Genomic DNA, 56,629 nt, shown 5'->3' on the forward strand with positions numbered 1-56,629 from the left:
GGGAACTCCTGCGGCAACGCCCGCCACTGGCAGCCGGTCGAAACGATATAGAGGATCGCTTCGATCACACGACGCAGCTCCGTCTTACGCGGCCGGCCGCGCCGGTTCGCTCGCGGCAACAGGCGTCTGATCAGCGCCCACTCCGCATCGGTCATATCGCTTGCATAACGCAGATCGTCCCGCCGATATTGCTCCCGAGTGATCTTGGTCCAGGGCATCGTGCTCTCCCTCGAATCTTTGCAAATCCGATGGAATCACACCCCACTGAGATCACTTACCCATTTTTCAGTCAGGCTCTCAGGATGACGCGTTGTTGCGGGGCAAAATCCTGGTCTGGACCCTCATGGTGAGGGCGGCGCATCTCGACCACGAGGCCCTCTCACCCCTGCTTCCGGCCGCGAATCCCCCTGCCGGCGCCTGCGACGACCCGTGCGGTCGCGCGAAAGCCCTTATTAACCCTTTGCTAACCATACACCCGGCAAGAATTGCCGAGTGAAGTCGAGTGTCGTCGAACGCGTCTAACGGGCGGAGATCCCCGTGAACGCCAGCGCGGTGCCTCACTTTCGGAACGGCGGCCCTGCGGCCGTCGCGCAGACGCTTGGCGGCCGCAGCCGCCAGTCGCGGGGGAGAGCGGCTACCATGGTCGACGTCACGGCGGGTCAGGGCACGGCAGGCAAGAGCGGATTGCCGAGCCTCGGCGAGATCGGCGACATCCTGAAGCGCGGCGATATCGCGCTGGCGATCGGCGTCCTCACCATCCTGGTGGTGCTGATCCTGCCGCTGCCCTCGATCGTGCTCGACCTTTTCCTGGCGGTCTCGATCACGGTCTCGATCCTGATCCTGATGACCTCGCTGTTCATCCAGGCGCCGCTGGAATTCTCGTCGTTTCCGACCATCCTGCTGATCTCGACCATGCTGCGGCTGTCGCTGAACATGGCCTCGACCCGGCTGATCCTGAGCCACGGCCATGAGGGCACGGCGGCCGCCGGCCACGTCATCGAGGCGTTCGGCAACTTCGTGATGGGCGGCAACTTCGTAATCGGCATCATCGTGTTCGCGATCCTGGTGATCGTGAACTTCGTGGTCATCACCAAGGGTTCGGGCCGCATCGCCGAAGTCGCCGCACGCTTCCAGCTCGACTCGATGCCCGGCAAGCAGATGGCGATCGACGCCGACCTCTCCGCCGGCCTGATCGACGAGAAGGCCGCCAAGGAGCGCCGCAAGGCGCTGGAAGACGAGAGCGGCTTCTTCGGCGCCATGGACGGTGCCTCGAAATTCGTCCGCGGCGACGCCATCGCCGGCCTCCTGATCGTCGGCATCAACATCGTCGGCGGCATCATCATCGGCGTCGCCCAGCAGGGCCTCACCTTCAGCGAAGCCGCCCGCACCTACACCGTGCTGACGGTCGGCGACGGCCTCGTCACCCAGGTGCCCGCGCTGATTGTCTCGACCGCCGCGGGCCTCCTGGTCTCCAAGGCCGGCATCACCGGCGCCGCCGACAAGGCGCTGATGCGCCAGCTCTCCGGCTATCCGCAGGCGCTCGGCATGTCGGCCGGCGTGATGCTGGTGCTGGCGCTGCTGCCGGGCATTCCGACGCTGCCGTTCCTGGCGCTGGGCTCCGGCGCCGCGGTGCTGGCCTGGAACGCTCGCAAGCAGAAGCGGGCTGCGAAGGCGGCCGAAACGGCCGCAGCCGCCGCCCCTGCTGCAGCCGCGGCCGCTGCCGCTGCAGCCGCGGAAGAGCCGATCGCCGCCGCGCTGAAGATCGACGACCTCAAGATCGAGCTCGGCTACGCGCTGCTGCCGCTGGTCAACGGCCCCGACGGCACCGACCGCCTGACCGAGCAGATCAAGGCGCTGCGCCGCTCGCTGGCCATCGAGATGGGTTTCGTGATGCCGGCGGTGCGCATCCTCGACAACGTCCAGCTCGAAGCCAACAGCTACGTCATCAAGATCAAGGAAGTCGACGCCGGCACCGGCAAGATCTGGCCGAGCCAGTTCATGGTCATGGACCCCGCCGGCAACCAGGTGCAACTGCCCGGCATCCACACCATCGAGCCGACCTTCGGCCTGCCGGCGACCTGGGTCGACGCCGGCCTGAAGGAAGAGGCCGCGCTGAAGGGCTACACCGTGGTCGACGCCGCGACCGTGCTGTCGACGCATCTGACCGAGCTGCTCAAGACCAACATGGCGGACCTGTTGTCCTACGGCGAGGTGCAGAAGCTCTTGAAGGACCTGCCGAAGGAGCAAGGCGAGCTGATCAAGGACATCGTGCCGGGCCAGGTCACGGTGTCGGGCATCCAGCGCGTGCTGCAATTGCTGCTCGCCGAGCGCATCTCGATCCGCGATCTCTCGACCATCCTCGAAGGCATCGCCGACGCGCTGGCGTTCTCGCGCAATCCGGCCACCATGGTCGAGCACGTTCGTGCCCGGCTGGCCCGCCAGATCTGCGCACAAAACACCTCGCCGAACGGCTATTTGCCGCTGATTGCGCTGTCGGCGCGCTGGGAGCAAGCGTTTGCGGAGTCGATCGTAGGCACCGGCGACGACCGCAGCCTGGCGATGCAGCCCTCGAAACTGTCGGAGTTCATGACCGCCGTGCGCAACGCCTTCGAGCAGGCGGCACGCGAGGGCGAGGCGCCGGTCCTGGTGACGTCGGCCGCGATCCGGCCGTTCGTTCGCTCACTGGTGGAACGGTTCCGCTCGCAGACCACCGTCCTGTCGCAAGCCGAGATCCATCCCAGGGCCCGGCTGAAGACGGTCGGCAGCGTCTAGAGTCTGTTGTTCGAAAGCGTTTTTTGCACGCGAGCCGGGCGTCCACTTCGCGCAAAAACGCGCTAGCGGCCGCAAATCACTTGCGTTTTCGTCTGTGCTTTCTCGCCACAGGCAACTGATTTATGCAGAACAGGCCGGAACGGCCCTATCTGGGATGCAGCATCCCAGTTTAAGATCAAGATACTGATATTAAATAGCTTTAATGCGTCCCAGATTACCAAAAGGTCATTTTTGATCGCGCCCGATCACGTCTCATCACGGGCTTGTGATGGCCTCTAGGGAACGGAATCGGCAAATCCTACGTTAGCAGGGCACGAGACGTTGAACCGGACAACAGACCGAACCGACAGATTTACTGAGAGCAGGAAGGCGGCAGGAGACTTCCATGAACCACTCGATCTACAGCGCCGATCGTATGACGCATCTGAAGATTGTGGTTGTGGCGTTGTTCGCGGGTATCCTGGTCGCGGGCTTCGGCATCGCGGCACATAATTCGTCGGATGAGGGATACACGCAGACGGCGCGGGTCATGAAGGCCGGCAAGCCCGTCGCGATCACCAGCACCAGCAACTCGCTGGTCCGCTAACAGGAGAGTTTCACGAATTCACGTAGTGTTCTTTACAGCCCCCCAAAGTCGCTGCGTGGATATTTAAGACCCCCAACTACCCCCAAGTTGACTATCGAAAACGCCCGCTCCCCACGGGCGTTTTCTTTTTTTGTGCGGGTGGCCGACGCGACGTCTTATCCACGTCATTGCGAGCGAAGCGAAGCAATCCACTGTCACCGCTCGCTCGGAAGCATGGATTGCTTCGCTGCGCTCGCAATGACGAGCACCTTGGATTCAGTTGCTGCAGCAGATGCAAATTATCGCGGCGGCGAAGCCGACGAGCCCGGCACGGTCTCGATCAGCTTGCCGGTGAAGATCGGCGCCGAGGTCGGCTGGCCGTTCGGCGAGCCGCCGGCCTGCTCGACGGTCACCGCATAGGTGGCGCCGTTGATCACGTCGGGATCGTAGCCCGACAGCACAGGCCGCGCGGTGAAATCATCGGCGCCGATCACGCCGAGCGAGCGCGGCTGCGGCAGCTTGTCGGAGATCAGCCAGAGCTCGAAACTCTTGCCGGGCTCCGACGGGGCGCCGACCTTGCGGACGGTAAAATTCTTGGTGGCGCCGTCGATGGTCATGATGAAGGCCGGCCCGCCATTCGGCCCCTGCAGCAGCGCGACATATTGCGCCGACGGCGTCAACGCTGGCGCCGGCGTCTTCACTTCGACGGTCTGGATGCGCGGCTTCGGCCGGATCGCATTCGGCAGAGCGTCGGGCTTGTAGATCTGCAGGCCGAGCGTCACCAGCAGCGCGGCCGCGATCGCGGTCGCGGCCGACGCGATGCCGCGCCAGCGCTTCACGCGGCCCGTCAGCGCAGTCACGTTGCGTTCGTCGAAGATGACCCGCGGCCGTCGGGCCTCGGGCAGCCTCCGGGGCTCGGGCGACGGCGCAGGCTCCGGATCGAACGTCGAGCCGAATTCGGGATCGTCCGTGACTGGCGAAGGCGGCGGCGTCACCGTCGTGGCCGGCGTCTCCGGCAGCACCAGCGGCGCCTGCGGCGTGCTCGTGTGGCCGATCGCCGCCTTGATGTTGTCCCAGACCACCGGACGCGGCTCGACCAGGCCGACCATCTGGTTCAGCGGCCCGAGCCTGAACTGCCAGGCCTGCACCAGCGCTGCGAACTCGCTGTCGACGGCCATCATGGTCTCGACCTGCGCGCGCTCCTCGGCATCGAGCGTACCGAGCGCATATTCCGCGGCGAGCGCGATATGGTCTTCGCTATAGGCCATCAATCAAAGTCCAAGACACTCCCGGATATCCATCAGGCTGCGGCGCAGCCAGGTCTTCACCGTGTTTACCGGCGTCTCGAACTTTGCGGCGAGTTGCTCGCGGCTCCAGCCGTTGTAATAGGCGAGCAGCACGAGCTTCTGACGATCCGGCTCCAAACGACCGACGCACTCCAGCAATCGCTTCAACTCTTCCGTCATCTCCCGTCGCGCCAGCGGATCGGGCTGGTCGGCTGCGACCTCCATCGCCGCCGGCTCTTCCTCCAGCGAGGCCTCGCCGCGCTTGCGCACCACGTCAATGGCGCGGTTGCGCGCGATCGACGTCATCCACGTGATCGGGGATGACAGGGCTGGGTTGAACTGCCCGGCGCTGTTCCAGATCTTGACGTAAGCCTCCTGAATGACCTCCTCGGCGAGGTCCTGTCGCCGCAAGATACGGAGCACGACGCCGAAGAGTTTCGCGCGGGTCGCGGCGTACAGCCGCTCGAAGGCGGCCTCATCCCCCTTGGCGACGGCGGCGATCAGCCAGACCAGCTCAGCCGGCGTCAGCATCTTGCGCCCTCCAAGCCCCGATCCCCCATCGCCTCATTGCCACCGTGCTGCCGATCATCCGTCCTGACCGGTGGTAGCATATTTTGGGACACCACGATCCGCCAAGGGGCTAACAAGTGGCCGGCAAGTCGGCGGCTTGTGGACAGCGCCCAGCAAAAAGCCCGGGCGATCGGCCCGGGCTCTCAATCTGGTCAGCGGAGGGAGCGAGGGTTCAGGCGATGACGCCGAGACGGGCCCGCATCAGGCCGATCGAATCCATGTCGGCTTGTTCGCGAGCGCTCTCCTCCGCGCGTTCGCGCGCCTGGTCGCGCTCGTCGAGCAACTCGACCTTCTTCAATTCCTCGAATGCCTCCGACAGCAGCGCCTTGGCGTCGTCGAGCTGGGCGCGCAGTTCGTCGGCCGAACGGGTCAGGTTCTCGCGGCGCTGGATCGCGGCCTTGGCATAGGTCGGATAGGCGAAGTGCGTGGGGTCGTTGATCCCGGCGCGCTCCTGCTCGGTCTGGATCTCGCGCTCGAGCTCGACCGACATGCGCTGGAAGTCGGCGATCATGCCTTCGATCTGGGTAACCCGACGGCGCTTCTCGTCGACCTGAAATTTCTTCAGGCGAATCAGCGTTTCACGTGACTTCATCGACTCATACTCCCCAGAAGTCCCAAATCTGAACGCGGGACAGAGCCGGCTCCCCGCTGGGCCCCGCCGGCATAGCTATGGTGTGCCGGCGATGATGGCCTGACAAAGTTAGCGTTCCGTTTCCAAACCCGACAGGATTTGAGCCAGTTGCCGATAGCCGTCGGGAAGGCTGGTGGACTCTTCCTTGGCCTGACGCAGGTAGGCCTCGAGCGGCTCATGCAGCCGGATCGCCTCGTCGACCTCCGTGCTGGAACCCGGCCGGTAGGCCCCGAGCCGGATCAATTCCTCCATGTCGGCATAGGTCGCCATCACCTGCCGCGCCTTGTTGATGTAGGGCAGGAAGTTGGGGTCGGCCGACCGCGGCATGGTGCGCGACACCGACTTGAGGATGTTGACCGCGGGATAGCGGCCGCGCTCGGCGATCGCCCGCTGCATCACGATATGGCCGTCGAGGATGCCGCGCACCGCGTCCGCGATCGGCTCATTGTGATCGTCGCCGTCGACCAGCACGGTGAAAATCGCGGTGATGGTGCCGTCGCCGGTGCCCGGCCCTGCCCGCTCGAGCAGCTTCGGCAATTCGGTGAACACGGTCGGCGTGTAGCCCTTGGCGGTCGGCGGCTCGCCCGCCGAGAGGCCGATCTCGCGCTGCGCCATCGCAAAGCGCGTCACCGAATCCATCAGGCACAGCACATCCTGGTCCTCGTCGCGGAAATATTCCGCGATGGCGAGCGTCAGATACGCCGCCTGGCGCCGCATCAGCGCCGGCTCGTCCGAGGTCGCGACCACCACGACCGAGCGCGCCAGCCCCTCCTCGCCGAGATCCTCCTGGAGGAATTCCTGCACCTCGCGGCCGCGTTCGCCGATCAGCCCGATCACCGAGATCGCGGCATCGACATTGCGCGCCAGCATCGACAGCAGCACCGACTTGCCGACGCCGGAGCCGGCGAAGATGCCGAGCCGCTGGCCGCGGCAGCAGGTCAGGAAGGTATTGAGACCGCGCACGCCGAGATCGAGCGGCGGGCCGACCCGCTTGCGCGAATGCGCCGGCGGCGGCGAGTTGCGGTAGGACATCGGCGAGGCGCCCTGCACCAGCGGGCCCTTGCCGTCGATCGGCTCGCCCATCGCGTTGACGACGCGGCCGAGCCAGGCCGGCGACGGCCGCACCTGGCTCGCCGCATTGGCGATCACCGCGCGGCAACCGCGCCTCACGCCATCTAATCCGCCGAACGGCATCACCACCGCGTTCTCGCCGGAGAAGCCGATCACCTCGGCGGGGATGAAGCGGCCCGCGCCGACGTCGATCACGATGCGGGCGCCGACCGACATCGCGTGAATGGGGCCCGCGATCTCGACCATCAGCCCGCGGACGCCGACCACGCGGCCATAAATATTGACGCCGTCGATGTCGCCGATCTGCTCCGCGAGCGCCTTCATTGCGAAAACCTTAAGTTTCCGCTTTTTTGCTCCGGCCGCTTAACTTCGTGTTTACCCGCATCATTAATCATTGCGTCACTGTCTTTGGTGACTGAGGTCGCTTGCCCATCAGAAGAAGGGCGAGTCGCGAGAGTCGGTTAGGCCCGTCTCTTAATGTGGAAACTGAACGGACGCGGTTAGGAAAAGCTTCTTCTACGCAATATCTTAGGGCGATTCGACAAAAATTGCACGGTTAGAGCTTGCGCGGAGGAATCAGTTTTTGTTAACCATATCTCGTCAGGATCCGAATCAGTTGTTCAAAGGCGTTTTGTGAGTGCCGCAAGTGCGGCCGACCTGACGCCCGGAGCGGCGACTATAGGGGACTGGCATGCGCGTTTTGCTGATTGAAGATGACAGCGCCGTCGCGCAGTCGATCGAATTGATGCTCAAGTCCGAGAGTTTCAACGTCTACACGACGGACCTCGGCGAAGAGGGCGTCGATCTCGGCAAGCTTTACGACTACGACATCATCCTTCTCGACCTCAACCTGCCCGACATGTCCGGCTACGACGTGCTCAAGCAGCTCCGGGTGTCGAAGATCAAAACTCCCATTCTGATCCTCTCCGGCCTCGCCGGCATCGAGGACAAGGTCAAGGGTCTCGGCGTCGGCGCCGACGACTACATGACCAAGCCCTTCCACAAGGACGAGCTGGTCGCCCGCATCCACGCGATCGTGCGCCGTTCCAAGGGTCACGCCCAGTCGGTCATCCAGACCGGCGATCTCGTGGTCAATCTCGACACCAAGACGGTCGAGGTCGGTGGCCAGCGCGTGCACCTGACCGGCAAGGAATACCAGATGCTGGAGCTGCTCTCGCTCCGCAAGGGCACCACGCTCACCAAGGAAATGTTCCTCAACCATCTCTACGGCGGCATGGACGAGCCGGAGCTGAAGATCATCGACGTCTTCATCTGCAAGCTCCGCAAGAAGCTCGCCAACGCCTCCGAAGGCCGCAACTTCATCGAGACCGTGTGGGGCCGCGGCTACGTGCTGCGCGAGCCGCACGAGGCCGACGAGCGCATTCCCGCCTGACCTTCTGGGCGCCCGCAGAGAACCGCAAGGTTCGCTCCTTTCGACCTGAACCCCGCCGCAAATGGCGGGGTTTTTGTTTGGGATTGAACCGGCTGTCGGCATGCGCCGACCAAGGGAACGTGCAATCCTGCCTCACGCGAATCCCGACGAACTCCCGGACCGCCCCGACATGATCCTGCAATCCCTCGCCGGCCTGCCGGCGTTCCTGGTCTATTTCTGCACGGCGCTGATCGCCGTGGTCGCCTACCTCTTCGTCTACACGCGCGTCACGCCGCATGACGAATTCCAGCTGATCCGCGACAATGATCCGGCGGCGGCGATTGCGCTGGGCTTAAGCTTGCTCGGCTTCGTGCTGCCGGTGGTCAGCGCGATTGCCCATTCCGCCAATGTGGTGGACTGCCTGATCTGGAGCATCATCGCGCTGATCGTGCAGATCATCGTCTATTACATCGTGAAGATCCCGGTGCCGAACCTGTCGGCGCGGATCGCCTCCGGCGAAATGGCGCCGGCGATCTGGCTCGGGCTGTCCTCGCTGGCCGCAGGCGCGCTGAACGCGGCCTGCATGATCTACTGAGCCGTTGAGCCAAACCATGGCGCGCAAACCGAACCCGGACTTCGGCAAACGGCGACCGGTCGTGCCGGCGGTGCCGACGCCGCCGCGGCCGGATGCGCCATCCAAGCGCTCCAACCACGTCGCGCTGCTCTTGATGGGCACGCTCGCGGTCGGCGGCAGCGCCTACGCGCTGATGCCGCGGCCGAACTGCCAGCCGGTGCCGCCGACGCCGCCCGGCGTCACCGCACCGGGCGTCGCCACACCGGTCCAGCCACAACCCGGCGTCGACTGCACGGCGCGCAGTTCGTCGTCCGGATCGGGCGGCAGCAGCGGCTCGCGCAGCAGCTTCTACAGCGGCAGCTCGTCGTCGAGCGGCTCCTCCTCTTCCTCGAGCTCGTCGTCAAGCTCGTCGGTGAGCCGCGGCGGCTTCGGTTCGTTCGCGCATGCGTTCGGCTTTAGCGGCGGCTGATGCATGTTGCCGTGTCATCGCCGTGTCATCGCGCTTTCGCTTGCCCGGCAAACGCAGCTGATGGAAACTCGGCATGGCTCCGCAGACGGCAAGGCAGGGATTGCGTCCATGAAACGCTCGCGCCGCGTATGGCTGAAATTGATGGGAAGTATCGCGATCGGCGCGGCGTCGATCGGCCTGACGCCAAGCCATGCCCGCAGCGACCAGCATGCAGGACACGGAACGAAGGGAAAATCGGCGGAACGGTCACCCTCCGGGGGCTTCGGCGGCGCGCCGCGCACCATCGCCCGCTACGGCGACGACGATCCGTCGCACGGCGGAAGCTGACACCAGGCTGACGAGCGAACGCGGTTTCCCCTCATGCAACGCATCGCATGTCCCGAACGCGACGATTGGCGGACGACTGCCGAGAACGCCGGCTTCACCTTCCACACCATCGACGGCGAACGGTACTGGGACGAGCGCGCCTATTACGCCTTCACGCTGGACGAGATCGAGCGCTCGATCGAGGCGCCGACCGGCGAAATCGACGCGATGTGTCTCGAGCTCGCCGGACGCGCGGTCAGGGATGAGCGCTATCTGCGCCGGCTGAAGATACCGGAGGCGTTCTGGGATCTGATCGCGGCAAGCTGGCGCCGCAGGAATCCGAGCCTGTACGGCCGGCTCGATCTCACCTTCGACGGCCGCGGCCCGGCCAAGCTGCTCGAATACAATGCCGACACGCCGACCTCGATCTTCGAGGCCGCGGTATTTCAATGGACCTGGCTCGAACAGGCGATTGCGCGCAACATCATCCCGAAGCGCGCCGACCAGTTCAACTCGATCCACGACCGGCTGATCGAGGCCTGGAAAAGGATCAACGCGACCCACCCGCTGCATCTCACCGGACTGACCGGAAATCCCGAGGACGCCGGCACGCTCGCCTATCTCGAGGACACCGCGGCGCAGGCCGGGCTGAAGACCACGCTGCTCGACATCGAGGAGATCGGACTGCGCGACGACTGTCAGTTCGTCGACCTCGACGAACGCCCGATCGCGCTCGCGTTCAAGCTCTATCCGTGGGAATGGATGTTCCACGACGCGTTCGGCAAGAACCTCGCGACCGCGCCGACGCAATGGATCGAGCCGCCATGGAAGGCGATCCTCTCCAACAAGGGCATCCTGCCGCTGCTCTGGGAGATGTTCCCGAACCACCCCAATCTGCTGCCGGCCTATTTCGAGGACGACCCGCAGGCCGCCCAGCTCGGGACCTCGTTCGTGCGCAAGCCGATCTATTCGCGCGAGGGCGCCAATGTCGAGCTGGTCAGCGCCGGCGTTACGCTGGTCGCCGAGCAAGGCCCCTACGGCGCCGAGGGCTTCATCCGCCAGGCGCTGGCGCCGCTGCCGAATTTTTCCGGGCAGTATCCGGTACTCGGCAGCTGGCTGGTCGACGGCACGCCCTGCGGCCTCTCGATTCGGGAAGACGAGAATCCGATCACCGGCAACACCTCGCGCTTCCTGCCGCACGCGATCTTGTAGCCGCGTCCGTCAACGCGTCCCGTTCCCCGTCATCCTGAGGAGCCGCGAAGCGGCGTCTCGAAGGATCGACGGCCCGGCTGGTGGCCGTGCATCCTTCGAGACGCGCGCAAGAGCGCGCTCCTCAGGATGACGGACAAACAATTCACGATCGTTCAGGAAAACGGACTCACCGCGCGGCGGACGCAACCGCCTTCAGCACATGCAGCGCGGCGCCGGCGCGCGCGGCTGGCGCAGTGTTTGGCTGATAGAGCCCGCGCCGGTCGGGATATGGCCTGAACAGGTTGGTGATGCCGACCACGGATTCCGCCGCGCCAAGCGCCAGCACGCCATCGGGCTCGAGCATCCGGGACACCTTGCCGAAGATACCGGCCTTGGTCTGCTGATCGAAATAGATCAGCACATTGCGGCAGAAGATCACGTCGAAGGTGCCGAGATGCGACAGGTCCTGCAACAGATTGAGCTGGCGGTGCTGCACCATGCCGCGGATATCGGCGTTGAGCTGCCAGAGCTCTCCCTTCTGCACGAAATACTTGACCAGCAGCTGGATCGGCAGGCCGCGCTGCACCTCGAACTGGCTGAACAGGCCGGCCTTGGCCTTTTCGAGCACGGCCTGCGACAGGTCGGTGGCGATGATCTCGATCCGCCAGCCGGCAAACAGCGCGGTCATCTCCTTCAGCAGCATCGCGATCGAGTACGGCTCCTGCCCGGTCGATGACGCCGCGCACCAGATGCGCAAGCTACGGCGCGCCGCGCGGGCCTGCGCGAGCGCGGGCAGCACCGCTTCCTTCAGATGGTCGAACGGGATCTTGTCGCGAAAGAAGAAGGTCTCGTTGGTGGTCATCGCTTCGACCACCTCGGATGTCAGCAGCTCCGCGCCGCCCTTCATCCGCTGCACCAGCTCGGGAATCCCGGCGAGGTTCGACCGGCGCGCCAAGGGCAACAGGCGGCTCTCGACCAGATACTGCTTGTCGGCGGAGAGATCGAGGCCGGAACGCTCCTTCAGCAGCTTACGCAGATAGTCGTAGTCCAGCGGCGTCACGAACGGTCTCCCGCAAATACCCGAACAAGCTTCGGTGCGATCTGATTGAGCGGCAGCACCGCGGCGCAGATACCGGCATTGACCGCGGCACCCGGCATGCCCCACACCACGCTGGTCGCTTCGTCCTGCGCGATCACGCTGCCGCCGGCGGCGACGATGTCCTTGCCGCCGCGCATGCCGTCGGAGCCCATGCCGGTCAGGATCACCGACATGATGCTGCCCTGCCAGACGTCGATCGCGGAGGTGAACATCGGATCGACCGCGGGCTTGCAGAAATTGACCGGCGGTCCGTCGTCGAGCGCGATCGTGGCATCGATGCCGTGACGGGCAATCCGCATGTGGCGTCCGCCCGGCGCCAGATAGATCTGGCCCGGCTTGATGCTCTCACCGTCGATCCCCTCATGCGCCGGCCGCTTGCTGATGCGCGCCAGATGCTCGGCGAGAATGGTGGTGAAGGTCGGCGGCATGTGCTGGGTGATCAGCACCGGGAAGCGATCGATCACCGGGCCGATCTCGGCGACCAGCGTCATCAGCGCCTGCGGTCCGCCGGTCGACGAGCCGATCAGCAGCACCTTGGGCGGCAGCAGGCCGAACGAACGGCGCGTGGCCTGGGCCGGCGCCGTGTGCGCGGCAGCGGGAGTCGACGGACGCGGTCTGTCATGACCGGGCGCAAGCGGCGGGCTTGCCGTCGTGTGCACCGGGCCGCGCCGCGCCCTGGCGCCGAGATGACGGATCTTCTGGATCAGGTCGTGGCGGAAGGTTTCCGCGGCGGTGGCCTCGCGCGTGCTTTCCGGCTTCGGAATGTAGTCGGACGCACCGAGCGAGAGAGCCTTCAGGCTGATCTCCGCGTTGCGGCGGGTCAGCGTGGAGGCCATGATGACGACGAGATCGCGCTTTTTCGCCAGCAGCTGCGGCAGCGCCGAGATGCCGTCGAGGTCTGGCATCTCGATATCGAGCACCGCGACATCGGGGTTGATGCGCTCGAGCTGGTTGACGGCGTCGAGACCGGTGCGCAGCGAGGCGACGACCTCCATGTCGGGCTCGGCGCCGATCCAGCGCGAGATCATCCCGCGGATCACCACGGAATCGTCGACCACCATCACCCGCACCTTGTCGGAACGGGTCGATGTCGGGACCGCAGTACTTGTCAACGCAACACTCATGACTTCACCAGCGACGCAACACGACGCACAACAACCGTTGAGCCGAGGGCTTCTGCCGCCGGATCGAACGAAGAATCTAAGTCAGCATGGTCTTCTCGGAAAACCGGTTCCCACTTTTCCGGATCATGCTCTAAATGAGTCCGACTTCCTGGAACTTCGCGGTGACGATGTCCCGGTCGAACGGCTTCATGATGTACTCGTTGGCACCGGCATGCAGCGCGCGTGCGATATGCGCGACGTCATTCTCGGTGGTGCAGAACACGACCTTGGGCTGATCGCCGCCGGGCATGCGGCGGAGGTTGCCGAGAAACTCGTAGCCGTCCATGACCGGCATGTTCCAGTCGAGCAGCACCGCTTCCGGCATCGCGCGCTTGCAGGCCTCGAGCGCCTTGGCGCCGTCCTCGGCCTCGACGATCTGGAAATCGAGCCCTTCCAGGATGCGGCGGGCGACCTTGCGAATGACGCTTGAGTCATCGACAACAAGACAGGTTCTCATCTGCGACCTCTACTTCCTCATCCCCGGTGGGATGTTTCAGTTCTTCAGTTCGGGCGGCCCTGTTCACGCCGCTTTGGCGTCGGGCACCAGTTCGAGCACGCGATCGACATCGAGGACGACCATGAGCTGGCCGTCGAGGCGGTGGACGCCGCCGGCGAGCTTGGCCATGCGGGGATCGAGGTTGACCGGATTGTCCTCGCGGCTGCTTTCGGAGAGCCGCAGCACCTCGCCGATCTGGTCGATCAACAGACCATAGGATTCGCCGCGCTGGTCGACGCCGACCGCCATCGGCAGCTGGCCGTCGTCGGCCTTCGGCAGCCCGAGCCGGGCGCGCATGTCGACCACGGTGACGATGCGGCCGCGCAGATTGAGCACGCCGGCGATCTCACTGGAGGCCAGCGGCACCCGCGTCAGCCGCTCCGGCATGAACACGTCCTGCACCCGCGAGATCGGCAGGCCGAACAGCTGCCCGCCGATCACGGCGGTGACGTATTCGGCCATCGCGCCTTCACCGGTCTCGCTCTTGCTGGTCATCAATTCGTTTCCTTGCATCCGGTCACGCGGCACGGCGCAGTTCGGCGGTCTGCTCTTTCAGCGCCGCGATCAGCCCGGGACGGTCAAACTTGGCGACATAGTCGTGGAAGCCGGCCTGCCGGCCGCGCTCGATCGCCGCCGGCGACACCATCGCCGACAGCGCGATGATCGGCAGCCCGATCAGATTGTGGTCCGAGCGGATGTTCTCGGCGAACTCAAAGCCGTTCATCTCGGGCATCTCGATGTCGGTCAGCACGACGTCGAAGCTCTGTCCCGAACGCAGCGCGGCGAGGCCTTCTTGCGCGCCGCCCGCGGTCCTGACCTTGTAGCCGGCGGCCTTCAAGACCGGCGCCAGCATGTTGCGGAAGAACGCTGAGTCATCGACCAGCAGCACCGACTGCGCCGAGGCCGACGGCCGCATCTCCTTGCGCGAGAACCAGTCGGCGAACGCCATCGGCAGGAAGTGGCCGACGTCGATCACCTCGGTGGCCTGGCCCTTGATCACGGCCGAGCCCAAAATGCCGTCCTGCGAACCCGCGACCTCGATGTTGAGCCGCTCCTCGACGATGTCGATGATCTCGTCGACCACGAGCCCCATCGAGCGGCCGTCGTCGGCGAACACCAGGATCGGCTGCGCGCCCTGGCTCTGCACCTCGACGCCGGCCATCTGCACCAGCGGCATCAGCTGCTCGCGGTACTGCACCATGTAGCGGCCGTTCGAGAGCTCGATCTTGTCGGTTGCGATCTCCTCCAGCCGGGTGACGAGGCCGAGCGGCACCGCCTTGGGCTGCGAGGAGCCGGCGCGGAACACCAGCAGCGAGGTCAGCTGCTCGCCGCTCGCCGCATGGGCGTTCGCATTGTCGTCGGCGAGGTCATGGGCCGAGGAGCCGGACGCGCCGAGGGCTTTTGCGATCCCATTGGGGTCGATGATCATGATCACGGCGCCATCGCCAAGGATGGTGTTGCCGGAGAACATGTCGATGTGCCGCAGCTTGGTCGACATCGGCTTGACCACGATCTCCTCGGTGTGGAACACGCCGTCGACCACGATGCCGAAGGTCTGGCTGCCGACTTGCGTGACCACGATGAAGCCGTTCTCGGCATCTGACGTGGTCGCGCCGTCGTCGATCTTGAGCAGCTTCTTGAGGTGGATCAGCGGCAGCAGCTTGTTGCGCAGCCGCAAGACCGCCGTGTCCTTGATGCGCTCGATGCGGTGCTCGGAGTTGGCGCGCGCCCGCACCAGCTCGACGACCGACAATTGGGGAATCGCAAAACGGTCGCCGCCGGCTTCCACGATCAGCGCCGAGACGATCGCCAAGGTCAGCGGGATCTTGATGGTGACCGAGGCGCCCTCGCCGGCCACGCTCTTGATGTCGATGGTGCCGCCGATCTGGTCGATATTGGTGCGCACCACGTCCATGCCGACGCCGCGGCCGGACACCGAGGTGACCTGGGCGGCGGTCGAGAAGCCCGGCGCGAAGATGAACTTGTGGATCTGGGCCTCGGTCATCTTCTCGAGTTCAGCCTCGGTGACGAGACCGTTCTGGAGCGCCTTGGCCTTGATCCGCTCGGTGTTGAGCCCGCGGCCATTGTCGGCGATGCAGATGATGATGTGGCCGCCTTCGTGATAGGCGGAGAGGCGAATGGTGCCCTGTTCCGGCTTGCCGGCGGCGACCCGCTCGGCGGTGGTCTCCAGCCCGTGATCGGCGGAGTTGCGCACCATGTGCGTCAGCGGATCCTTGATCAGGTCGAGCACCTGGCGGTCGAGCTCGGTGTCGGCGCCGTGCATCTCGAGCTCGATCTGCTTGCCGAGTTCGCCGGAGAGGTCGCGGACGATGCGCGGCAGCTTCTGCCAGGCATTGCCGATCGGCTGCATGCGCGTCTTCATGACGCCTTCCTGCAGCTCGGCGGTGACGTTGGAGAGCCGCTGCAAGGGCACCTTGAACTCGGTGTCCTCGTTGCGGCGGGAGATCTCCAGCAGCTGGTTGCGGGTCAGGACCAGCTCGGAGACCATGGTCATGAGGTGTTCGAGGGTGTCGACATTGACCCGGATCGACTGGTTGGCGATCTTGTCGCCTTCCTGGACGTCCTCACCGGCCGCCTTGCGGGCCGGCTTCTTCACAGCCTCAGCCGGCTCGGCTGCGGGCGCAGCAGGTGCAAGCTTCACGGCCGGCGCCGGTGCGGCGACTTCGGTCTCGGTCTCGCGGAAGGCGCGTTCGAGCTCGTCGAGCGAGACCTCGCCCGGACGCAGCGGACGCTCCAGCGTCTGCACCACCAGCGTGCCTTCGGTCATCGCCGCCTGCACGGACGGGGCTTCAACGACGGGCACGTCTTCTTCAGCAGCAACCGACATTGCCGCCATGCCGTGCTCGACCATCGCTTCCAGCTGATCGATCAGATCGCGGTCATTGCCCTCGGGCTCGGCCTCGGTCGCCTCGAGCCCTGCCAGGATCTCCTTGATGCGGTCGATCGAGGACAGGATCAGCGTCACGGCTTCCGCCTTCACCGGCATGCCGTCGCGGAATTTGCCCATCAAGGTCTCGCCGGCATGCGCCAGCGCCTCGAGCCGCGGCAGCCCGAGGAAGCCGCAGGTGCCCTTGATGGTGTGCACCAGCCGGAAAATGTTATCCAGGATCTTCGCGTTGTTCGGATCCTGCTCGAACTGCACCAGCTGGTTGTCGACCGTATCCAGGCTCTCGCTGCTCTCCGTCAGGAACTCGCGCAACAGATCGTCCATGGATAGGTCCCCTCAAGGTGCTGCGGAACGCTCGCCTTGCATCGATAACTTGGCCGGCTTCACGGCGACGTTAATTTTGCCGTCCGTGCAAATACGGACGATGAAGCCCTTCAGCAGTTCGACGACGCATCACGACATCACGGCCAGTCTCACAAGGACAGGCCCTTACCACCCGGACGGGAAAGAGGCCGTTCCATCGGTCATCGCAATTTGAACTAATTGGAATTGAGGACCGCTAAGTCCCGCGAAACGTTCGCGACGCGCCGACCGCCTGGATCAGAACGCGATCGCTCATTGGTTGAAGCCGGCGGGATGGTTGAGCGCAGCCAAAGCAAAAGGCGGCGGAGTTTCCTCCGCCGCCTCGATAGTCGATGTCTGTCGCGGCTACGTTTAGCGGAGCAGCTGCAGCACGCTCTGCTGCGACTGGTTGGCCAGCGCCAGCGCGGACACCGCGATCGACTGGCGGGTCGACAGCGCCTGGCTGTTGGCCGCTTCCTCGTTGGTGTCGGCCAGCGTCAGGTTGGACGAGCCGGTCTGCAGCACGTTGATCAGGTTCTTCGAGAAGTCCTGACGGATCTGCACGATCGACAGGTTCGAACCGAGGGTCGAAGCCTGGGTGCGTAGCAGGCCGCTGGCCGAGTTGAGCGTCTTCAGGGTGGCGTTGGCCGAAGCGTTGTCGACGAAGTCCGTGCCGGCGGTCAGCTTGGTGAGGTTGAGGCCGGTGGCATCGAAGGTCACGCCCTGGATCTTCAGGGTCGAGGAGCCCGTCTCGTTGAAGGTCAGCTTGAGCTGATCGCCGTTGAGCAGGTTGATGCCGTTGTACGACGCGTCCTGGGCGGTCGTGGTGATCTGGTCCAGGATGTTGTTGTACTGGTTGACCAGGTTGGCGCGGTTCGCCAGCGCAGTCGGGTCCTGCACCGGAGCGCTGCCCGCGAGGCCGTTGAACAGCTTGCCCGCGCCGGCAGCGGTGCCGCCGATCGTGCCGATGGTCGCCGAAGCGGCATCGTTGGTGGTGCTGATGGTGAGCGCACCGGCCGCACTGAGCGAGGCCTGCAGGTTGTTGGCCGCCAGCGCGGCGTTCAGGTCGTTGAGGGACTTCACCTTGCCCGTGCCGGTGCCGAAGGTGATGTTGGTCGCGGTGCCGTTGCCGGTCGCGCCGATGGTCAACGTGAGCGTGTCCAGCGGGCTCGCGCCAGCCGTGCCGTTCGCGGTCGCCGTCGCACCGGCCGGGAGGCCGAGCTGCGTCGCGTCGCCCGAGCTGAACGTGCCGACCGTGAGCGAGTCCGCGGCACCGGCGGTGTTGGTGCTGGTCAGGACCAGCTTGCCGGTGCCGTCGATCGAGGCGGCGACCTTGGCGCTGGCGCCGACCTGCGTGTTGATGGCGTCGCGAACCTGGGTGGCGGAATAGTTCGCGCCCGAGTTCAAGGTCACAGTCTGGCTGTTGATCTGGAACGTCAGGTTCGCGCCGGCCGCGGTGAGGTCGATGCCGGTATAGGCGGCGGTGCTGGTGAGGGTTGCGTTTGTCGGGGTCGCGGTGCCGAGCAGGTTGTCAGCGGTGGCGCCTGGGATCACAGCGGTCGTCACCGACGACTTCGCGGAATAGCCGACCGCGGCCTGCAGGGCCTGGTTGGCGACCGACTTGGCGCTGTCGACGAGCTTCTGCAGCGAGGTGATGCCGGTGTTGGCGGCCTGCAGCACCTGCACGCCGTTGCCGATGCCGTCCAGCAGGTTGTTGATGTCGCTGGCGCGGTTGTCGAGCGACTGCGCCGTGAAGAAGTTGGTCGGATTGTCGAGCGCAGTGTTGACCTTCTTGCCGGTGGACAAGCGGTTCTGCGTGGTGGCGAGCAGGTCAGCGGTCGACTGCAGCGAAAGCAGATTTTGACGGACCGATGCCGAAAGAACGATGCCGGACATACTGGATACCCTTCTGGATGAACACGATTGACGCGACGCCGTAAATTTCGCACGGCGACCCACGCCACACTGGTCCGTCCGCGCTACCCGTTCGTTAAAGGGCTGGTCCGTACAAATACCCAGGACGGCCTTGCCGGTGATTCGATGGGCGGCCGGCGCGATGGCTGGCCGCGGCAGCGCGCGTTCGGCGCCGGACCGACGTCATGGCCGTGAATTTCCTGCGCATGTGCAGGACTTGCGACATCCCGGCGCGGCAGGCCCGGCGCGTCGATAGCCGGCGTTGCAGGTCACCACGATGCAAAGTCCGGCGAGGAACAGAGTTAATGGAAATCAATAAATGAGAGACAAAGTCGCGCTCGGATCTCGCGCCGCGCGGATCGACGTCGATCACCGGTGCCGGCGGCGGCCACGCCGTCTGCCCTCCAGAGGGTATAGTTTCAACACCACAACCCTTGTGCAATTGGACAGGCAAGCTATGTTCGCAGTCCTTCCACACGCCAAGAGTAGGTGATGCGAGACCGTAGTGCTCCCGCCCTCGGCAGGAGCAGCAATGTCCGCGGTATCGCGTCCGCCCAATCGTCTGTTGCAAGCACTTCCCCCCACGGAGTACGCGCAACTTCATCCCCTCCTGGAAACCGTCGACCTGACCAAGGAAACGGCGCTCGCCGATGCCGGCGCGCCGGTGCAGCGGGTTTATTTTCCGCATAGCGGCGTGGTCTCGATGATGATCAATCTGTCCGACGGGCAATCTGTCGAGATTGCAACCGTCGGTCGCGACGGCGTCGTGGGCGCGTCTGCCGCCCTGCACGAGCGGCCGCTGCTTGCCGATGCGATTGTCGTGGTGCCAGGCTCAGCCTCGATGATGCGGGCGGAGGATTTCCGCGAGGCAGCAAATCGCAGCGCGGATTTCCGGACCCTGGTTGCGCTCTATGAGCAGGCGCTGATGGCGCAGACGCAGCAATCCGTCGCCTGCAATGTTTCGCATCCGGTGGAGGCACGGCTGTCACGATGGCTGCTGCGCGCACGCGATTTGTGCGGCAGCGAGGCGTTGCCGCTCACCCAGGAGATGCTGGCGCAGATGATCGGTGTCCGGCGCAATGCGGTTTCGATTGTCGCGCATGGGTTTCAGCAGGCCGGTATCCTGCGTTACAGCCGCGGTCATATCGAGATCACCGATATCGACGGCCTGCGGAAGGCGGCGTGTGAATGCTATACGACGGTCAAGGCGCACGCCGAACAATTGATCGGGCCGGAAGACTGACCGGCGCGCCGCCCAGCCCCAACTGTGACCGCGCGCACAACCCGAATGTGCGGCGATAGGCGCATTCCTATTGGAAGCAAGACATGTTTCCATTGGAACCTTGACGTGCCAGAATAGGTTGCATGAACGTCCAGCTGCACGCGCCAGCCTGGGCCCAGAGACAAGCTTTGCCGGCAGGCTGGAGGTTGCTTTGGAAACGGTTCCTCGATCACCCAACGGATTCCTGGCGTCGCTCTCGGCGAGTGATTTCGAATTGATTCGGCCGCATCTGCGGACGGTCGAGCTCGCGGCCGATTCGGTCCTAGTCGAAACCGACGAGATGCTCAAGCGGACATACATGCCGCACAAGGGCGTGATCTCGCTGGTGGTCAAGCTGGCAAGAGGCGAGCGCGTGCAGGTCGCGATGGTCGGCCGCGACAGCATCTATGGCGCATTCGCCCCGCTCGTCGAAGGGCCTGTCCTCAACAACGCCACGGTGCTGGTGCCCGGCGTCGCCTCGACCGTGGAACTCGAGCCGTTGCGCGCAGCTGCCGGCCAGAGCCCGACGCTTCGCGCGAGATTGATCCGGCACGGGCTCGCCGTCTATGCCCAGATCCAGCAGACCGCCGGCTGCAACGCCGCGCACACCGTGGAGTCACGGCTGGCGCGATGCCTGCTGCACACGCGCGATCTCTCCGGCAGCAACAAGATCGTCCTGACGCAGGAGGCGATGGCGCAGATGATCGGCGCGCGCCGCAACAGCGTGTCGCTGGTCGCGCATACCTTGCAACAGGCCAATTTCATCCACTACAGCCGCGGGCACATCGAGATCACCAACGCGGATGGGCTGATCAAGACGGCGTGCGAATGCTACGCCGCGGTCAAGGCGCAATATGCCGGACTGCTGAATTGTCAGGAAGTCGGCCGTTAGCGTCTGTTGTTTTTGCCGCGTCTTCTTCGCGCGAGCCGGCACCCGCTTCGCTCAAAAGCGCTCTGACCCCTGTGCAAGCCGTACTTCTACGGCGTGCGATTTTCATCGTCGGATAACGCTGTTTCCTCACATTCACGTGGACGCACGGGGGAGCCGATGTTCACGTACCAGACGACCGACCGGAAGGAAGCCCGGCGCTTCCGCATGGCCCAGTTCAACGGCCGGACCGCCACCGTACGGTCGGCCGGCGCGACCGTCACGGGACGCGTGCGCGCGATCGTCGAAAGCAAGTCTGGCGCGACGGCGGCATGGGTGGTCACGATCGTTCCGGATGAACCGAAGGCATCCGCGCCGGCCGCGCGGCTCGCGCCGCGCCTGTGCTTCGCCGCGGAAGACGATTTCTGAGAAGACGATTTCTGAGAACCTGGTTCTAACGAACCGAACACCGCTCAGAGCGTTCCGATGGAATCGGAACGTAGCCCTGGATTTCAGTTTTGACGCGTCTCCTTTACGCGAACCACTTCGCTTGAAATCGCTCTATGCGGAATGCAGCAAGGCCTTGCGGACGAGATCGGCGGTGTTGCGCGCGCCGAGCTTGCGCATCGCCTCGGCGCGATGGCTCTCGAACGTGCGCGGGCTGATGTTCATCCGCAGCGCGCCCTGCTTGTTGGAATAGCCGTCGCTGATCAGGCTGAGCACTTCACGCTCGCGCTTGGTCAACGGCTTGCGGCCGGCTTCCGGCGCGAACATGACATCCGGCGACCGGGAGCCTGCCGGCTTGTCGTCGCCCAGCGGCTTGAGATCGGCGGGCGGGACGGCATTGGGATAGAGGTCGGAAATCTGCTTCAGCATCGCGGACACGCGCTCGGTCTGCTCGAGCGCGTTCTCGATCACCTGCCGCAGATAGACGCCATTGCCGGGCGCGTGCGCGAATTGCTGACTGTGCTGTTTCAGCTCATTCATATAGAGCAGCAGCGCCGTCACCGGCCCATTGAACTGCCGGACGATCGCGGCACCGGCGTCCGCCTGCGGCCGCGGCACTGCGGGTCCCTGAGCCTCAAGCGGCTGCGGCTCGAGGGTCGCGGTTCCACCCGTCCATGCCGGAAGGCGCGCCTCGGCTCGGTTGTCATGTTGCGTCATAAGTATGGTTTACCAAAGGTGAACTTGTGGCCGCGTTAACACGGGACTCCGTAGAACTACGGGTGACGCAACTGTGACCTCGGGCCCCGACCTGCCAAGCAGGCGCAGATTACCGCTGATTTGGCAACAAACCTCGCATATTTGAGTCGAATTACAGTATTCTTACGGGACGGGTAAGCGAGGTGGCCACCGGCGGGATGCGCGGCCCGGCATTGACCTTCAACGGTTCGGCCAGCCGTTTCCGACCCCTGGTTCCGGATTGAAAAAAGCGGCCCGGCATCGCCTCAAGGGCGCCGGAGCCGAAGGAATTTTTGCAGGAACCGCCCCGAAAGAACGAACCTGAACCACCAATACGCCATTCGCCGGGTCGTCATCGATCATCCCTCTGGGCATCGGGATGGCGTCGGCATACCGCACGCGGGCACGCGCACCTATGAGACGGTTCACATAAGCCGGGCAGCATCGGGTGCGCATCGGGTAGGGATCGGATCAGGCGAATGTCAATTTACAGCCCCGACAGGCGTCGCGATGATCGCCGCCTCTCGATCAGCAATAAGGGCACGGCCATGAACCGAGGGCGGAACGGATCCTGGATTTCCTGGATGACGATTGCGGCGCTCGCCGCGGCACTGCTGCTTGGCGCAGGCGCGCAGGCCCAGACCGCGCCGACCAGCGATGCAACGCCGACGCCCGACAACGCCGTCATGCTCACCATCTTCTTCAAGCATGATCAGTCACGACCGCTCGGTGAACTCAATGCCCAGCTTGAGCGGCAGGGCTTCTACAAGGCGTTTCCGCTCGAGGGCGTCGAGGTCGTCAGCTGGTACGTGATGATGGGGATCGGCCAGGTGGTGACGCTGCGGTTGCCGGCATCGCGGCTGCGCGAGGTCAACCGCGTTATCGAGAACAGCGCCTGGGGCGCCTACCACACCGAGTTCTACCCGACCTACGACTACAAGGCGGTCGGGATCGGCAATCATGAAAAAGCAAAGCAGTAGCCGGTCGCATCGAGACCGATGCCGGGAGTCACGGCCGCGCGCCGGACTTGCCGGTTTTGGCCGAAGACCGGGCTGGCGATTGGATCCGATCCACCGCCTATGCGTGGGCCCGCGAGCGCTGGCTCAATCGCTTTGCCAGCGTCCGCAAATCCTCGGCGCGCCCGCTGCAAAGCAGGCGGCTGAATTCGTCAGGATCGATGGAGGCAGGCGGAAAATCGGCTGGGTTGCGTGCGACACGGCGTAGCCAGGTCAATCGGAAGAGACGCTTGAGCATCTTCATGGTTGTCAGCCCCGATGAGCGTCATTGTTAAATCGCGGCAATGAAATTTGGTTCCACCCCTTGTGGTCGCCCGACGCAAAATTTGGTTCAACGCCGTCAGGCGAACAGCGCCTTGCGCTCTTGCACACGCGCAATGGATCGCCGCACCGCGGCCTGATCGAGTGATCCATCCTGCACCGCACCCGCGACCGCCGCGGCGATGCCGGTCATCTCCTGCTCCTGGTCGAACAGATTGTTGCCAATGCAGATCATGTCCATGCCGGCGGCGATCGACTGCAGGCTGGCCGCGCTTGTGCCGAGCGCCTTCTGCAGCCCCTGCATCTGCATGTCGTCGGTGATCAGCAGCGTCTCGGGCAGACGACGGCGAAGCCGGCCGAGCCCGGCCGATGACAATGTCATCGGACGCTGCGCGTCCCACTGCCGGACAATGGCGTGGCTGACCAGCACCGCATCGCCATAGGTGCGCGGCGCCAGCGCGTAGAACAGCTCCTCCTGCTCGGGACGCAGCGCATCGGAAATGTCCATGAACTCCAGGTGCGAATCGACGCTTGCACCGCCGATGCCCGGAAAATGCTTCAGGCAGAGGCCGACTCCCGCCTGCCGCGCCGCAGCGTCGACCAGCCGGGCATTGGCCTCGACCTCACCGATATCGGGCGAATAGGACCGCTTGATCCTGCCGATATTGGGATTGTCGGGATTGTAGTGGACGTCGATGACAGGCGCGAAATTGTAGCGGATGCCGAGCCGGCGCAACTCGCCGTAGCTTGCGGCCAGGACCGTCTGCTTGTCCGCGCGCGCGAGCAGATTGAACTCCTTCGCGCTCGGCAGCGGCTGAAAACCGCAGCTGTCCTTGAGCCGGCGCACCAGGCCGCCCTCCTGGTCGATGAAGACCAGCGGCCGCGACGGCAGCGCCGCGATCTCGGCGCAGAGCGACTGCACCTGCGCGGGCGAGGCGATGTTGTTGTCGTACTGCCGGGTCTGGCAGGAATAGTCGAACAGGATCACCCCGCCGAGCCCGAATTGCGCGGCAAATTCCTTCAGCCAGGGCGGAATGACCTTGCCGTAGAAGCCGAGGATGAAGAGTTCGCCGACGGACATGGCCACTCGATTCGGTTGCCGCATGGAATCAGCCGCGGCCGATGGAATAGCACGCTGCGGCGGCGGTAAGAATATGACGCAGCTTGCTGCTCGACTGCGTTCCCCGTGCTCGCATCACTATGTTAAGACACGCTGGCGGGCCTCGATCGCCTGCCACGACACAAGAACTTTCGGAAACGCCCATGACAGCAGCTTACGTCCCGCAAATGGCCCTTTACCGCCAATGGCTGAAGCAGACGCGCGGCCTTGAATTTGCGGATTTCGAGGCGATGCGGCGTTGGTCGGTGACCGATATCGACGGCTTCTGGCAGAGCGTCTGGGATTATTTCGACCTGCGCTCGCCGACGCCGCATTCGGCGGTGCTGGCCGAGCGCAAGATGCCGGGCGCGGTGTGGTTTCCCGGCGCTTCGGTGAACTACGCGCGCCAGGTCTTCCGCCATGTCGCGCCGGCGCATGCCGCGGGGCTGCCGGCCCTGATCTCGAGCGGCGAGGACGGCAAGCTCTCGGAGACGAGCTGGCCCGAACTGCAGCGCAAATCGGCAGCGCTGGCGCTGCATCTGAAGGCTAACGGCGTGCGCGCCGGCGACCGGGTCGCCGCTTACTTGCCGAACATTCCCGAGACGATCATCGCGTTCCTCGCGACCGCGAGCCTGGGCGCGGTCTGGAGCGTCTGCGCGCCCGACATGGCGGCGCCCGCGGTGATCGATCGCTTCAAGCAGATCGAGCCGAAGGTGCTGATCGCCTGCGACGCCGTGACCTATGCCGGCCGGCGCCACGACCGGCAAGGTGTGATCGAGGAATTGCGGCGCGCGCTGCCGACCGTGCAGCATGTCATCCTGCACAGCGACGCCGCGCCGTCCGAGACGCGATTGTCAGCGATCCTCGCGGGCCGGAGTGCGGAGATCGACGCCTTCGAGCCGGAATGGCTGCCGTTCGATCATCCGCTCTGGATCGTCTATTCCTCGGGCACCACCGGCTTGCCGAAGCCGATCCTGCACAGCCATGGCGGCATCATCGTCGTGGCGCTGCCGCTCTCGACGCTGCACAACGACATCGGTTGCAGCTATCAGCCAAACTCGTTCGGCGAACGTTTTCACTGGTACTCTTCGACCGGCTGGATCATGTGGAATTGCCAGGCCAACGGCCTGCTCAACGGCACGACCTGCTGCATCTTCGATGGCAGTCCCGGCGGCACCAAGGACAAGCCGGACTGGACCACGCTGTGGCGCTTCGTCGCCGACGCCAAGGCGACCTTCTTCGGCGCAGGGGCGGCGTTCTTTGCCAATTGCACCAAGGCGGAAATCGATCTCGCTGCCGTCGGCGATCTCTCCGGCCTGCGCACGCTCGGCTCGACCGGCTCGCCGCTCAGCGCCGACACCCAGGCCTGGTTCAACGAGCGCTTCGCCGCGCTTGCGAAGCAGAACGGCAACGCCGCGCAGGCCGATATGTGGTGGGCCAATATTTCCGGCGGCACCGACTTCGCCGGCGCCTTCATCGGCGGCAATCGCGAATTGCCGCAGACGCCGGGCATCATGCAATGCCGCCTGCTCGGCTGCGCGGTGGAGGCGTTCGACGAGCAGGGCCGCGCGGTGATCGACGAGGTCGGCGAGCTCGTCTGCACCGAGCCACTGCCCTCGATGCCGCTGCGCTTCTGGAACGATCCCGGCAACGCGCGCTACCTTTCCAGCTATTTCGAGACCTACCCCGACAATTTCGACGGGTCCGGCCGCGGCCCGGTGTGGCGGCATGGCGACTGGCTCAAGATCAACCCCGACGGCTCCTGCGTGATCTATGGCCGCAGCGACGCCACCATCAACCGCCATGGCTTGCGGATGGGCACCAGCGAGCTCTATTCCGCGATCGAGGCGCTGCCGGAGGTGCTGGATTCGATGGTGGTCGACCTCGAATATCTCGGCCGCGACAGCTACATGCCGCTGTTCGTGGTGCTGCGCGAGGGCATTGCGCTCGATGCCGCGATGAAGGCCAAGATCAACAAGGCGGTCGAGGCCGGGCTGTCGCGCCGCTTCCTGCCCAACGACATCTTCGTCGTGGCGGAAATTCCGCGCACGCTGTCCGGGAAGAAGCAGGAGCTGCCGGTCAAGAAGCTGTTGCTCGGCCACCCCGTCGAGAAGGTCATCAATCGCGATGCGATGGCCAATCCAGGATGCCTCGACTGGTGTCTCGATTTTGCAAAGAGCTATCTGAGCAGGCAGGCCGGCGCGGCGTAACGGCCTCTGAATGCCACTCGCGTTTGGGATTTCACGACATGCCTTCACCCAGCTACATCGACCCGCTCAACGGAAAGCTCTATCCGCTGGATAATCCGCGCTGGTGCTCCGACGAAGGCAAGCCGCTCCTGATAACGCCGCTGCCGGGCATCTCCCGCGACGACATCGATCGCGCGACGCGGTCGCTGTGGCGCTACCGCGCGGCGCTGCCGGTCGAGATCAGGCAACCGATCACGATGGGCGAAGGCTGCACGCCGGCGGTCGAGAAGGCGTGGGATGACCTGCGGCCGCATTTCAAGCTCGAATGGTTCAATCCGACCGCAAGCTTCAAGGATCGCGGCACCACCGTGATGCTGTCGTTCCTGCGCCAACTCGGCGTCGATGCGGTGCTGGAGGACTCTTCCGGCAATGGCGGCGCGTCGGTCTCGGCCTATGGCGCGGCGGGCGGCATGCGGGTCAGGATCCTTGCGCCGGCGACGACGTCGCCGATGAAGGTGGCGCAGATGCACGCCTTCGGCGCCGAGGTGCAGCTGGTCGAAGGCCCGCGCGAGGAATCCGAGGCGGAAGCGATCCGCCAGTCGAAGCAGATCTTCTACTCCAGCCACAACTGGCAGCCGTTCTTCCTGCAGGGCACCAAGTCGCTGGCCTACGAGATCTGGGAAGATTTCGGCTTCACCGCGCCCGACAATGTCATCATGCCGGTCGGCGCCGGCAGCAGCCTGCTCGGCTGCTATATCGGCTTCAAGGAACTGCTCGCGGCAGGGCAGATCGCGCGCCTGCCGCGCCTGTTCGCGGCCCAGCCGCTCAACTGCTCGCCGGTCGATGCCAGCTTTGCCGCCGGCGTCGACACGCCCATCGATCGCGCGGTCCGCAAGACCATCGCCGAGGGCACCGCGATCAAGCATCCGCTGCGGCTGAAGCAGATGATCGCGGCACTGAAGGAGAGCGGCGGCGGCACCGTCGCAATTCCCGAAGACGGCATCGTCGCCGCGTTGAAGCGGCTGGCGCAGACCGGTCTGTTCGTCGAGCCGACCTCGGCCTCGGCCGCCGCCGCGCTCGATGTCCTGAAGGCGCGCGGCGCGATCCGGCCGGCGGAGCGCACCGTCGTCATCATTAGCGGCACCGGGATCAAGGCAGCGGGGCTGATCACGGAGCTGCTCGGAGCGAGCTAGCCTTTAGCGCGCTCCGATTGGCTGGCCCTATCCCGCCTTGCGCAGCCTCAGGGACTCGTAGAACGCGGTCTCGAAATTGATGTAGCCGATAAAGGACGTCGGATCGCCAAACGGCAGGATCTGCGTCGCCCAGTATCCGCCAAAGCCGTTCTGCCGATCGATCCAGTAGAACAGATTGGCGAGACCGGCCCAGCCCAGCGCGCCGGCGGGGCGGCCGGTCGGAGCCTGCTCCTCGTTGATCATGAAGCTCAGCGCCCAGGACTTCGACTGGCCGGGGAAGAACTCGGCGTCGTTGGCGAGCGAGGTGATCACGCCGGTGATCGCGGTGACCTTGTTGTTGCCGAGATGGTTCTTCTCCGCCATCCGCACGGTCTCCGCCTTCAGGACCCGTCCGTGCTCGCCGGCGCCGTCGTTCAGCCACATCCGGATGAAGCGCATGTAGTCGCCGATGGTGCCGTAAAGCCCGTGGCCACCCATGTGGATCTCGGGGTTGGCCGGCAGCTCGAAATCCATCGGCGTCAGCGAGCCGTCGGCGTTGCGGGCGTGAATGCCGGCGAGCTTGCGGCGCATCGCGTCGGTGAGCTCGAACGTCGTGTCCATGATCCCGAGCGGTTCGAAGATCCGCGTCTTGAAGACCTCGCCGAGTCGGCGGCCGGTAATGGCCTCGACGATCTGGCCGCACCAATCCATGTTGGTGCCGTATTCCCAGCGCTCGCCCGGATCGAACAGCAGCGGCGTCATCAGCGACGCCTTGGATGCCGTGATGACGCTGGGCTGCCCCTTCTCCTGCGCCAGCCGGTTATAGGTGTGATTGATGAAGTCGTAGCTCAGCCCCGCGGAATGAACCATCAGCATGCGGGTTGTGATGTCGCGCTTCGGCGGACGCAGCCGCGGCTCGCCCTTGTCGTCAAAACCCTCGATCACCTGGAGCTTGCCGATGTCGGGCGCATAGGTTTTGGCCGGCGCGTCGAGATCGAGCTTGCCTTCCTCGACGAGCTGCAGGACGGCCGTCCCGGTGATCGCCTTGGTGGTCGAGAAGATCGCGAACACGCTATCAGCCGTCATATCGGCGGGCTGGTCGAGGCGGCGCTTGCCGGCAGCACCTTCATAGATGTTGCGATGGCGATCGGTCACCATCGCAACGACGCCGGGAACGCGCGGGTTTGAAGTCACGACGCCGTCGAGGATTGCATCTGCGGCCGCACTGAAATTCGTGCTCATTGTCTTCCTCCAATATTCTTGTGATGTTGACCTGCGTAGCCCGGATGGAGCGAAGCGAAATCCGGGGTTGGTGCAGCTGGTGTCACTGGTCCCGGATTACGCTTCGCTCCATCCGGGCTACGAAATCGGCCCTACTGCGTGGCGAAACCGCTATAGCCGCTCGCGGCGACCTCGTCGCATTTCTGGCGATAGGTGCCGACACCGCCGCAATAGGACAGCACCCGGCGCGGCTTGCCCTCGACATTGGAGCCCAGGTACCAGGAGTTGGTCTTCGCGATCAGCGTTGCGTTGGCGGTCTCGTCGTGATGCGCCACCCACTGATCCTCGGTATCCCTGGTCGGCTCGATGACGTTCAGGTTCTTGCCGCGCAAATATCTGATGCAATCGGCGATCCACTCCACTTGCTGCTGCAGGCAGGTGGTCATGTTGCAGAGTGCGGCCGAGGGCGCGAGCGGCACTGCTGTCGTGAACAGGTTCGGATAGCCATGGACCTGCAAGCCCATCGTGGTGCGGATGTCCCTGCCCCAATCGTCCTTCAGCGATCGCCCGTCACGGCCGCGGATGTCGATCCGCGTCAACGCTCCCGTTCCGGCGTCGAAGCCGGTCGCCAGGATGATGATGTCGAACTCGTGCACCGTGCCGTCGGCGGTCTGGATGCCCTCAGGCGTGATGCGGGCGATCGGATTGTTCTTCACGCTGACGATCTCGACATTGGGTCGGTGGAAAGCCTCGAGGAAATTGCTCTCCAGCGGCACGCGGTGCGTGCCAAAGCCGTAATCGGCAGGAATCAGCTGTTCGCACAGCTTGGGGTCCTTGATCCGCTCGCGCATCTTCTCGCGGACGAATTCGGTAATCTCGGCATTGACGGCTTCGTCGAAAAACAGTTCGGCGAAGGACGAGACCCACAGCTTCAGGGATCCGTCGTTCCAGCAGTCCTCGATCACCTGGCGACGCTGCTGCGGCGTCAGGTCGGCCCAAGCGTGCTCGAAGTCGAATTCGAAGCCGGTGAACGTCTTCGGCAGCCGCTCGGTGAGGAATTTGAATTTCGACTTGTAGGCCTCGGCGTCCGACGCATCCCATTTCGGGTTCTTCATCGGGATGATGTATTGCGGGGTGCGGATGAACACCTTGAGGTGGCCGACCTCACCGGCGATCGACTGGATCACCTGGATTCCGGTCGCGCCGTTGCCGACCACGCCGACGCGTTTGCCGGCGAGCTCGATCGGCCCCTTGGGCCAGCGCGCGGTGTGGAACAGCTTGCCCTTGAACGTCTCCTGCCCCGGGAAGGACACGTGCGGGGCCGAGAGCATGCCGCAGCAGGTGACGAGGAACTGGGTATCGATCACGTCGCCCTGGTCGGTCGCGACCAGCCAGCGTTGCGTCGCCTCATCGAAATGCGCGCTCTTCACCGTGGTGCCGAACTGGATGTCCTTCCTGAGATCGAGGCGGTCGGCGACGTAGTTCAGCCAGCGCTCGATTTCCGGCTGGCCCGGGAATCGCTCGCTCCAGCTCCAGCCTTTGTAGAGCTCCTCGGAGAACAGGTACTGATAGGTGTGGCCTTCGGAATCGAAGCGTGCTCCGGGATAGCGGTTCCAGTACCAGGTGCCGCCGACACCAGACCCGGCGTCGATCGCCTTCACACTCAATCCCTGCTCACGCAGGCGGAACAATTGATAGAGACCGGCGACGCCGGCGCCGACGACCACGGCGTCGAGCTTGGTGGTTGCATGCGCACCATTGCTTCCATTCGACCTTGTGACGGTCTCGGTCATGATTTCCTCCTGTGTCTGGCTTCTCGCACGCACCTTCCCATCCGCGGTGTCGCCGGATGATGGTGCGTTGCGTCAATTTGGGTCTCGACCGCTCGCGCTGTCGCCGAAACGCAGAGCAGGCTACGGGCCGTTCGGCCGCGCGGCTTGGACGAAACCGACAATCTCTGGAACGCCGCCGTTCAATTGCCCGACCGGCCATTGGTCTCCTTGGCAAATGGCGAAAGCGGCCTATTCTGCGCTCAGCCGTCCGGCCAAGAACAAGCGGTCAACCGCGCCACCAATCCCAGGGAGGAGGCTCACGCGATGGGCCAGTTGATCACGGTCGAGGAGCTGCCGCGCTACGCTCCCGGCGAGATGAAGCTGGATAGTTTGTCAGTCGGGAGAAGCGATTTCCGGCTGCGAATTTTCCGCTATGCGCCGTCGGACATCTGGGTCCCGCCGTCGGCAAACTTCCTCCTGGTGCTCTATCGCGACGGCGTGACGTCGATGAACCGCCGCGTCACCGGCGCATGGAAGCAGGATCACGTCGGTCGCGGCGTCACGTCGCTCATGACGCGCGCAGAGCCGTCAAGCTGGCATTGGAACAACGACATTGAGGTCAGCCATTTCTACATCTCTCCTGCCCTCATGACGAAGACCGCGAGCGATGCCTTCGACCGCGACGCCGAAACGATCGAGATTCACGACCTGCTCAAGGTCGAAGACCCAATGCTGACCTGGATCAACGATCAAATGGTCCAGGAAGTCGCCGCGGGCGGTCCCGGTGGACGGCTCTGCTATGATGCGCTGGCGCTGCAGGCGAGCGTGCATATCCTGCGGAAATATGCGGCGATCGAGTTCAAGATGCCCTGCGCGCAAGGACCCTTTCGCCCGGCGCATGCCCGGCTGATCGAGGACTATATCGAGCAGAACATCTTCCGGAACATCACGCTGGAGGAGCTCGCGAACATCTGCAATTGCACGCCGGTCCAGTTCGCCCGCAAATTCCGCGTTCATTACGGCATGCGGCCGCACGCCTATGTCCTGCGGCGCAAGGTCGAGCATGCGTGCCAGCATCTGCGCAAGGACCGCGTCGCGCTGAAGGAGATCGCGCTGCTCGCCGGCTTTGCCGATCAAAGCCACCTCAATCGCGTGTTCCGGCAGCACATGAACGTCACGCCGGCGGAATACCGCCGGCAGGTCTGCGAGCACACCGTCCAGGCGTGAGACTGCGACGGACTCACACCGGCGGCGGATTAAGGCGTGCGAAGCCTTCTTGGATTCGGTAGGGATAATACGGATAGGCCGGCATCACCGCGCTCGCACGGTCGAGACGCGCGATCTGGTCCGGCGAGAGCGACCATCCGACCGCGCCGAGATTGTCGCGCAACTGCGCCTCGTCACGCGCGCCGATGATGACCGACGACACGCTCGGCCGCGCCAACAGCCAGGCAATCGCGATCTGCGGCACGCTGCGGCCGGTCTCCGTGGCTACCACGTCCAGCGCGTCGACGATCGCGTAAAGCTTCTCGTCGTCGACCGGCGGCCCGAACTGCGCGGTCTCGTGCAGGCGGCTGTTGGTCGGCAATGGCCGCCCGCGCCTGATCTTGCCGGTGAGACGGCCCCAGCCGAGCGGGCTCCAGACCAGCGCGCCGACGCCCTGGTCGAGTGCAAGCGGCATCAGCTCGGATTCATAGTCGCGGCCGACCAGCGAATAATAGACCTGGTGCGCCACATAGCGCGGCCAGCCGTGCCGCTCGGCGACACCGAGCGATTTCATCAGATGCCAGCCGGAGAAATTCGAGGCGCCGACATAGCGCAGCTTGCCGGCGCGCACCAGCACGTCGAGCGTCGACAGCACCTCATCGACCGGCGTGAAGGCATCGAAAGCATGAAGCTGCAGCAGGTCGATATAGTCGGTGTTGAGCCGGCGCAGCGCGGCGTCGACCGCGGCGACCAAGCGATATCGCGACGTGCCGGCATCGAGCGAACCGTCGCCCATCGGCAGGCCGGTCTTGGTCGAGATCAACACCTTGTCGCGGCGGCCCTTGATCGCGGCGCCGAGGATCTCCTCCGACGCGCCGTTTGAATAGACATCGGCGGTGTCGAACAAATTGACGCCGGCCTCGAGGCAGATGTCGATCAACCGTCGCGCCTCGCTGGCGTCGCTGCGGCCCCAGGCCGAAAACAACGGCCCCTGGCCGCCGAACGTGCCGGTGCCGAAGCTGAGCACCGGGACTTTCAGGCCGGACGCGCCGAGATTGCGATACTCCATGGTCATACTCCCTTGATCCGATTCATTCCGCCGGGCACTGCGCGGCGAGCGCGATCGGCCGGTCGAGGCGCAGGCTCCACAGCGCAAACAACAGGCCGATTGCAGTGATGACGGCGGCTACCAGCGGCAGCGCGCCGAGGCCGAGGCCGCGATCGATGGTGACGCCGCCGGCCCAGGCACCGAGCGCGTTGCCGAGATTGAACGCCGCGATGTTCAGGCTGGAGGCCAGCGTCCGCCCTTCGACGCCGGCGGCTTCGAGCACGCGGAGCTGCAGCGGCGCGACGGTCGCGAACGCGGCGATGCCGAGAATGAACAGCAGCACGACCGCCAATGCCTTGATCGAGACGACCGCCGTCAGCGCGACGAGCACGGCGGCGAGGCCACCGAGCGATACCAGCAGCGCCCGCGCAAGTCCCTTGTCGGCGAGCCGTCCGCCCGCGACATTGCCGATCGCAAGGCCGGCGCCGAACACCAGCAGGATCGGCGACACCGCGGCGTCGGAGAACCCGGTGAGCCGCGTCAGGATCGGCTGCACATAGGTGAAGACCGCGAACAGCCCGCCGAAGCCGAACACCGTCATGGCAAGCCCGAGCAACACCTGCGGGCGGCCGAGCACGGCGAGTTCCTCGCGCAGCGGCGCAGGCTTGTCGTTGGCGCCGACATGGCCGGGGACCAGCACCGCCAGCACGATGAACGCGATCACGCCGATCGCCGCCACCGCCCAGAACGCCGCGCGCCAGCCGAGCATCAGCCCGAACCAGGCGCCGAAGGGAACACCGAGCAGGGTCGCGACCGTGAGCCCGATGAACATCGTGGCGATTGCCGACGCGCGCTTGTCTTCCGGGACGAGGCTTGTCGCCACCACCGAGCCAACGCCGAAGAAGGTGCCGTGCGCCAGCGAGGTGAGAATGCGTGCCGCCATCAAGAGCCCGTAGCTCGGCGCCAGCGCACACGCTGCGTTGCCGAGCGTGAAGATCGCCATCAGCGCCAGCAAAACCGCCTTGCGCGGCATCCGCCGTGTTGCCAGCGTCAGGATCGGCGCGCCGACGAATACGCCGAGCGCATAGCCGGAGATCAGCAGGCCTGCCGCGGATACGGATACCTGCATGTCGGCGGCGACCTGCAGCAGCAGTCCCATGATGAGGAATTCGGTGGTGCCGATACCAAAGGCACCGGCGGTCAAGGCAAGAACTGCAGCAGGCATGTGTCGCTCCGGACAAGAGGATTCCGCAATGCGAGATAGCGGTCCGGGCGGGGAAGGATTAGAATGGCCGCAATCCAATCATTTGTGACTTGAATTCAAAATGGCCCGCACAGATACCAACCGCTCCGGCGAGATGGACGTATTCGTCCGCGTCGTCGATCTCGGCGGCTTCACCGCCGCCGCGAACAGCCTGCGCCAGACACCGTCCGGCGTCAGCAAGCTGGTCTCGCGGCTCGAGACCCGGCTCGGCACGCGGCTGGTCAACCGCACCACGCGCAAGCTGCAGCTCACCGAGGAAGGCCAGGCCTTCTACCAGCGTGCCCAGCGCATCCTCGCCGATATCGACGAAGCCGAACGCGAGGCCGCCTCATGCGTGCCGCGCGGTCATCTCACCGTGAACAGCAACATCCCGTTCGGCATGCTGCATGTGATGCCGCTGCTGCCGCGCTTCATGCGCGAACATCCCGACATCACGCTCGACATCGTGCTGACCGACACGCTGGTCGATCTGATGCAGGCGCGCGCCGACGTCGCGATCCGCGCCGGCCCGCTTGGGGCCTCGCGGCTGATCGCGCGCAAGCTCGGCACCAGCCGCATGGCGGTGGTCGCCGCGCCGTCCTACATCGCCCGCTTCGGCGCGCCGAAGACGCCGGCCGAGCTCGCCACCCATCGCGGCATCGGCTGGACCTTTCCGCGCAGCATCCGCGGCTGGCCGTTCCGCCGCGCCGAACGGATCGAGGAAGCACTGCCGCCGCCGGTCGCCCGCGCCAGCGACGGCGAGACCGCGCGCCAGCTCACGCTCGGCGGCATCGGCGTGGCACGGCTGGCGCTATTTCACATCGGCCCCGATATCGAGGCCGGCCGTCTGGTGCCGGTGCTGCAAAATCTCAATCCCGGCGACCGCGAGGACATCCACGCGGTCTATGTCGGCCATGCCGGCCCGCTGCCGGCGCGGGTCCGCGCTTTCATCGATTTTCTCGCGCAACACATCCGCATCGGCGATCCATCGCTGCGGCGCGGCGCCGATGGAAGATGGAAGGTCGTAGGCGACAAGTGAGCGTTCAATGACGCACGAGCCCCCGGCCTTCCAGTCCGTCACCGAGACGATCCGCATCGCCGCGGAGCCAACGCATGTGTGGGACGCGATCATGGACCCCAAAGCGGGCGAGAGATGGCGCAACGCGCATTTCAGGACCGATTGGCGGATCGGCGCGCCGATCGACATCGAGGCGGAGATCGGCGCAAAGCGCTATCGCGACAAGGGCCGCGTCCTCCAGGTCGAGCCGCCGATGCGGCTCGAATACTCCTATTGGTCGCAAGTCTCCGGCCTGCCGGATGTTCCGCAATCCTATGCGACGATCACGATGACGCTCGTGCCTGACGGCGGCGAAACAGTGCTGACCGTCACCCAGCAGGTCCCGCCTTCACCGATCCGCCGCGGAAACGGCTGGGAAATCGGACCCGACTCAGGCGCCAAACATGTTGCCTTCTACTGGCGCATGACGCTGCCGCGGCTGAAGCAGGCGGTCGAGCAAGGACGCGCCGCGCAATAGCGCGGTCCAGAGCATGATCCGGAAAAGTGCGAAGCGGTTTTCCGAAAAGATCATGATCAAACAAAAAGCTAAAGCGCGATGACGATTCGACCCAATCTCATCGCGCTTTAGGCCCGCTTCAACAGGAAGAGCTGCGTGACATACGGAAACACCACTTCGTCGGCGTCGCCGAGTCCGGCTTCGCGCAGGATATTGTCGGTTTTGTCGCGCAGGATCGCCTTCTCCGCATCGGGCAAATTGGCGACATAGCTCGTCGATGCGATGCGCTGGAAGACGTCCCGTCGCTTCATCCGGTGCGGATGGTCCTGCACAATTTCCCTCTCAAGCACGAAGCGCGGGTCCTTCAGGATCCAGCGCCAGCGTCCGGTCCGTTGCCGGGGCGTGTCACCCGCATAGCCCTCGATCATGACGGACAACGCGTCGACCCACGGCGTGCGGTCATCCCTGTTGTTCCAGACCAGCGCAAGCGTCCCGCCGGAATGCAGCAGTCGCGCGATCTCGGCCACCGACGGCTCGTTGTCGAACCAGTGAAACGCCTGGGCGCAGGTGACGAGGTCGACGCTACCGGTTTCGAGTCCGATCGCGTCGGCGCGCGTGTTGATGACCTCCACCCCGGCTTCCCTGGCCAGCCTGGCCGACATCTCGGCGACGGGCTCGACCGCGACCAGGCGCGCAGCCGCGGGCAAATGCCGCAGCAGCAGGCGGGTGAATTTGCCGGTTCCGGCACCGAGGTCGACGACACAGCGCGCGGCCGCAAGCGGCAGCGCGGCGACGATCTCCGCAGGGTAGCTCGGTCGGCTCGCCTCATAGGCGGCGACCGCGACACGATAATTCTCGGCAGTGGGGTTCAGTGTCATTGTTGCTTCTCCTGCGCGCCAACCATCCGCGGTGCGATCCGCGGAACGGTATAGAGCAGCGCCTGCACAGAACTGGAAGAGCGCATCGATTCAAAATTCGCTGAAGACCTCTCACCTTTGCGTCAGCCCCGCAGCTCCGCGGCTCCCCGTTGAAGCTGCGCGCATTTTGAATGATTTGCTTCGGCGGGTTTCGCATAGCAACCTTCCGCGCTTGTGGCGCATCAACATCGCAGTTCCAGGTTGCAAGTTGCGGTTAGCTGAACGACAGTCCGCGATGGCGGACGCGGTCTGTCGCGCTTGTGCGGGACAAGCCCGATCCCGCCCCGCACCGGAGCGACCATGCAGCGATCCAGGGCAGTCTTCATCACGGCTATCGTCTACGCCCTGATCGGCCTGGTCCTCGCGGGCGGGGGCATTTGGCTCGCCGCACTGGGTGGATCGCCCTTCTACATTGTCCTCGGCGTCGGCATTCTCGCCACGGCTGCGCTGTTGCTGGCGCGGCGCCATCAGGCGCTCTGGCTGTTTGCGATCGTGCTGCTCGGCACGCTGGCGTGGGCCGTCTATGAGGTGCGGTTCGACTGGTGGCCGCTCGCGGCGCGTGGCGACATCATCTTCCCCATGGCGCTTTGGCTGCTTACGCCGGTGATCGTTCGTGCCCTGACACGAAACGGGCCGGTGCCTTACATGCGCGCGACGGCGCCACTCTGGATCGGCGTCGTCGCTGCTGCGACGGTGCTCATCGCCGGGCTGCTGTCCAGCTATCACGACATCAACGGCACGATTGCCGAGTCCGGCTCTGCCGTGCCGCAAAGCGAAGCCGACCCGCAGCCGGACGGCGACTGGCGCGCCTATGGACGCACGCAGTTCGGACAGCGCTATTCGCCGCTGAAGCAGATCACGCCTGACAATGTCGGCAACCTCAAGGTCGCCTGGACCTTCCGCACCGGCGACGTGAAGACACCAGAGGATTCCGGGGAGACCACCTTCGAGGTCACCCCGATCAAGGTGCGCGATACGCTCTATCTCTGCTCGCAGCACCAGGTGCTGTTTGCGCTCGACGCCAAGACCGGCACGGAGCGCTGGCGCTACGACCCCAAGCTCGTGCACAACAAGACGTTCCAGCACATGACTTGCCGCGGCGTCTCCTATCACGAAACCGCGCAGGGCGCCGTCGACTCTGGCGGCAATTCGGCGCCGGCCGAATGCCCACGGCGGATCTTCCTGCCCGTCAATGACGGCCGCATGATCGCGCTCGATGCCGACAGCGGCAAGCTCTGCGATGGCTTCGCCGATCACGGCATCCTCGACCTGCAGCAAGGCATGGGGATCAAGACCGCCGGCTTCTTCGAGCCGACGTCGCCGCCGGTCGTCAGCGACAAGATCCTGGTCGTGGCCGCCGCGGTGATCGACAATTATGCGGTCGAGGTGCCGTCGGGCGTGATCCGCGGCTTCGATGTCTATACCGGCAGGCTGGTCTGGGCCTGGGATTCCGGCGCGGCGGACGAGAACGCATTGCCGTCGCCGACGCGTCATTACACCAACGGGTCACCGAATTCCTGGATCACCGCCTCGTTCGATCCGAAATTGAATCTGGTCTACATCCCGACCGGCAACAACGGACCTGACATCTGGGGCGGCAATCGCGATGCGCTGGTCGAGCGCTATTCCAGCGCCATCGTCGCGCTTGACGTCGACACCGGCAAGCGCGCCTGGTCGTACCAGACCGTGCATCATGATCTCTGGGACATGGACGTTCCCTCGCAACCGAGCCTGGTCGATGTGACGACGAGCAAGGGCGTCGTTCCCGCGCTGATCCAGCCGACCAAGGTGGGCAACATCTTCGTGCTCGACCGCAGGACCGGCGAGTTGATCGTGCCGGCGCCGGAACGCGCGGTGCCGCAAGGGCCGGCGCCCGGCGACCGCTCTGCAGCGACCCAGCCGTTTTCCGAACTGACCTTCCGCCCGGAGGCGAAGCTGACCGGCGCCGACATGTGGGGCGGCACGATCTTCGACCAGTTGCTGTGCCGGATCATGTTCCACCGCTTGCGCTACGAAGGCACCTTCACGCCGCCCTCGTTGCAGGGCACGCTGGTCTTCCCGGGCAATCTCGGCATGTTCGAATGGGGCGGCATCGCGGTCGATCCTGTCAGGCAGATCGCCATCGCCAATCCGATGTCGTTGCCGTTCGCCTCCAGGCTCATTCCGCGCGGTCCGCTCAATCCTCCGGCGCCGACGGCCGAGAAACCGGTCGGCAGCGAGGTCGGGGTGCAGCCGATGTACGGCACGCCGTTCGGCGTCGGCATCTCGAGCTTCCTCTCGCCGCTCTCCGTGCCGTGCTACCGGCCGCCATGGGGCTCGATGGCCGCGATCGACCTGAAGACGATGAAGATCGTCTGGCAGCATCCCAACGGCACGATCCGGGACACCACGCCGCTGCCGCTTCCATTCAAGATGGGCGTGCCGATGCTGGGCGGGCCGATCACCACCGCCGGCGGCGTTGCGTTCTACACCGGGACCTATGAGTACACGATCCGGGCCTACGACGTGCGCAACGGCAAGGTGCTCTGGGAGGATCGCCTGCCGGCCGGCGCCCAATCGACGCCGATGAGCTACGAGACTGGTGGCAAGCAGTACGTCGTCACTGCGGCCGGCGGCCACGGCTCGTTCGGCACCAAGCGCGGCGACTACGTCATCGCTTACGCATTGAAGGACTGAGCCGCGTCATCGAGGCCGCCATCTTCCTTCCCCCTGAAAGGGGGAAGGTCGGGATGGGGGTCAGCCGCAGGCAATGCTCTCTGCGGAGGGCGCGGATCCCCACCCGCTTTGCTCTAGCGAGCAAAGCGACCTCCCCTTTTCAAGGGGAGGTGGAACTGGCCCAACTGGATAGCTCCAGACGGGTTGGCAAATCCGGCCAAAGCCGCTAATGGTCCCCCCCCTTTCACAGACAATCCGAGCATGACATGTCGAGCGCCCCGCCCGCCGTCTCGATTGGCGTCGATTTTGGCACCAGCAACACCGTGGTCGCGCTGTCCGACGGCGATGGCCGCGTCGAGGCTGTTCGCTTCGACCACGGCGGCCGCACGCATAGCGTCTATGTGTCCGCGCTGTGCTTCTGGGAGGAGCGGCCGGGCGCGGGCCTGCATCCGCGCGCCGAGGGTGGCCCGTGGGCGATCGAGCAGTTCCTCGAGGGACGCACGATCCATCGCTTCATCCAGTCGTTCAAGACGTTCGCGGCAAGCTCGGCCTTCAACACCACCCAGATCTTCCGGCAACGCTACAAGTTCGAGGACCTGCTCGCGGCGTTCCTGCGCACGCTGACGCGCCATGCCGGCGAAGGATTCGATCTCGGCGCGCCGACCATCATGGTCGGCCGGCCGGTGAAGTTTGCGGGCGGCAATCCCAATGACGAGCTGGCGATGCAGCGCTACCGGGCCGCGTTCGAGCGGCTCGGCGCCGGCCATGCGCGCTATGTCTACGAGCCGGTCGGCGCGGCGTTCTCCTTCGCGCGCACACTGGACCACGATGCCACGGTGCTGGTCGCCGATTTCGGCGGCGGCACCAGCGACTTTTCCGTGATGCGGTTCTCGCGCAAGGGCGGCGTACTGCGCGCCGAACCGCTAGGCCACGCCGGCATCGGCATCGCCGGCGACACCTTCGATTACCGCATCGTCGACCACATCGTGTCGCCGCGGCTCGGCAAGGGCACGAGCTACCGCTCGTTCGACAAGGTGCTGCCGATCCCCAATCACTATTATTCGAGCCTTGCCCGCTGGCATCAGCTCGCGATGATGCGGGGCAATGGCGATCTGCGCGAGTTGCAGCAGCTCGCGCGCACTGCGCTCGATCCGGCGCCGCTGCACGATTTCATCACCATCGTCGACCACGATCTCGGCTTCGCGCTTTATCGCGCCGTGTCGGACACCAAGGTCGCGCTGTCGAGCCGCGACCGCGTCGAGTTCCGCTTCGCCCGCGAAGGCATCGATATCGACGCCACCGTGACGCGCGACGATTTCGAATTCTGGATCGCCGACGACATCGAACGGCTGGGCGCGACCGTCGACGAGGCGCTGGCGAAGTCCGGCATCACCGCGCGCGACGTGGAGAAGGTGTTTTTGACCGGCGGCACCTCGTTCGTGCCGGCGGTGCAGCGCCTGTTCGCCGAACGTTTTGGCGCGGCGCGGCTGACTTCGGCGGATCAATTCGAATCGATCGCCTACGGTCTCGCTTTGATCGGCCACACGCCCGATCCCGACCGCTGGACCTTCGCCGAAGCGGCGTGACGGCTGGCTTCGCGCCTTGATCCCGGCTCAATAGACGACTACATCACGTCAATCATCAATTCCTGAGGATGCCGACGGCCATGGATTTCACCCTGACAGCAACGCCCATCAGCCTTGCCCTCGGGGATATTCATGCCTGCATCGATCGCGCTCTCTCATCTGACCCTGTCCGCGCCTGACGGCCGGGTTCTCCTTTCCAACATCGATCTGAACTTCGGACCCGAACGCACCGGCCTTGTCGGCAGGAACGGCGTCGGCAAGACGACGCTGCTCGACCTGATCGCAGGCGCGCACGCGCCGCAAGCTGGCACGGTCGCGGTTCAGGGACGCGTCGCGATGCTGCATCAGATGGTGCAGGTGCAGCCGGATGAATGCGTCGTCGACCTGTTCGGCGCGCCGCACGCGCTGGCCGCGTTGCGCCGCGCCGAACAGGGCGTTGCGAGCACTGAAGAGCTTGCGGATATCGACTGGACGCTGGATACGCGCATCGTGGCAGCGCTCGAGCGCGTCGGACTGAGCGATGCACTCGACGCGCCGCTGGCAACGCTGTCCGGCGGACAGGCCACCCGGGCGCGGCTCGCGGCGCTGACCTTCGCGCAGCCCGACTTTCTGCTGCTGGATGAGCCGACCAACAATCTCGACCGTGCGGGACGCAAGGCGGTGATCGACCTGCTCGCCGATTGGCGACATGGCGCCGTCATCGTCAGCCACGACCGCGAATTGCTGGAGACGATGGACGCGATCGTCGAACTGACCTCGCTGGAAGCCAGGCGGTACGGCGGCAATTGGAGCCAGTACCGCGCGCGCAAGGCCATCGAGCTGTCGGCGGCACGACACGATCTGGCGGATGCCGAGAAGCGCGTCGCCGAGATCGACCGTAACGCCAGAGAAGCCAACGAACGGAAGGCGCGCAAGGACGGCGCAGGTGCAAGGAAGCGCGCCAAGGGCGATCTGCCGCGGATCGCCGCCGGGCTGCGCAAGGACCGCAGCGAAGACACCGGCGGCGAGAACGCCCGTCTCGCCGAACGACGGCGGACGCAAGCGCTCGAACTTGCCAGCGCGGCGCGGCAACGCATCGAGGTGCTGCAACCGTTCTCGGTGCAGCTGCCCTCGACCCATCTGCTGGCGAGCAGGATGGTGCTGAGGATCGACGCGGCCGACGTCGGCTACGGCGCGCAAGCGCCGATCCTGCGTGACGTCACCTTCTCCATGTCGGGTCCGGAGCGCGTCGCGATCACCGGCCCCAACGGCGCCGGCAAGACGACGCTGCTCAAGCTCATCAGCGGCGATCTGACCACGGCGCGCGGCACCGTCGAGGTGATGACCCGGTTCGCCATGTTCGATCAGGCAGTCAGCCTGCTCGATGCGTCGGCCTCCATCCTGGAGAATTTCCGGCGCATCAATCCGGATGCCGGCGAGAACGCCTGTCGCGCGGCGCTGGCGCGATTCATGTTCCGCGCCGATGCCGCGCTGCAGCCCGTTGCGAGCCTCTCCGGCGGCCAGTTGCTTCGCGCCGGTCTTGCCTGCGTGCTGGGCGGCGTGAGGCCGCCGCCACTCCTGATCCTCGACGAGCCGACCAATCATCTCGACATCGATTCCATGGAAGCGGTCGAGGCCGGTCTGCGCGCCTATGACGGCGCGCTGCTGGTCGTCAGCCACGACGAGGCCTTCCTCGAGGCCATCGCGATCACCCGCAGACTGGATCTCGCGTCGTGGAGGTGACGCGGAGCGCGGAGCAATTGCCTTTACGCAATCAATGTTCGAACGGCGAAGATTGATCAGGAAAGTGAACAGCCGAGCACGCGTCGCCTTGGGGTAGGTCGTAAGGCGCGGTGCTCGGCTGTCAGGCCGCGCGGCGGTGCGGCCATCCCGCCAGCCTCGCTTGTCCCCAAGCGCGAGGCCGTCGGAGTTGAATCTGGTCTGTTGCTAAATCCGCGCCGTCGAATGGAGCGCGTTTCTCCAAAGGGCAAATGCGACGAAGCCAGCGAGCAACAAAAAGCCGCCACCGGCCGCGATCAAGACATGCGCGAGCGTCATCTTGGAACATCCCAATTGAAAGGCTTCATGCGGAGCGATATGCGCCGCAACCTGGCAATCAAAAGCACTTCAAAATTGATTTGCCCCGCCGGCCGCCGCCGGACAGCCCGAAAGGTGGCTGGCACTGCGCTCTGCCCACCTTTCGATTTCAGAGCGGTCGTCCAGCCACTCGGCTGTTGCCGCTCATCGTGCGGTTCGTCACACCGCTCAACTGTCACGAGGATAATCGATAAAACTTGATCGACAATCGAAAGGAAAAATTAAGGTTACCGAGGCGGGCCCAAAGGCCGGCTCCCACCAAAATATCGAAAACAACCCCATGCAAAGGAGCCGGCGGCCACCGCTCCGGCCTGAGTGGCGGTCAATTGGAGCAACATCCTCCGGACGAAAGTTCGCAGGGCATGTCACGTTTCGACGCGCTGCCTTGTCTTGGCTTCTGCAATGGTAGCAGCAGAGGACACCACACACACACTCGGAACCGGCGGCGATCGTACCCTGATCGCAATCGTCTATCATAGCGCCTACGGGCATACCCAGCGGCAAGCGGAGGCCGTCAGGTCCGGCGTCCAGGATATCGATGGCGCAGAGGCGCTTCTGGTGCCTGTCGAGCACGTGGAACAGAACTGGGATCGGCTGATGGATGCGGAAGCGCTGATCTTCGGCACGCCCACCTACATGGGCGCCGCCTCCGCGGCCTTCAAAGGCTTTCAGGAAGCAACGTCACGCACGGTGATGTCCAAAGGCTATCGCTGGAAAGACAAGCTCGCGGCAGGCTTCACCAATTCGGGGGCACACGCCGGCGGCAAGCTGTCCACATTGATCCAGCTTGCATTGTTCGCCGCGCAGCATGGGATGCATTGGGTCAATCTCGATCTGCCCCCGGGGAACAACTCCGCATCGGGATCGGAAGCCGATCCGAACAGGCTGGGGTTCTGGCTCGGAGCCGGCGCACAGTCGAACACCGACGAGGGCGCGGACACCGCCCCGCCCGATTCCGATCTCGCAACCGCCCGCCACCTGGGACAGCGGGTGGCAAAGACGGCACTTCAGTTTGTACGCGGCCGTGACGCGGCCTCGGTGCCCGTTCCGGTGGCGTCATGACAGATGCAGCTGAACCGTCAGCTGCCGAGATCTTCGCCGAGTTGCGGCCACGCCTGATCCGGCTGGCCTATCGGATGCTGGGCTCGGTCGCCGACGCAGAGGATGTCGTGCACAGCGCCTGGGTACGCTGGCTCGCTGCCGATCGCGATCAGATGCGCGATCCCAAGGCAGTCTTGCACACCATCGTCACCCGATTATCCCTCAACGAATTGAAATCCGCACGGCGCCGGCGTGCCGCCTATGTCGGACCGTGGCTCCCCGAACCATTCTTCGACCCCGAAGCAGAGGAAGCGGCGGACGATCTGATCCTGCCGTTGATGATTGCCCTGGAACGCCTGTCGCCTTTGGAGCGGGCGGCCTTTCTGCTGCATGACGTGTTCGGATTGGGGTTCGATGCCGTATCCGAGACGATCGGGCGCGAGGCTGCGACCTGCCGCAAGCTTGCCAGCCGCGCCCGCGCGCATATCCACGATGCCAGGCCTCGGTTCGTCGTCGGCAATGAAGAAGGCCTGCGGCTCGCAAATGCCTTCTTCACGGCCACACGGACGGGCGACCTTGCTGCGCTCCGCGCGATGCTCGCCGAAGATGTCGTGGTCTATGCCGATGGCGGTGGCCGGGTCCCGGCGCCGACAGAGCCTCTGGTCGGGCGTGATGCCGCGATGGAGCGTTTCGCGGGGCTCGCCCGCCTGTTCGCCATGCATCCCTCACGATTGATCCGCTACGCCACCATCAACGGATTGCCGGGCTTCATCACCATCGAGGACGACCTCGTTCAAACGACAGCGTTGCATGTCGAGAATAAACGGGTCGTCGCTGTCTATGTGACCCGCAATCCCGACAAGCTGCACAACGTGCCTGATGTGACGGGACGGCGGAATTGAGCGCGCCTCGCGCGTCCCCGCTCAGCGCGGCCGATAGCGATAGACCAGATCGCGGGGGTCGCCTCGCGGCGCTGACGGATCGAGCGCTTCGCGCCAAACTGAGAAGAACTCAGCGTGAGCAGATCTAGACCGCTCCACCGGGGGCACCACATGAGCCCGACCTGCCCCCTGTCATCGTCCCTCCTTTGCTCGGCCCTGCCAGATCGCGACCGCACCTGCGAGCAACACAGCGGCCGATATCACGAGCGAGGCATGCACGCCTGCCATGAACGCGTTGTTCCCTGCGACCAGCGAGCCGAACAAGGCAACGCCAAGCACGCTGCCGGTCTGCCGCGTCGCGTTCAATACACCGGCGGCGATGCCGGATCGCGACTTCTCGACACTGCCGAGCAGCGTCGAGGTCAAGGACGGCACGAGCAGGCCGAGCCCGCCGCCGAGGATGAGCAGCTGAGCGCCGATCGCCCCGTAGCTGGTGCCTGAGGCCATAGGCAGCAGCGCAACGCAGCCCGCGGCGGCAATCATACAAGCCAGCGCAATGATTTGCGGCGCGCCGAGGCGCTCGCTGACCGACGCGGCGATCAGGTTGGCAGGCAGCACCATGGCCATCATGGGCACGAAGGCGAGGCCCGTTGCGAACGGTGACCAGCCATTGACGTTCTGGAAGTAGAGACTGAGTACGAAGATCAGGCCGTAGAAGGCGATGTTGAAGAGAAGCCCGACCAGAGCGGTCAGCGCAAACATGTGATGGCGGAACAGCGACAGCGGCAGCATCGGTTGCGGCGCGCGCGCCTCGCGCCATACGAACAGGAGTCCGATTACGGCCGCGCCCGCGAAGCCCATGATGACGAGCGGATGGCTCCACCCCAGCGCGCCGCCCTCGATCAGGGCGCCGGCCAGCGTGCCGAGGGTTGCAATCGCCGCGATCTGTCCCGGCAGATCAATCTCGCGCTGCGCGAGCCGCGGCGTCTCCTCGGCGTAACGCCAGGCGAGCCAGAGGCCGGCGGCGCCAATCGGCAAGTTGACAAGAAAGATCGCACGCCAGCTGACCAGCGCGATCAGCGCGCCGCCAACTAGCGGCCCTGCAGTCAGTGCGACGCTCGCACCTGCGGCCCAGAAGCCGACCGCGCGGCCGCGCGCCTTCGGATCGGTATAGGCGTGATTGAGTAGCGTCAGCGAGTTCGGCACCAGGATTGCCGCCGCCAGGCCCTGCACGGAGCGAGCAACGATCAGGAACATCGCCGACGGAGCCAATGCGCAGGCGAGCGAAGCCAACGTGAAGATCGCGAAGCCCCCTATAAATATCCGTTTGGCGCCAACGCGATCACCGAGCGCACCAGCGGTCAAAATGAAGGCAGCGAATGCGATGGTATAGGCGGTCACCACCCATTGCAGCTCGGCCACGCTGCCGCCGAGCGAGGTGCTGATGCTGCTCAGCGCGGTATTAACGATGGTGATATCCAACTGCACGACGCCGAGGCCGAGGCTCGTGGCGGCAAGCGCCAGCGCCGCGGCAAGAGGCGAACGGGATAACGCGCTGTCAGAGCCGGCTTGTTCCGGCTGCCTTGTGTTGAGCGAAGTCGTTTGCATTGATCACACTCGGTTGTCTGTGAGATTTTGATGGCTCAGACCAGCCCGTTTTGCGATTATCATTCGATGCCAATCGAATGCTTGGAGCCGCGAGACGATCTTTCGTCCCGTCGCGGCGATGCCTTTCGCTTGGGCTTAGTGGTGTCCAGACAACCTATGTCCCGCGACTGAATCGGTCTTGCAGAAACACTACGGTCTTGGCCGAAGTATTCGTGCTTGGCACTGCGTCCTCATCGGCGTAGGAGAAACGCATGGATACGGGACCCAAAATCGCCCAAGTCGCGGCACTCATCGGCGATCCGGCGCGCGCCAACATGCTCAGTGCGCTGATGGATGGCCGAACGCTGACCGCCTCGGAGCTCGCCTATGTGTCTGGCGTGGCGCCGCAGACAGCGAGTGGCCATCTTGCGAAACTCAGCGACGCCGGATTGCTTGTGCTCGCAAAGCAGGGCCGACGACGATATTTTCGCTTGGCCTCTCCCCACGTCGCACGCGTGCTGGAAAGTCTCATGGTGGTGGCGCAGGACGGCCCCGCCCGGCAGCGCAATCTCTGGCGCGGCGGAGAGACGCTCCGACACGCGCGGACGTGCTATGACCACATGGCCGGCCGCATCGCTGTCGCGATCGCCGACCGGTTGGTCCAACAGTCGTTCATTCTGCTCGACGAGGATGGCGGACAACTCACCGATGCCGGTCGGTCATTCTTCGATGAGTTAGGCGTCGATCTTCGCCTCGCCTCCAAGCGCCGGGTGTTCTGTCGCCCCTGTCTCGACTGGAGCGAGCGCCGGCCGCATCTGGCCGGGGCGCTCGGCGCTGCCATTCTTCATCACGCTCTTGAGCACGATTGGGTCGAGCATGTCAGGGATAGCCGTGCACTCGTCGTGACTCCTTTTGGAGTTAGAGATCTCGCCACAGCGTTCGGCATCGAGGGCGCACTCCCGAGGGATGGACGCGAAGGGCAGGTTGCATCATCGTCCAGAGGCCGGGTAGCGGTTCTCTCGGATTGAGTCAGCTCCAACGCGTCCAATACCCGGAGCCGGCGGACCGGGACGAAGCCAGGAACGCCTGGTAGGCGGGGAAGTCATGGACAACCTGCGCACGAAGCGTCAGGCGAGCGGTCGAGATCGTTGGAATGTCAGGGGGCATTGGCCCTACGCTTCTCCGAAGCTTCGGGAGACTCCCTTCGCGCTGGTCTGAAAGGGTCGCCTGCCACCCGAAGCCCGGCAGGGCGCAGGGTGGCGGAGAGGGAGGGATTCGAACCCCCGATAGGCTTGCACCTATGCCGCATTTCGAGTGCGGTGCATTCAACCACTCTGCCACCTCTCCGATGGCCCGGGTGATTTGCGCCACCCGCGGTCGGGGCGTGTTCTAGGCGAGGATGGCGGGACAGACAAGGCGCTGCAATAATATTTCCGTCACTCCCGCCTCGCCCCGTCAAAGCACCGGGGCAGCGGGAGAAAGCGCGCGGAAACAAAGCGCTAGCGGAACGGTTCTGGTTCGATCGGCGCGCAAGCGAACCAGCCGCAGCAGGAGCGGGCCATGGAGCACGTGACGATTCGAACCAATGGTGCGGCGTTCCACGTCGCGCGGACCGGCACTGGGAGACCGCTGCTGCTGTTGCACGGCTGGCCGGAATTCTGGCTGACCTGGAAGCCGGTCATGGCGCGGCTCGCCGGCCGCTACGCCCTGATCGCTCCCGACCTGCGCGGCTTCGGCGACAGCGACAAGCCGCACGGCGCCTATGGCCCCGATCAGCATACCGACGACATGCTGGCGCTGCTGGACGCGCTCGGCGTCGACAAGGCCGGCGTGGTCGGCCACGACGTCGGTGGCGCCGTGATGCAGCCCCTCGCCCGCAAGGCGCCCGAGCGCATCGCCGGACTGTTCTTCTTCGATTTCGTCTATCCCGGCATCGGACCGCGGATGGCCGCGCCCGACCGGCTGAACCACATCTGGTACCAGTCGTTCCACCAGATGGAGATGGCGCCCGCGCTGGTCGGCGCCAACAGAGACAGCTGCCGCACCTATATCGGCCATTTCCTGCACCACTGGTCGCACCGCAAGGTCGCGTTCGACGACGTGATCGAGGATTTCGCCGACAACTTCTTCAAGCCCGGCAATCTCGCCGGCGGCTTTGCGCATTATCGCGCATCACATGCGGCGCGCGTGAAGATGATGCAGGGCGAAGCCCCCGCGCTGCCGCCGATCACTGTTCCGACCTGCATCCGCTGGGCCGAGCACGACCCGCTGTTTCCCTATGCCTGGACCGACCGATTGGGCGAGACCTTCTCCAATCTGGACCTCGAGATGTTTCCCGATGTCGGGCATTTCCCGCATCGCGAGGACCCCGACCGCGCGGCCGCCGAGATCGCCGGCTTCTTCGAGCGGATCAATTGGAGGTAGAAGTGGTGGGACCGCCAGGACGCGACAAAAACTGGCGGTCCCGTGCCGCTTCTTAATATTGCTGGCCGGGAAGTGCGGCTTCGCCGGTCGGCGGGAGCGACACGGGCCACGGTAGCGAGCGACGTCGAAACGGCAACGCGAACCCGATCTTAACCTAACCGATCAACCTTACCGTGCGTAATCCGCGGCCGCTGGATCTGCGGATGGAGGTGCCCCGGATTTCGCGGAGCCTGTCATCGGGCGCGCATTCGCGCGACCCGTTGGCTGCATCCGGGCTACGCATGCTTACCTCCCCTTGAAAAGGGGAGGTCGCTTTGCTCGCCAGAGCAAAGCGGGTGGGGATCTGCTCTCTCCGCAAACAGCATCGCCTGCGGCTGACCCCCATCCCGACCTTCCCCCTTTCAGGGGGAAGGTCGAAGGCAGACCGTAGCCCGGATGGAGCGCGCACGAACGCTGCAGCCCGCGCGGCTCAGGCATCGGCCTTCCTGGCTTTTTTGGCCTTTTTCTCGTTCTTTTCGTTCTCGTCGTGCTTGTCTTTCTTCTCGTCCTTGCCGTTATCCCGCTTGCGATTGGTGTAGCGGGCATTGCCAAGCCCGGTTCCGATCGTCAGCACGCCCCAGCGCGCGACGTCCTGCATGAACGGGACCTCGGCCAGCCCCTGCACCACGCCGTCATTATGCATCACGATCGCGGTGTCATGATCGCCGATCTGCGGGATCGCCTCGACCAGACTCGCCGGCAAGTTGAACTTGCTGCTCTCCCAATTGCCGGGCAGGTTCTGCGCCCCCTTTTCGATCGATCCGTCCTCATTGATGACGCCGGGACAGGCGATGCCGATGAACGGCGCGAGTTTGAGATTCTCCTTCTCGGCGGCGGCGATCAACTCCTTCAGCATCTTCACCAGCCGCTTCACCGCGCCTTCGCGCGTCGGCTCGTCATCGGCGTGGCGCCACAGCTCCGATTTCCAGACTGCCGCCTTGGAGAGATCGGGCGCCTTCTTCCAGCGCGTCTCGACCACGCCGCAGCGGATATTGGTGCCGCCGATGTCGACCGCGAGGACGCCGTCATGGGCCTCGAAAATCCACGATGGCGCGAGATGCAGCGTGCCGATCAGGCCGGCATCATCGGGGTGAAAGCGGATCGGCACCATGTCGACCTTGAAATCCTCTGACTTCAGGATGATCTCGGTGCGCGCGATGGCGAGCTCGCCGAGCCTGGAGTCGCGGAAGCCGCCGCCGACCACGATGCGCTCGGTCTTGGCCCAGGCCTTGGTGTTGAGGAAGCGCCGCGTCACATGGGCGAGCTCCTGGGCAAACTCCTCGATCGCGCTGTGCACGACAGCGGAGGCCTCGGTGTCGTCGCCGACCAGCAGCTCATCGAGCTTCTTCTTGCTGATCTTGTCCGACGGCTCGTCGCCGAACGGATCCTCGTCCGACTTGCGCAGCGGCTTGCGCCAGCGGTCGAGGATCTTGCGGAACGCGCCCTTGGAGGCGCGATCGCCGAGAAAGCCCTCGTCGTCCTTCAGCTCGATGTTGAAGCTGTCGATGTCGACAGACGGCAGCCGCGCGGCACCGTGGTGCGCGATGCCCGTGGTCAATCCAGTGTCTTCGGCCATTTGCCCGTGCCTGCCCGCTTGAGGGTCCCAGAACTATTTCTTGAGCATGATCTTTTCGGAAAACCGCTTCACACTTTTCCGGATCATGCGGTAACGGCCGGGAACTCAAATGGTTGCGTCCCGCGCTCGGGCACTCGGCCTGCGCGGGACGCAATTTTCGCGAGAGACGTCAGGCGGCCTTCACCCCGTAGCGCGCCGCAGGCGTGCTGCGCGACAGGTTCGGCATCAGCTTCTGGCGGGCTGACTCATAGGCCTGCCAATCGGCGGCATCCGGTAGCGCAGGCACGGTGATGACCTCGCCCTGATCGAGACCGGCGAGCGCGGCATCGACCATGTCCTCGGCCTTCATCACGATCTCGCCGGGCAAATGCTCGACCGGCGTGCCGGCCACGTTCCAGAACTCGGTCGCGGTGGCCCCCGGCAGCACGGCCTGGACCCGAATGTTCTTGTCCTTGAGCTCATGCTGCAGCGACTGCGTGAGCGCGAGCACGAAGGCCTTGCTGCCGCCGTAGACGCCGTTGAGAATTTCGGGCGCGACGCCGACGATCGAGGCGATGTTGACGATGGTGCCGTTGCCGTGCGCGACGAAGCCCGGCACCGCCGCATAGGTCAGGCGCATCAGCGCGTCGACATTGAGCGCGATCAAGTCGCTCATCTTGTCGACATCGGACGCGAGCAGCGGCGCGGTCGCACCGACGCCCGCATTGTTCACCAGCACGCTGATGCCGGTATTGCTGCGCAGAATGGATTCGATCCGTGACACGTCGCCGCGCTTGCTGAGGTCGGCGGCAACGATCTCGATCGATCGGCCCGTCTCCGCCGACAGACGCCTGGCAAGCCCATCGAGGCGCTCGCGGTTGCGTGCGACGAGGATCAGATCGTAGCCACGCCGTGCGAGCCGGTCCGCGTAGATGGCACCGATTCCGGACGACGCACCGGTAACGAGCGCCGTTCCTTTGGCTGACTTGGTCATGTTGGTCTCCTGTTTGACCCGAACGGCCGGTTTTGGCCGCTGTTCAGGTTCTACAGGCGCCCTTGCATGTCTCAAATGTCGTATATACACCTTTTTAGGACACGTATCGTGGCTGGAGGGCTCCATGCAGGAGATCGGCTTCGTCGTCTTCCCGGGCTTCCAGGTGATGGGCTTCACCGCCATCACCGCCTTCGAGATCGCCAATCTGGTGGCCGGTGAAAACTTCTACTCGGTCACTCTGCTGTCCGAGAATGGCGGCCCGGTGCGGTCATCCGCGGGCTTCAATGTCGAGACCGAAGCGTTCAGCGAGCGCAGCTTCGACACGCTGTTCGTCGGCGCGGGCACCGAGCTGCATCCGGCGTCACCGAAGCTGACCGACTATGTTCGCCGCGCCCTGACGGCGTCACAGCGCATCGCCGCGCCCTGCGTCGGCGCCTTCTCGCTCGCCGAAGCCGGCCTGCTCGACGGCCGGCGCGTCTCCACGCATTGGCAATACGCCGCCGAGCTGCAGGCGCGCTTTCCCAAGCTAAAAGTCGAGCAGGACCGCATCTACATCGTCGACGGACCGATCTGGACCTCCGCCGGCATGACCGCAACGATCGATCTGGCGCTGGCGATGGTCGAGCATGACCTCGGCGTCGAGGTCGCCCGTTCGGTGGCGCGCAAGCTCGTCGTCTATCACCGCCGCACCGGCGGACAGTCGCAGTTTTCGGCGCTGCTCGAGCTCGACCCGAAATCCGACCGCATCCAGAACGCGCTCAATTACGCCAAGGCGCATCTGCGCAACGAGCTCTCGGTCGAGGAGCTGGCCGCCGTCGCACGACTCAGCCCGCGCCAGTTCAGCCGCGCCTTCCGTTCAGAGACCGGCCAGTCGCCGGCCAAGGCGATCGAGCATCTCCGCGTCGAGGCGGCGCGCGAATTGATCGGTGACGGCCGCCATTCGATGGACGAAATTGCTGGTGAGACCGGCTTTGCCGACCGCGAACGGATGCGGCGGGCGTTCTTGCGGGTGCTGGGCCAGCCGCCCCAGACCATCCGCCGCCACGCACGGGTCGCGGCACAGACCGCGGCCTGAGGGTCGATTCGGGCCAAAACCATGCCAAACCCTTCATTTTTGGCCGGTTTTTGCCCTGCTTTACCTTGACTCTCGGTCGTTTGCGGCTATAAGTCCCCCCATCCGGCGCGGGGATTTCTCGCGCCGATCGTTTTTGTGCGGACCATTTGGGAATTCATTCCCTTCGCACGAGACACGCAACCCATAGCGACTGAACAAAAAGCCGACCCGGGCGAACCGTCCGAGGCCGGGATCGAACACGAAGGAATCAAACGATGTTCGCAGTCATCAAAACCGGCGGCCGGCAGTACCGTGTCGTTCCGAATGATGTACTCGAGATAGGCAAGATCGCCGGCGATGTCGGCACGATCGTGCAGCTTGGCGAAGTTCTGGTGCTCGGCGGTGACACGCCGGTGCTGGGAACGCCCACCGTGGCAGGCGCGTCCGTTGCAGCCGAAGTGCTGCAGCACAAGCGCGGCGCCAAGGTGATCGCGTTCAAGAAGCGTCGCCGCAAGAATTCACGCCGCAAGCGCGGCTATCGCGACGAGCTCACGGTGCTTCGCATCACCGAGATCCTCGCCGATAACGCCAAGCCGACCGTCGGCCCGCGGCCGAAGAAGGAAAAGGTCGCAGCGCCCGCCGATGGCGAGGACGCCGCGCCGAAGGCGGCCAAGAAGAAGGCGCCCGCAAAGGCGCCGGCCGCCAAGAAGGCTCCGGCCAAGAAGGCCGCGGCCAAGGCTTAAGAAGAAGTGATCGTCGCGCTTTCAGATGTGAAGCGTGACAAAACGTGAAATGATTCCGTCAAGGAATTGATCTAGAGATCAAAGCGAAGTCGGAGACGAGCTATGGCTCACAAAAAAGCAGGCGGTTCATCGCGCAACGGACGTGATTCCAAGGGCAAGCGCCTTGGCATCAAGGCGTTCGGTGGCGAGCGCGTGATCCCCGGAAACATCATCGCGCGTCAGCGCGGCACCACCTGGCATCCTGGCCTTAATGTCGGCATGGGCACCGATCATACTCTCTTTGCCAAGGTCGAGGGTCATGTCGAGTTCCGTGCCAAAGCCAACGGCCGCACATTCGTATCGGTTATTCCGATGGCAGAGGCGGCCGAGTAGACGGTGGACACACATGAGTCCGCCGGGTCCTGTTGAACCGGCGGAGTCGCAAAGGGCTCCAAGGGGAGGCGGGATGACCGGCCTCCCCTTTTTGTTGCGCGCGTTCCAGTTCGACCGCGTGTGACGTTCCAAGCGTTGCGTACAGATTTTTTCGCATCACAGGAGCTCGACATGTTGCAGGACATCCCGACGCCGACCTTGCGCGAGGCAAGAGCTTGCGTCCTCGAGACCGAACGGCTGACATTGCGCAAGCCGACGCTCGCGGACGTAAAAGCAATCGCACGCCTCGCCAATGACCGCCGCATCGCGGAGAACACCCGCCGCCTGCCGCATCCCTATACCCACGACGACGCCATCGACTTCGTGCGCGCGCTCGGCGCCGGCGGACGCGAGACCGTTTTCCTGATCGAGAACAGCCACACGCCGATCGGCATGGTCGGCATCGACTGGCGCGAGGAGACATCGGCCGAACTCGGCTACTGGCTCGGCGTCGACTATTGGGGCCAGGGCTTCGGCACCGAGGCCGCGCGCGCCGTGATCGATTACTTCTTCGAGGAATTCGATCTCGACCAGCTGATCTCGGGCGCCCGCGTCGTCAATCCGTCGTCGCGCAACATCCTCGAGAAGTGCGGCTTCCAGTGGGGCGGCGTCGAACTGCACCGCTTCGAGGCGCTGGGCTCATCGAGCCCGGTCGACTGCTTCCGCCTGTCGCGCGGCGTCTGGACGTCGCTGAAGCGCTGGAACAACTCGACCCGGCGGGAGAGCTGAGACTTTTGGCTTCACCCTCCCCTGGAGGGGGAGGGTCGTTGCGCATGAAGCGCAGCGGAAGGCGCAACGGGGTGGGGTGATCTCTCCACTCGGGCACCGTTGGATGAGGAGAGACCTTCACCCCACCCCGCCGCTCATTGCATTCGCGTCGACCCTCCCCCTCCAGGGGAGGGTAAAACATCACGCCGGCGGATTGATCGCGGAATCCATGCGTCCAAGCTGTTGCTCGCGGACGAAGATGTAGAGGCCGGCCGCGATGATAACAGCGGCACCGATGATGGTAGCCCAGGACGGCACGTCGCCGAACACCACGAAGCCGAAGATCACCGCCCAGACGATCATCGAATACTGGTACGGCACCACCACGCTCGCCGGCGCGAGCTTCAGCGAACGATTGACGCAGAGCAGCGCGGCGACCGAAATGATGCCGGCGGTGAAGAACAGCACGAGGCTGCCGGCTGACGGCGTCACCCAGCCGAACGGCGAGAGCACGAGGCCCAGGATGAAGGTGCCGCCGAATTGCGATGTCGCAAGCACGATATCGGGGGTCGCGCGCAGCGAGCGCGTGATCAGCATCAGCACCGCGAACGACAGGCTGCCGCCGAGCGCGATCATTGCCGGCCAGCTGATGGTCTGCGCCGACGGCCGGAGCGCGATCAGCACCCCGCAGAAGCCGACCAGGATCGCGGTCCAGCGCCGCCAGCCGATATGCTCGCCGAGCAGGCCCGACATCGCTGTGACGAAGATCGGTCCGGCGAGGTAGTAGGTGATGACGTCGGCAAGCGGCAGATAGACGGTCGCCAGGAAGAACGCCGCAACTTCCACGGTCGACAGCGTGACGCGCAGCAATTGCAGCCACGGCCGTTCCAGATGCAGGAAATCCGCGCGCCGTTGCCACACGATCGGCAGCAGCACGAGCAGCGCCGCGCAGGCGCGCAGCCACAACAATTGCCCGACCGAATAGGTGGCGACGATGAATTTGCCCATCGCGTCGCCGAACGAGAACATGAAGATCGACAGCAGCATCAACCCGATGCCGGCGAGCCGCGCCGATCGGTCGTCGTAGGAGGACAGCTTTGCGAACAGGCTCATGAATCGACTTGCGCTCTTGTTCTCGAGTCGTCCGGTTTTAAAGACGTGGATGCCCGGGACAAGCCCGGGCATGACGAATTGAACGGATTGCCGCACCTGCGCCGCTGCGATACCGGTAGCTGATCCCGGCAACAAAAAGAGCAGGAAACGCCGCATGAGCGACTTCGACCCCACCCAGCATCGCATGGTCCCGGCGCAGCGCTGGTTCGAGGATTTCGTGCTCGGCGAGCGCTTCGTGATTCCGAGCCGGACCCAGACCTCGGCGGTGTTCGCGGCGTTCCAGACCGCCAGCGGAGACACCCATCCGATCCATTACGACGTCGAATATTGCCGCACGCACGGCATGCCAGATCTGCTCGCCCACGGCTTCCAGACCCTGGTGCACACCGCACCCGGCGCCGGATTGTTTCCCTATGTCGTGGAGGAGTCGCTGATCGGCTTCCTCGAGCAATCGAGCAAGTTCCTGAAACCGGTCTATGCCGGCGATACCATCTACCCCGCGCTGGAGGTGACCGAGCTGTCACCGGGCAAGACCACCGGCGTCGTGACGCTGCGCTCGACCGTGCACAACCAGCGCCGCGAGCTGGTGCTGGAGGGGATGCAGAAATTCCTGGTCCGCCGCCGGCCGACTTAGCCGCTGGGGCCGCAAAAAGGCCCGAAAATTAAGGCTTTTCGCTGAAGTCAGGACGCTTCCGGGTTGCCGCAAAGGCCGCCCTGCCCTAACTAGAGCGGATCATGAAATTCCTCGATGAAGCCAAGGTCTATATTCGCTCTGGCGACGGCGGCAACGGCTGCGTCGCGTTCCGGCGCGAGAAGTTCATCGAGTTCGGCGGTCCGTCCGGCGGCAATGGCGGCCGCGGCGGCGACGTCATCATCGAGTCCGTCGACGGGCTGAACACGCTGATCGACTACCGCTACCAGCAGCACTTCAAGGCGCAGAAGGGCACCAATGGCATGGGCAAGGACCGCCATGGCGCCAACGGCAAGTCGATCGTGCTGAAAGTGCCGGTCGGCACCCAGGTGTTCGACGAGGACCGCGAGACCTTGCTGCACGACTTCACCGA

53 protein-coding genes and 1 tRNA gene (1 of these 54 cut by a window edge) are annotated in these 56,629 nt (G+C 64.7%); 30 read left to right on the forward strand and 24 right to left on the reverse strand.

What is annotated here, in order from left to right; translation table 11 throughout:
* A partial coding sequence (locus tag J6525_RS14610; RefSeq protein ID WP_225642577.1) for a transposase occupies nt 1-218 on the reverse strand: 218 nt, incomplete at its 3' end.
* 421 nt (nt 219-639) lie between these two features.
* On the opposite strand from J6525_RS14610, the gene flhA reads away from it, so the two are divergent.
* Both flhA and J6525_RS14620 read left to right on the forward strand, forming a co-directional pair.
* The gene (gene flhA / locus J6525_RS14615) at nt 640-2,772 is read left to right on the forward strand and encodes a flagellar biosynthesis protein FlhA (protein ID WP_225645217.1); all 2,133 of its coding nucleotides are present in this window, start codon (nt 640-642) and stop codon (nt 2,770-2,772) included.
* Nucleotides 2,773-3,157: 385 nt separating this feature from the next.
* A complete protein-coding gene (locus J6525_RS14620) occupies nt 3,158-3,358 on the forward strand; it encodes a hypothetical protein (RefSeq protein ID WP_092090232.1) in 201 nt (66 codons plus the stop codon).
* 278 nt (nt 3,359-3,636) lie between these two features.
* On the opposite strand, the gene J6525_RS14625 is transcribed toward J6525_RS14620, so the two are convergent.
* The 4 genes from J6525_RS14625 to fliI all read right to left on the reverse strand — a co-directional run bounded on the left by J6525_RS14625 (nt 3,637) and on the right by fliI (nt 7,219).
* Nucleotides 3,637-4,605, reverse strand: coding sequence for an anti-sigma factor (locus J6525_RS14625; RefSeq protein ID WP_225645218.1), 969 nt, complete (start codon nt 4,603-4,605; stop codon nt 3,637-3,639).
* A gap of 3 nt (nt 4,606-4,608) precedes the next feature.
* Nucleotides 4,609-5,154: a sigma-70 family RNA polymerase sigma factor gene (locus tag J6525_RS14630; RefSeq protein WP_028335734.1), complete on the reverse strand. Its 546-nt coding sequence runs from the start codon at nt 5,152-5,154 to the stop codon at nt 4,609-4,611.
* A gap of 211 nt (nt 5,155-5,365) precedes the next feature.
* Entirely contained in the window at nt 5,366-5,785 is a 420-nt protein-coding gene (gene fliJ / locus J6525_RS14635) for a flagellar export protein FliJ (protein WP_016848565.1), read from the reverse strand.
* A 108-nt stretch (nt 5,786-5,893) separates the two neighbouring features.
* Nucleotides 5,894-7,219, reverse strand: a complete 1,326-nt coding sequence (fliI, locus tag J6525_RS14640) for a flagellar protein export ATPase FliI (protein ID WP_225645219.1) — start codon at nt 7,217-7,219, stop codon at nt 5,894-5,896.
* Between the two features lie 367 nt (nt 7,220-7,586).
* Here fliI and ctrA point away from each other — a divergent pair, with 367 nt between their 5' ends.
* The 5 genes from ctrA (at nt 7,587) to J6525_RS14665 (ending at nt 10,828) form a co-directional block, all read left to right on the forward strand.
* Nucleotides 7,587-8,288, forward strand: a complete 702-nt coding sequence (gene ctrA, locus J6525_RS14645) for a response regulator transcription factor CtrA (protein WP_016848562.1) — start codon at nt 7,587-7,589, stop codon at nt 8,286-8,288.
* Between the two features lie 169 nt (nt 8,289-8,457).
* On the forward strand, nt 8,458-8,862 hold the full coding sequence (locus J6525_RS14650) for a DUF350 domain-containing protein (RefSeq protein WP_016848561.1): 405 nt from the start codon (nt 8,458-8,460) through the stop codon (nt 8,860-8,862).
* A gap of 16 nt (nt 8,863-8,878) precedes the next feature.
* The gene (locus J6525_RS14655; protein WP_092090229.1) at nt 8,879-9,310 is read left to right on the forward strand and encodes a hypothetical protein; all 432 of its coding nucleotides are present in this window, start codon (nt 8,879-8,881) and stop codon (nt 9,308-9,310) included.
* A gap of 108 nt (nt 9,311-9,418) precedes the next feature.
* Entirely contained in the window at nt 9,419-9,637 is a 219-nt protein-coding gene (locus J6525_RS14660; RefSeq protein WP_225645220.1) for a hypothetical protein, read from the forward strand.
* A 33-nt stretch (nt 9,638-9,670) separates the two neighbouring features.
* The gene (locus J6525_RS14665; RefSeq protein ID WP_225645221.1) at nt 9,671-10,828 is read left to right on the forward strand and encodes a glutathionylspermidine synthase family protein; all 1,158 of its coding nucleotides are present in this window, start codon (nt 9,671-9,673) and stop codon (nt 10,826-10,828) included.
* A gap of 166 nt (nt 10,829-10,994) precedes the next feature.
* On the opposite strand, the gene J6525_RS14670 is transcribed toward J6525_RS14665, so the two are convergent.
* The 6 genes from J6525_RS14670 to J6525_RS14695 form a co-directional block, all read right to left on the reverse strand.
* Nucleotides 10,995-11,867, reverse strand: coding sequence for a CheR family methyltransferase (locus tag J6525_RS14670; RefSeq protein WP_225645222.1), 873 nt, complete (start codon nt 11,865-11,867; stop codon nt 10,995-10,997).
* Entirely contained in the window at nt 11,864-13,030 is a 1,167-nt protein-coding gene (locus tag J6525_RS14675) for a protein-glutamate methylesterase/protein-glutamine glutaminase (RefSeq protein ID WP_225645223.1), read from the reverse strand. Before J6525_RS14675 ends, J6525_RS14670 begins: the two co-directional genes overlap by 4 nt.
* Before the next feature lie 130 nt (nt 13,031-13,160).
* On the reverse strand, nt 13,161-13,526 hold the full coding sequence (locus tag J6525_RS14680) for a response regulator (protein ID WP_018273268.1): 366 nt from the start codon (nt 13,524-13,526) through the stop codon (nt 13,161-13,163).
* Between the two features lie 63 nt (nt 13,527-13,589).
* Nucleotides 13,590-14,060: a chemotaxis protein CheW gene (locus J6525_RS14685; protein WP_225645224.1), complete on the reverse strand. Its 471-nt coding sequence runs from the start codon at nt 14,058-14,060 to the stop codon at nt 13,590-13,592.
* Nucleotides 14,061-14,082: 22 nt separating this feature from the next.
* Nucleotides 14,083-16,797: a hybrid sensor histidine kinase/response regulator gene (locus tag J6525_RS14690; RefSeq protein ID WP_225645225.1), complete on the reverse strand. Its 2,715-nt coding sequence runs from the start codon at nt 16,795-16,797 to the stop codon at nt 14,083-14,085.
* 390 nt (nt 16,798-17,187) lie between these two features.
* A complete protein-coding gene (locus J6525_RS14695; protein WP_225645226.1) occupies nt 17,188-18,711 on the reverse strand; it encodes a flagellin N-terminal helical domain-containing protein in 1,524 nt (507 codons plus the stop codon).
* A gap of 27 nt (nt 18,712-18,738) precedes the next feature.
* On the opposite strand from J6525_RS14695, the gene J6525_RS14700 reads away from it, so the two are divergent.
* The 4 genes from J6525_RS14700 (at nt 18,739) to J6525_RS14715 (ending at nt 21,287) form a co-directional block, all read left to right on the forward strand.
* On the forward strand, nt 18,739-18,924 hold the full coding sequence (locus J6525_RS14700) for a hypothetical protein (protein ID WP_225645227.1): 186 nt from the start codon (nt 18,739-18,741) through the stop codon (nt 18,922-18,924).
* A 337-nt stretch (nt 18,925-19,261) separates the two neighbouring features.
* Nucleotides 19,262-19,972 carry a Crp/Fnr family transcriptional regulator gene (locus J6525_RS14705; RefSeq protein ID WP_063779960.1) on the forward strand — a complete coding sequence of 237 codons (711 nt, stop codon included), beginning with the start codon at nt 19,262-19,264 and terminating at the stop codon, nt 19,970-19,972.
* A gap of 190 nt (nt 19,973-20,162) precedes the next feature.
* Nucleotides 20,163-20,882 carry a Crp/Fnr family transcriptional regulator gene (locus J6525_RS14710; protein WP_092090036.1) on the forward strand — a complete coding sequence of 240 codons (720 nt, stop codon included), beginning with the start codon at nt 20,163-20,165 and terminating at the stop codon, nt 20,880-20,882.
* A gap of 156 nt (nt 20,883-21,038) precedes the next feature.
* A complete protein-coding gene (locus J6525_RS14715; RefSeq protein WP_092090011.1) occupies nt 21,039-21,287 on the forward strand; it encodes a hypothetical protein in 249 nt (82 codons plus the stop codon).
* A 132-nt stretch (nt 21,288-21,419) separates the two neighbouring features.
* On the opposite strand, the gene J6525_RS14720 is transcribed toward J6525_RS14715, so the two are convergent.
* Nucleotides 21,420-22,022 (reverse strand): helix-turn-helix domain-containing protein, encoded by a 603-nt coding sequence (locus J6525_RS14720; protein ID WP_092090012.1) that lies wholly within the window; start codon nt 22,020-22,022, stop codon nt 21,420-21,422.
* 602 nt (nt 22,023-22,624) lie between these two features.
* On the opposite strand from J6525_RS14720, the gene J6525_RS14725 reads away from it, so the two are divergent.
* Complete coding sequence (locus J6525_RS14725; RefSeq protein WP_225645228.1) at nt 22,625-23,020, forward strand: hypothetical protein; 396 nt, start codon at nt 22,625-22,627, stop codon at nt 23,018-23,020.
* Nucleotides 23,021-23,117: 97 nt separating this feature from the next.
* Here the strand turns inward: J6525_RS14725 and J6525_RS14730 are convergent, their stop codons facing one another.
* Complete coding sequence (locus J6525_RS14730; RefSeq protein WP_092090013.1) at nt 23,118-23,300, reverse strand: hypothetical protein; 183 nt, start codon at nt 23,298-23,300, stop codon at nt 23,118-23,120.
* Nucleotides 23,301-23,396: 96 nt separating this feature from the next.
* Nucleotides 23,397-24,398, reverse strand: coding sequence for a glycoside hydrolase family 3 N-terminal domain-containing protein (locus J6525_RS14735; protein WP_225645229.1), 1,002 nt, complete (start codon nt 24,396-24,398; stop codon nt 23,397-23,399).
* A gap of 119 nt (nt 24,399-24,517) precedes the next feature.
* Between J6525_RS14735 and J6525_RS14740 the strand changes: the two genes are divergently transcribed.
* Both J6525_RS14740 and J6525_RS14745 read left to right on the forward strand, forming a co-directional pair.
* Nucleotides 24,518-26,626, forward strand: coding sequence for an acetoacetate--CoA ligase (locus J6525_RS14740; protein ID WP_225645230.1), 2,109 nt, complete (start codon nt 24,518-24,520; stop codon nt 26,624-26,626).
* Between the two features lie 38 nt (nt 26,627-26,664).
* Nucleotides 26,665-27,798: a threonine synthase gene (locus J6525_RS14745; protein ID WP_225645231.1), complete on the forward strand. Its 1,134-nt coding sequence runs from the start codon at nt 26,665-26,667 to the stop codon at nt 27,796-27,798.
* Nucleotides 27,799-27,825: 27 nt separating this feature from the next.
* Here the strand turns inward: J6525_RS14745 and acmB are convergent, their stop codons facing one another.
* On the reverse strand, nt 27,826-29,019 hold the full coding sequence (acmB, locus tag J6525_RS14750) for a methyl acetate hydrolase AcmB (protein ID WP_225645232.1): 1,194 nt from the start codon (nt 29,017-29,019) through the stop codon (nt 27,826-27,828).
* Between the two features lie 131 nt (nt 29,020-29,150).
* Nucleotides 29,151-30,791, reverse strand: a complete 1,641-nt coding sequence (locus J6525_RS14755; RefSeq protein ID WP_225645233.1) for a flavin-containing monooxygenase — start codon at nt 30,789-30,791, stop codon at nt 29,151-29,153.
* A 303-nt stretch (nt 30,792-31,094) separates the two neighbouring features.
* On the opposite strand from J6525_RS14755, the gene J6525_RS14760 reads away from it, so the two are divergent.
* On the forward strand, nt 31,095-31,997 hold the full coding sequence (locus J6525_RS14760) for an AraC family transcriptional regulator (RefSeq protein WP_225645234.1): 903 nt from the start codon (nt 31,095-31,097) through the stop codon (nt 31,995-31,997).
* A gap of 13 nt (nt 31,998-32,010) precedes the next feature.
* Here the strand turns inward: J6525_RS14760 and J6525_RS14765 are convergent, their stop codons facing one another.
* Both J6525_RS14765 and J6525_RS14770 read right to left on the reverse strand, forming a co-directional pair.
* Nucleotides 32,011-33,045 (reverse strand): aldo/keto reductase, encoded by a 1,035-nt coding sequence (locus J6525_RS14765; RefSeq protein WP_225645235.1) that lies wholly within the window; start codon nt 33,043-33,045, stop codon nt 32,011-32,013.
* A 22-nt stretch (nt 33,046-33,067) separates the two neighbouring features.
* A complete protein-coding gene (locus J6525_RS14770) occupies nt 33,068-34,249 on the reverse strand; it encodes an MFS transporter (RefSeq protein ID WP_225645236.1) in 1,182 nt (393 codons plus the stop codon).
* A 100-nt stretch (nt 34,250-34,349) separates the two neighbouring features.
* On the opposite strand from J6525_RS14770, the gene J6525_RS14775 reads away from it, so the two are divergent.
* Both J6525_RS14775 and J6525_RS14780 read left to right on the forward strand, forming a co-directional pair.
* A complete protein-coding gene (locus tag J6525_RS14775) occupies nt 34,350-35,306 on the forward strand; it encodes a LysR family transcriptional regulator (RefSeq protein WP_225645237.1) in 957 nt (318 codons plus the stop codon).
* 7 nt (nt 35,307-35,313) lie between these two features.
* A complete protein-coding gene (locus tag J6525_RS14780; protein WP_225645238.1) occupies nt 35,314-35,802 on the forward strand; it encodes an SRPBCC family protein in 489 nt (162 codons plus the stop codon).
* Nucleotides 35,803-35,909: 107 nt separating this feature from the next.
* Here the strand turns inward: J6525_RS14780 and J6525_RS14785 are convergent, their stop codons facing one another.
* Complete coding sequence (locus tag J6525_RS14785) at nt 35,910-36,659, reverse strand: class I SAM-dependent methyltransferase (protein WP_225645239.1); 750 nt, start codon at nt 36,657-36,659, stop codon at nt 35,910-35,912.
* A 339-nt stretch (nt 36,660-36,998) separates the two neighbouring features.
* On the opposite strand from J6525_RS14785, the gene J6525_RS14790 reads away from it, so the two are divergent.
* From J6525_RS14790 to J6525_RS14810, 5 genes are all read left to right on the forward strand, one after another.
* Complete coding sequence (locus J6525_RS14790; protein WP_225645240.1) at nt 36,999-39,374, forward strand: glucose/quinate/shikimate family membrane-bound PQQ-dependent dehydrogenase; 2,376 nt, start codon at nt 36,999-37,001, stop codon at nt 39,372-39,374.
* 245 nt (nt 39,375-39,619) lie between these two features.
* A complete protein-coding gene (locus J6525_RS14795) occupies nt 39,620-40,939 on the forward strand; it encodes an Hsp70 family protein (RefSeq protein WP_225645241.1) in 1,320 nt (439 codons plus the stop codon).
* Nucleotides 40,940-41,071: 132 nt separating this feature from the next.
* Nucleotides 41,072-42,661 (forward strand): ABC-F family ATP-binding cassette domain-containing protein, encoded by a 1,590-nt coding sequence (locus tag J6525_RS14800; protein WP_225645242.1) that lies wholly within the window; start codon nt 41,072-41,074, stop codon nt 42,659-42,661.
* A gap of 756 nt (nt 42,662-43,417) precedes the next feature.
* Entirely contained in the window at nt 43,418-44,077 is a 660-nt protein-coding gene (locus tag J6525_RS14805) for a flavodoxin family protein (RefSeq protein WP_225645243.1), read from the forward strand.
* Entirely contained in the window at nt 44,074-44,958 is an 885-nt protein-coding gene (locus tag J6525_RS14810) for a sigma-70 family RNA polymerase sigma factor (RefSeq protein ID WP_225645244.1), read from the forward strand. The genes J6525_RS14805 and J6525_RS14810 overlap by 4 nt, the downstream gene beginning before the upstream one ends.
* A gap of 171 nt (nt 44,959-45,129) precedes the next feature.
* Here the strand turns inward: J6525_RS14810 and J6525_RS14815 are convergent, their stop codons facing one another.
* Nucleotides 45,130-46,545, reverse strand: coding sequence for an MFS transporter (locus J6525_RS14815; protein ID WP_225645245.1), 1,416 nt, complete (start codon nt 46,543-46,545; stop codon nt 45,130-45,132).
* Between the two features lie 251 nt (nt 46,546-46,796).
* Between J6525_RS14815 and J6525_RS14820 the strand changes: the two genes are divergently transcribed.
* Nucleotides 46,797-47,552, forward strand: a complete 756-nt coding sequence (locus J6525_RS14820; protein WP_225645246.1) for an ArsR/SmtB family transcription factor — start codon at nt 46,797-46,799, stop codon at nt 47,550-47,552.
* Nucleotides 47,553-47,781: 229 nt separating this feature from the next.
* Here J6525_RS14820 and J6525_RS14825 read toward each other — a convergent pair.
* Nucleotides 47,782-47,871 (reverse strand) — tRNA-Ser (locus J6525_RS14825).
* Nucleotides 47,872-48,084: 213 nt separating this feature from the next.
* Between J6525_RS14825 and J6525_RS14830 the strand changes: the two genes are divergently transcribed.
* Nucleotides 48,085-48,948, forward strand: a complete 864-nt coding sequence (locus J6525_RS14830; protein ID WP_225645247.1) for an alpha/beta fold hydrolase — start codon at nt 48,085-48,087, stop codon at nt 48,946-48,948.
* 469 nt (nt 48,949-49,417) lie between these two features.
* Here J6525_RS14830 and J6525_RS14835 read toward each other — a convergent pair whose 3' ends face one another.
* The gene (locus tag J6525_RS14835) at nt 49,418-50,563 is read right to left on the reverse strand and encodes an ROK family protein (RefSeq protein ID WP_225645248.1); all 1,146 of its coding nucleotides are present in this window, start codon (nt 50,561-50,563) and stop codon (nt 49,418-49,420) included.
* Between the two features lie 169 nt (nt 50,564-50,732).
* Nucleotides 50,733-51,536 (reverse strand): SDR family NAD(P)-dependent oxidoreductase, encoded by an 804-nt coding sequence (locus J6525_RS14840; RefSeq protein WP_225645249.1) that lies wholly within the window; start codon nt 51,534-51,536, stop codon nt 50,733-50,735.
* A 124-nt stretch (nt 51,537-51,660) separates the two neighbouring features.
* Here J6525_RS14840 and J6525_RS14845 point away from each other — a divergent pair, with 124 nt between their 5' ends.
* The 4 genes from J6525_RS14845 (at nt 51,661) to J6525_RS14860 (ending at nt 54,473) form a co-directional block, all read left to right on the forward strand.
* Nucleotides 51,661-52,611: a GlxA family transcriptional regulator gene (locus J6525_RS14845; protein ID WP_225645250.1), complete on the forward strand. Its 951-nt coding sequence runs from the start codon at nt 51,661-51,663 to the stop codon at nt 52,609-52,611.
* A gap of 254 nt (nt 52,612-52,865) precedes the next feature.
* Entirely contained in the window at nt 52,866-53,333 is a 468-nt protein-coding gene (gene rplU / locus J6525_RS14850; protein ID WP_016847849.1) for a 50S ribosomal protein L21, read from the forward strand.
* Between the two features lie 102 nt (nt 53,334-53,435).
* The gene (rpmA, locus tag J6525_RS14855) at nt 53,436-53,705 is read left to right on the forward strand and encodes a 50S ribosomal protein L27 (RefSeq protein WP_016847848.1); all 270 of its coding nucleotides are present in this window, start codon (nt 53,436-53,438) and stop codon (nt 53,703-53,705) included.
* 171 nt (nt 53,706-53,876) lie between these two features.
* Nucleotides 53,877-54,473 carry a GNAT family N-acetyltransferase gene (locus J6525_RS14860; protein ID WP_225645251.1) on the forward strand — a complete coding sequence of 199 codons (597 nt, stop codon included), beginning with the start codon at nt 53,877-53,879 and terminating at the stop codon, nt 54,471-54,473.
* A gap of 180 nt (nt 54,474-54,653) precedes the next feature.
* Here J6525_RS14860 and J6525_RS14865 read toward each other — a convergent pair whose 3' ends face one another.
* Nucleotides 54,654-55,565, reverse strand: coding sequence for a DMT family transporter (locus tag J6525_RS14865; RefSeq protein WP_225645252.1), 912 nt, complete (start codon nt 55,563-55,565; stop codon nt 54,654-54,656).
* A gap of 154 nt (nt 55,566-55,719) precedes the next feature.
* Between J6525_RS14865 and J6525_RS14870 the strand changes: the two genes are divergently transcribed.
* Nucleotides 55,720-56,199, forward strand: a complete 480-nt coding sequence (locus tag J6525_RS14870) for a MaoC family dehydratase (RefSeq protein ID WP_225645253.1) — start codon at nt 55,720-55,722, stop codon at nt 56,197-56,199.
* A 101-nt stretch (nt 56,200-56,300) separates the two neighbouring features.
* Nucleotides 56,301-56,629 carry the start of a GTPase ObgE gene (gene obgE / locus J6525_RS14875; protein ID WP_225645254.1) on the forward strand. 721 nt of this gene lie beyond the right edge of the window, so 329 of the gene's 1,050 nt are visible here — the first part of the coding sequence; the start codon lies at nt 56,301-56,303; the stop codon falls past the right edge of the window.

It is taken from the genome of Bradyrhizobium australafricanum (genome assembly GCF_020329495.1).
Lineage (GTDB): Bacteria > Pseudomonadota > Alphaproteobacteria > Rhizobiales > Xanthobacteraceae > Bradyrhizobium > Bradyrhizobium australafricanum.

Coding starts and splice junctions, on each gene's coding strand:
- flhA (WP_225645217.1), top strand. CDS start 640: ATGGTCGACGTCACGGCGGGTCAGGGCACGGCAGGCAAGAGCGGATTG.
- J6525_RS14620 (WP_092090232.1), top strand. CDS start 3,158: ATGAACCACTCGATCTACAGCGCCGATCGTATGACGCATCTGAAGATT.
- J6525_RS14625 (WP_225645218.1), bottom strand. CDS start 4,605: ATGGCCTATAGCGAAGACCATATCGCGCTCGCCGCGGAATATGCGCTC.
- J6525_RS14630 (WP_028335734.1), bottom strand. CDS start 5,154: ATGCTGACGCCGGCTGAGCTGGTCTGGCTGATCGCCGCCGTCGCCAAG.
- fliJ (WP_016848565.1), bottom strand. CDS start 5,785: ATGAAGTCACGTGAAACGCTGATTCGCCTGAAGAAATTTCAGGTCGAC.
- fliI (WP_225645219.1), bottom strand. CDS start 7,219: ATGAAGGCGCTCGCGGAGCAGATCGGCGACATCGACGGCGTCAATATT.
- ctrA (WP_016848562.1), top strand. CDS start 7,587: ATGCGCGTTTTGCTGATTGAAGATGACAGCGCCGTCGCGCAGTCGATC.
- J6525_RS14650 (WP_016848561.1), top strand. CDS start 8,458: ATGATCCTGCAATCCCTCGCCGGCCTGCCGGCGTTCCTGGTCTATTTC.
- J6525_RS14655 (WP_092090229.1), top strand. CDS start 8,879: ATGGCGCGCAAACCGAACCCGGACTTCGGCAAACGGCGACCGGTCGTG.
- J6525_RS14660 (WP_225645220.1), top strand. CDS start 9,419: ATGAAACGCTCGCGCCGCGTATGGCTGAAATTGATGGGAAGTATCGCG.
- J6525_RS14665 (WP_225645221.1), top strand. CDS start 9,671: ATGCAACGCATCGCATGTCCCGAACGCGACGATTGGCGGACGACTGCC.
- J6525_RS14675 (WP_225645223.1), bottom strand. CDS start 13,030: ATGAGTGTTGCGTTGACAAGTACTGCGGTCCCGACATCGACCCGTTCC.
- J6525_RS14680 (WP_018273268.1), bottom strand. CDS start 13,526: ATGAGAACCTGTCTTGTTGTCGATGACTCAAGCGTCATTCGCAAGGTC.
- J6525_RS14685 (WP_225645224.1), bottom strand. CDS start 14,060: ATGACCAGCAAGAGCGAGACCGGTGAAGGCGCGATGGCCGAATACGTC.
- J6525_RS14690 (WP_225645225.1), bottom strand. CDS start 16,797: ATGGACGATCTGTTGCGCGAGTTCCTGACGGAGAGCAGCGAGAGCCTG.
- J6525_RS14695 (WP_225645226.1), bottom strand. CDS start 18,711: ATGTCCGGCATCGTTCTTTCGGCATCGGTCCGTCAAAATCTGCTTTCG.
- J6525_RS14705 (WP_063779960.1), top strand. CDS start 19,262: ATGTCCGCGGTATCGCGTCCGCCCAATCGTCTGTTGCAAGCACTTCCC.
- J6525_RS14715 (WP_092090011.1), top strand. CDS start 21,039: ATGTTCACGTACCAGACGACCGACCGGAAGGAAGCCCGGCGCTTCCGC.
- J6525_RS14720 (WP_092090012.1), bottom strand. CDS start 22,022: ATGACGCAACATGACAACCGAGCCGAGGCGCGCCTTCCGGCATGGACG.
- J6525_RS14725 (WP_225645228.1), top strand. CDS start 22,625: ATGACGATTGCGGCGCTCGCCGCGGCACTGCTGCTTGGCGCAGGCGCG.
- J6525_RS14730 (WP_092090013.1), bottom strand. CDS start 23,300: ATGAAGATGCTCAAGCGTCTCTTCCGATTGACCTGGCTACGCCGTGTC.
- J6525_RS14735 (WP_225645229.1), bottom strand. CDS start 24,398: ATGTCCGTCGGCGAACTCTTCATCCTCGGCTTCTACGGCAAGGTCATT.
- J6525_RS14740 (WP_225645230.1), top strand. CDS start 24,518: ATGTTAAGACACGCTGGCGGGCCTCGATCGCCTGCCACGACACAAGAA.
- J6525_RS14745 (WP_225645231.1), top strand. CDS start 26,665: ATGCCTTCACCCAGCTACATCGACCCGCTCAACGGAAAGCTCTATCCG.
- acmB (WP_225645232.1), bottom strand. CDS start 29,019: ATGAGCACGAATTTCAGTGCGGCCGCAGATGCAATCCTCGACGGCGTC.
- J6525_RS14755 (WP_225645233.1), bottom strand. CDS start 30,791: ATGACCGAGACCGTCACAAGGTCGAATGGAAGCAATGGTGCGCATGCA.
- J6525_RS14760 (WP_225645234.1), top strand. CDS start 31,095: ATGGGCCAGTTGATCACGGTCGAGGAGCTGCCGCGCTACGCTCCCGGC.
- J6525_RS14765 (WP_225645235.1), bottom strand. CDS start 33,045: ATGGAGTATCGCAATCTCGGCGCGTCCGGCCTGAAAGTCCCGGTGCTC.
- J6525_RS14770 (WP_225645236.1), bottom strand. CDS start 34,249: ATGCCTGCTGCAGTTCTTGCCTTGACCGCCGGTGCCTTTGGTATCGGC.
- J6525_RS14775 (WP_225645237.1), top strand. CDS start 34,350: ATGGCCCGCACAGATACCAACCGCTCCGGCGAGATGGACGTATTCGTC.
- J6525_RS14780 (WP_225645238.1), top strand. CDS start 35,314: ATGACGCACGAGCCCCCGGCCTTCCAGTCCGTCACCGAGACGATCCGC.
- J6525_RS14785 (WP_225645239.1), bottom strand. CDS start 36,659: ATGACACTGAACCCCACTGCCGAGAATTATCGTGTCGCGGTCGCCGCC.
- J6525_RS14790 (WP_225645240.1), top strand. CDS start 36,999: ATGCAGCGATCCAGGGCAGTCTTCATCACGGCTATCGTCTACGCCCTG.
- J6525_RS14795 (WP_225645241.1), top strand. CDS start 39,620: ATGTCGAGCGCCCCGCCCGCCGTCTCGATTGGCGTCGATTTTGGCACC.
- J6525_RS14800 (WP_225645242.1), top strand. CDS start 41,072: ATGCCTGCATCGATCGCGCTCTCTCATCTGACCCTGTCCGCGCCTGAC.
- J6525_RS14805 (WP_225645243.1), top strand. CDS start 43,418: ATGGTAGCAGCAGAGGACACCACACACACACTCGGAACCGGCGGCGAT.
- J6525_RS14810 (WP_225645244.1), top strand. CDS start 44,074: ATGACAGATGCAGCTGAACCGTCAGCTGCCGAGATCTTCGCCGAGTTG.
- J6525_RS14815 (WP_225645245.1), bottom strand. CDS start 46,545: ATGCAAACGACTTCGCTCAACACAAGGCAGCCGGAACAAGCCGGCTCT.
- J6525_RS14820 (WP_225645246.1), top strand. CDS start 46,797: ATGGATACGGGACCCAAAATCGCCCAAGTCGCGGCACTCATCGGCGAT.
- J6525_RS14830 (WP_225645247.1), top strand. CDS start 48,085: ATGGAGCACGTGACGATTCGAACCAATGGTGCGGCGTTCCACGTCGCG.
- J6525_RS14835 (WP_225645248.1), bottom strand. CDS start 50,563: ATGGCCGAAGACACTGGATTGACCACGGGCATCGCGCACCACGGTGCC.
- J6525_RS14840 (WP_225645249.1), bottom strand. CDS start 51,536: ATGACCAAGTCAGCCAAAGGAACGGCGCTCGTTACCGGTGCGTCGTCC.
- J6525_RS14845 (WP_225645250.1), top strand. CDS start 51,661: ATGCAGGAGATCGGCTTCGTCGTCTTCCCGGGCTTCCAGGTGATGGGC.
- rplU (WP_016847849.1), top strand. CDS start 52,866: ATGTTCGCAGTCATCAAAACCGGCGGCCGGCAGTACCGTGTCGTTCCG.
- rpmA (WP_016847848.1), top strand. CDS start 53,436: ATGGCTCACAAAAAAGCAGGCGGTTCATCGCGCAACGGACGTGATTCC.
- J6525_RS14860 (WP_225645251.1), top strand. CDS start 53,877: ATGTTGCAGGACATCCCGACGCCGACCTTGCGCGAGGCAAGAGCTTGC.
- J6525_RS14865 (WP_225645252.1), bottom strand. CDS start 55,565: ATGAGCCTGTTCGCAAAGCTGTCCTCCTACGACGACCGATCGGCGCGG.
- J6525_RS14870 (WP_225645253.1), top strand. CDS start 55,720: ATGAGCGACTTCGACCCCACCCAGCATCGCATGGTCCCGGCGCAGCGC.